This is a genomic window from Serratia sp. CY82433, from assembly GCF_052166535.1.
Classification (GTDB): domain Bacteria; phylum Pseudomonadota; class Gammaproteobacteria; order Enterobacterales; family Enterobacteriaceae; genus Serratia; species Serratia sarumanii.
Genome location: NZ_JBJNOR010000008.1, coordinates 1 through 55,933, shown reverse-complemented (window position 1 = coordinate 55,933; position 55,933 = coordinate 1). Strand labels below are relative to the sequence as shown.

Here is a 55,933-nt window from a genome sequence, read left to right as displayed (position 1 = left end):
TAGGTGGCGACCTTCGGCGAGTTGACCAGCACGCGGTCTTCGCCCTTGAACGGCGCTTCCACGCCGCCGTTATAGAAGAAGGTGACGTGGGCGTATTTTTCGGTTTCCGAGATGCGCAGCTGGGTTTTGTCGTGCTTCATCAGCCATTCGCCGAAGGTGTTGGCCAGCGACGCCGGCGGATAGGCGCAGGCGGTCGCGATGTCGGCGGCGTATTCGGTCAGCATCACGAAATCGCCGAACTGCACCTGTTTGGCGCGCGGGAAACCGTCGAAATCCGCGTTCACGAAGGCGCGGGTGATCTGGCGCGCGCGGTCGGCGCGGAAGTTCATGAAGATCAACGCGTCGCCGTCCTGCATCGCGGCATCGGCCTCACCGGCGGCGCGTATCACGGTCGGTCTGACGAACTCGTCGTTTTCACCGCGCTGATAAGCGGCCTGCAGCCCGGCGATCGCATCCTCGGCCACGGCGTCGCCTTTGGCCGCGGTCAGCAGGTCATAGGCCAGCTGCACGCGATCCCAGCGGTTGTCGCGGTCCATCGCGTAGTAGCGGCCGATCAGCGAGGCGATGCGCCCGACGCCCAACGCGGCGAAGGCGTCGCGGCAGCGTTGCAGCGGGGCTTCGGCGCTGCGCGGCGGCGTGTCGCGCCCGTCGAGGAAGGCGTGCAGATAAACCGCTTTGGCGCCGCGTTGGGCGGCAAGCTTGATCATGGCCAGAATGTGCTCGTCATGGCTGTGCACGCCGCCCGGCGACAGCAGGCCCATGATGTGCACCGCCTTGCCGGCCGCTACGGCCTTATCGACCGCGGCGGTCAGCACCGGGTTGGCGAAGAAGTCGCCGTCGGCGATCGCTTTGTCCAGCCGGGTCAGATCCTGGTACACGATGCGCCCGGCGCCCAGGTTGACGTGGCCGACTTCGGAGTTGCCCATTTGCCCATCGGGCAGGCCGACATCCAGCCCGGAGGCGGCGATCAGCGTATGCGGCTGCTCCCGCCACAGGCGGTCCATCACCGGAGTGCCGGCGTTCAGGATCGCGTTGTCCTGCCGCTCTTCACGGTGGCCGTAACCGTCCAGGATCACCAGAACCATCGGTTTTTTGTTGCTCGACATTGCATTGACCTCTTATGAACTTTTTAAGCTGCGAATAGCCATGCGCCCGCCGCAAGCATGGCTATTCACCCTCGAAAAACCGGCTGATTTTACATCGCCGCCGGCGATAAATAGCCCAAAGAGATCAAGGTTGCGGCGAATCGCGCGGGCTTTTATGCTCTGACGTCGGGAATTTCTCAGCGCAGCCCGCAGTTTCTGCAATCGCGCTTGCTTATTGGCTGTATTTGCCGCACTCGGCAGGTATACTCTGGAACCTTGACTTATTTATCCCTTAACTGACGGGAGTTGTTACACCCCATGCTGCAAGAAATTATGCCATTCGTAAGCAGACACCCTATTCTGAGCCTGGCTTGGATCGCTCTGCTGGTCGCCGTGATCGTCATGACCTTCAAAAGCCGTTTCTCCAAGGTCAAAGAGATCGCCCGCGGTGAAGCTATTCGTCTGATCAACAAAGAAGAAGCCGTGGTGGTCGACACCCGCAGCCGCGACGATTTTCGCCGTGGTCACCTGGCCAACGCCATCAACCTGACCGCCAGCGAAATCAAAAGCGGCAGCCTGGGCGAGCTGGAAAAACACAAAGCGCAGCCGATCATCGTCGTGTGCGCCAACGGCACCGCCTCCCGCGAGCCGGCAGAGAACCTGAGCAAGGCCGGTTTTGAAAAGGTGACTATGCTGAAAGACGGCATTTCCGGCTGGAGCGGAGAAAACCTGCCGCTGGTGCGCGGTAAGTAACCGTTTAACCTATTTGAGGTGGCAATCCATGGCTAACATTGATATCTACACCAAAGCGACCTGTCCGTTCTGCCATCGCGCCAAGGCGCTGTTGAACAGCAAGGGCGCGGCGTTTAACGAGATCGCCATCGACGGCGATAACGCCAAGCGCGAAGTGATGATCGAGCGCAGCGGGCGCACCACCGTGCCGCAGATTTTCATCGATGGCCGGCATATCGGCGGCTGCGATGATTTATATGAACTCGATGCTCGCGGCGGCCTGGATCCACTGCTTTAAGCAGCTTGCCGGTTCACCGAGTGTCAATAAGGACGTTTAACCAAGGGTATTACTCACATGTCAGAACAAAACAGCACCGAAATGGCTTTCCAGATCCAACGTATTTATACCAAGGACATCTCTTTCGAAGCGCCGAATGCGCCGCAGGTTTTCCAGCAGGAATGGCAGCCGGAAGTTAAACTTGATCTGGATACCGCGTCCAGCCAGCTGGCTGACGAAGTGTATGAAGTGGTACTGCGCGTAACCGTGACGGCGACCCTGGGCGAAGAGACCGCGTTCCTGTGCGAAGTGCAACAGGCGGGCATTTTCTCGGTAGCAGGCATCGAAGGCACGCAGCTGGCGCATTGCCTGGGCGCATACTGCCCGAACATCCTGTTCCCGTATGCGCGCGAGTGCATCACCAGCCTGGTTTCCCGCGGTACGTTCCCGCAGCTGAACCTGGCACCGGTCAACTTTGACGCGCTGTTCATGAACTATCTGCAGCAGCAGGCGGAAGGCGAAGGTGCCGCACCACATCAGGATGCCTGATGAACACCGTCAATGCTTCAATGACTGTCATCGGTGCCGGCTCGTACGGCACCGCATTGGCCATTACGCTGGCGCGTAACGGCCACACCGTGGTGCTGTGGGGGCATAACCCCGCGCAAGTTCAAACGTTGCAGCAAGATCGCTGCAATCAGGCGTTTCTGCCCGACGTTCCCTTCCCCGATACCCTGCTGCTTGAAGCCGATTTGGCGCGGGCGCTGGCGGCCAGCCGCGACGTGCTGGTGGTGGTGCCGAGCCACGTGTTCGGTGACGTGCTGCGCCAGCTGAAGCCGCATCTGCGCCCGGACGCCCGCATCGTGTGGGCTACCAAGGGGCTGGAAGCGGAAACCGGCCGGTTGCTGCAGGACGTAGCGCGTGAGGCGCTGGGCGAGGCGATCCCGCTGGCGGTGCTCTCCGGGCCGACGTTCGCCAAAGAGCTGGCCGCCGGCCTGCCGACGGCGATCGCGCTGGCGGCGACCGATGCGCAGTTCGCCGACGATCTGCAACAGCTGTTGCACTGCGGCAAGAGCTTCCGCGTCTACAGCAATCCCGATTTCATCGGCGTGCAGCTTGGCGGCGCGGTGAAGAACGTGATCGCCATCGGCGCCGGCATGTCCGACGGCATCGGTTTTGGCGCCAACGCCCGCACCGCGTTGATTACACGCGGGCTGGCGGAAATGAGCCGTCTGGGTTCTGCGCTCGGCGCCGATCCTTCGACGTTCATGGGCATGGCGGGGCTGGGGGATCTGGTGCTAACCTGCACGGACAACCAATCGCGCAACCGCCGCTTCGGCATTATGCTGGGGCAGGGCAAAGGCGTGCAGGAAGCGCAGGACAGCATCGGTCAGGTGGTCGAGGGCTATCGCAATACCAAAGAGGTGTTGGCGCTGGCGCAGCGGCACGGTGTGGAAATGCCGATCACCGAACAGATTTATCAGGTGCTTTACTGCCATAAAGACGCCCGCGAAGCGGCGCTGAGCCTGCTGGGGCGAGCCCGAAAGGACGAAAAACCCAGCGCGTGACATAAAACGATATGTCGGGGCAGCATGCTGACCCCGCTAATGACCTGGGCCGCTTCGCGCTACCGTGTGAAGCGGCCCGTTTGGCAAGGCAGAGGGGAATGTGATGTCGTCAGAAGAGTTGGAACAGGTCTGGAACAGCATTAAATCAGAAGCGCGAGCACTGGCTGATTGTGAACCGATGCTGGCCAGCTTTTTCCATGCGACGTTGCTCAAGCACGAGAACCTGGGCAGCGCGCTCAGCTATATGCTGGCCAACAAGCTGGCGACACCGATCATGCCCGCCATCGCGGTGCGCGAGGTGGTGGAAGAGGCCTACAAGTCCGACAACCAGATGATCGTGTCGGCGGCGCGCGATATCCTCGCGGTACGGCTGCGCGACCCGGCGGTCGATAAATACTCCACGCCGCTGCTTTACCTGAAAGGGTTCCATGCGCTGCAGGCTTACCGCATCGGTCACTGGCTGTGGCAGCAAGGGCGGCAAGCGCTGGCTATCTACCTGCAAAATCAAATTTCCGTCGCCTTCGGCGTGGACATCCACCCGGCGGCGACCATCGGCTGCGGCATCATGCTCGACCACGCCACCGGCATCGTGATCGGTGAAACGGCGGTGGTGGAGAACAATGTCTCTATCCTGCAGTCGGTCACCCTGGGCGGTACCGGTAAAACCAGCGGCGACCGTCACCCGAAAATCCGCGAAGGGGTGATGATTGGCGCCGGCGCCAAAATTCTCGGCAATATCGAAGTGGGCAAGGGCGCGAAGATCGGCGCGGGCTCGGTGGTCTTGCAGGCGATACCGCCGCACACCACCGCCGCCGGCGTGCCGGCGCGCATCGTCGGGCGGCCGGAGAGCGACACGCCGTCGATGGATATGGACCAATACTTTAACGGCACCAATCATGGCTTCGAGTACGGCGACGGTATTTGAGCGCCGTTTGCGTAGCCATTCAGGGGGAGCTTCGGCTCCCCCTGCGTTTTTCCGGCGGCGGTCAGCCCTGTTTCGGGAAGTTGGTGATATCGGTAACGATGTCGTCGATCGCCGCCTTGACGTCATCCGCCGTGACCGGCGTGCTGTCGTTGCTGACGGTTTTACCGTAGGCCTTGCGTACCACTTCCATCACCGTTTTACCGGTATCTTGGTCGATCAGCTCGCCTTCGATATACAGCGCGGTATTTTGCGTCCGGTGCCCGGTAGCAGCCATGGTGCTGGCGACCACCGCGGCGACCGGCACCACCTCATAGAATTTCATGTCTTCATTTTCGGCGGAAACGGCGGTGATGGCGAGCTTGGCCACCAGCACGCGCGAGCCCGTCGGGCTTGGCAGAATGGTGAAGCGGTTCTGCAGCGCGGTTTTGATCCGCTGGGTCGCGTAGGCCTTAATCTTGTTCAGTGTGTCCTGGCTGACGCGCGCCGTGGGTTTCTCCGCCGGGAAATAGACCACCGGTTGGAAATAGAGGCCGCGATAGTTGGATTCCTTGTAGCTTGGGTCTATCCAGCGCAGCGTTTTATGGCCGCTTGGCGAGGTGGTTTCCTGCAGTTTGCTGTAATCGGACAAGAAGCCCGAATACTGCGACGTTTGGGTGACTTTGGACGAACAGCCCGCCAGCAACAGGCCCGCTGCCAGAACCGCCATGGCAACGCTCAAGCGTTGTTTCTTCATATGGTTTCCTATGATGAGTGGTGATTACCCTTACAAAACATAGCGCATTATCTACGCCTCATCGGGCATTTTCGGGGCCGGGCGTGCCCTGCCGCGGTCTTTTTTCAGGATCGTGATGCGCCGCCGGTTTTCGCCGTCAGCGCCGACGATAAGGCGGCGAGCAAGTCGTCCGCCTTGGCCAGCGTCTGGCGTTGCTCAGCTTGCCACCGGGGCAACAAGGGCCAGAGATCCGCCTGATGTTCTGCCTGCAGGCACCAGACCTCACGATCGTGCCAGTCGCCGAGGGCGCTTTGCGCCGCCTTGAGGCCCGCCATCGCGGCGGGAGAGAGGGGGAGGCGTTGCGGATAGGCTTCGGCCGCGTAGCGCAGGCGCTTTATCAGCAGCCGCAGGCGGTGGCGATCGTAGCCGGTATCGGCCAATGCCCGGCGCAATTGCTGTTGCTGGCGCTGCAGGCGTCGGTTCAGGCGGTGTTTGGCGGTGCGTCGCGCGGTGCGGCGGAAGCGGCGCGGCCAGGTGTGCAACAGCGAGGGAAAGTCGATGATCTGCGGATGGGCGAGCAGTTGACGGTAGCGGGCCTGAAGATCGCTCTGGCGCACGTTGGCCTGCCAATCCAGGCGATGGCGCGCCAGTTCGGCGATCAGCACCTCGAGATCGCGCAGCGGCGTCGTGAGCCTGCCCAACTCGGCGGCGGCCCGATCGAGCCGCGTTGCGCCGGGGCAGCCGCGCAACGGGCGCAGCAGGCTGCGAATGCGGCGCAGACAGACGCGCAAGTCGTGCAGCGCTTCGGTGTCTTGCGCCTGTTGCAGCCGCAACAGCGCCTCGTTCAGCGCCGGCTCAAGCCGGCGAAGCTGGGTGACAATATCTGCGACGAAAACCATGTGCCGTGCTCTGGAGAGGATGACCCTTTCAGTATGGCGCGTCGTCGCGGATTACGCCTTGATCAGCGCGCCGGCATAGTCCAGCTGCCGCCAGGCCTCATACACGACCACCGAGACGGCATTCGACAGGTTCATGCTGCGGCTTTGCGCCTGCATCGGGATGCGGATTTTTTGCTGCGCAGGCAGCGCATCGAGGATATCGGCGGGTAACCCGCGCGTTTCCGGGCCGAACAGCAGGTAGTCGCCGGCCTGATAGCTGACGGCGCTGTGCGCCGGCGTGCCTTTGGTGGTGAGGGCAAACAGCCGTTGCGGCTTTTCGGCGGCGAGAAAGGCGGCGTAATCGGCATGACGGCTGACGCGGGTGAACTCATGGTAGTCCAGCCCGGCGCGGCGCAGGCGCTTGTCGTCCCACGGGAAACCCAGCGGTTCGATCAGGTGCAGGTTAAAGCCGGTATTGGCGCACAGGCGGATGATATTGCCGGTGTTGGGTGGAATTTCGGGTTCAAATAAAACGATGTTCAGCATGTTGCAGGCCCCTCGTGAACGAGGGGCGCAGGATAGCAAACTCTTACTGTTCTGTCTTAGTCGACAGACGTTGATGATGCAGCGGCAGCCACAGCACCAACCGCAGGCCGCCAAGCGGACTGTCTTCGGCCTTCACCCAGCCGCGATGCTGGTTGATAGCCGCCTCGACTATTGCCAGGCCGAGGCCGGTGCCGCCGGATTCGCGGTCGCGCGCCTCGTCGGTGCGATAGAACGGACGGAAGATCTGCTCGCGGTCTTCGGCGCTGACGCCGGGGCCGTCGTCGTCAACCTGGATGGTCACGCCCTGATTGTCGGCGCTGAACGCCACGGCGATGCGGGTGTGCGAATAACGCAGGGCGTTGCGCACGATGTTTTCCAACGCGCTGTCCAGCGCGCTCGCGTTGCCGAACAGCGTCCATGGGCCGGGCGGCGCGGTGATCTCCAACTGCTTGCCCATCTGTTCCGCTTCGAAACGGGCGTTGTCCAGCACGTCGGCCCACAGTTCGTTGGCCTTCAGCTGCTCGCGCGCCAGCTCGCTCTTCTGCTGACCGCGCGACAGCGCCAGCAGATCGTTGATCATCGAATCCAGCCGCTGCGCTTCGGTTTCGATGCGCGCCAGTTCGTGGCCTTCGCCGTGGCGGCGGCGCATCAGCGCGGTGGCCAGCTGCAGGCGCGTCAGCGGCGTGCGCAGCTCGTGCGAGATGTCCGATATCAGGCGTTGCTGAGCATTCATCATGCGTTCCAGCGCGCTGACCATCTGGTTGAAGCTGGCGCCGGTGGCCAGGAATTCCTGCGGGCCGGCCTCCAGTTCCGGATGCTGCTTCAGGTTGCCGCGCGCTACTTCATCGGCGGCGTTTTTCAGCTTGCGCGCCGGTTTCGCCAGGCTCCAGGCCAGCCACAGCAGCAGCGGGGCGCTGATCAACATGGTGACGATCAGCAGCAGCAGCGGCCGGTCGAACATCAGGTTGATGAAATCGGATTGCGGGCTGTTGGCGGGACGGATCAGGTACAGCTGGTAGTTGTCTTCGCCGTCGCGCACCGCGAACGGCCCTACCAGCTCGACGCGGCCGTACTTTTTCTTCTTCGGATGATCCGAGTTGTCGGATTGGCCGATGAAGTTGCGGACGATCTGCATTTCATTGCGCTGCGCGCCGATCACCCGGCCTTCGCTGGTGACCAGCAGCAGGCGTTGGCCCGGCGGCGCCCATTTGTCGATGGCGCGGAACAGGCGGCGCCACCACATCAAATCGTTGGCCGGATCGTTTTGCAACTCGGCCTCGACGTGCTGTTCCAGCATCAACCCCTGCCGCTGTTCGCTGTCGAGCAGCGAAGTCATTTGGCGGGAGTCAAGCTTGGGCACCATCAGCACCAACATTAGCACCAGGGCTAACGTGAACCAGAAAATGGCGAAGATGCGTGCCGTCAAACTGTTGATCATGTTGCAGATACCATCAAATAACCACGCCCGCGCAGGGTTTTGAACCACGGATGCCCGTCTTTGCGATCCGGCAGCTTACGCCGCAGGTTGGAGATGTGCATGTCGATGGCGCGATCGAACGGGGTCAGGCGTTTGCCCAGCACTTCCTGGCTCAGCAGTTCGCGCGACACCACCTGGCCGAGATGCTGCGCCAGCAGGTAAAGCAGGGTGAATTCGGTGCCGGTCAGATCCAGCACCTGGCCGTCGAAGCTGGCCTCCTGGCGACCGGGGTTCAGCTGCAGGCCATCGACATCCAGCGTCGGGGCGCCGCTGTCGACCTGCTGCTGCTGTTCGCTCCAGTTGGAACGGCGCAGAATGGCGCGAATGCGCGCGACCAGCTCGCGATCGTTAAAGGGTTTCGGCAGGTAATCATCGGCGCCCAGCTCCAGGCCCAGCACGCGGTCCAGTTCGCTGCCGCGCGCGGTCAGCATGATGACCGGCGTCTGGTGATGTTGGCGCAGTTCTTTCAGCGTATCGATGCCGTTTTTCTTCGGCATCATGATGTCGAGCAGCAGCAGATCGACGGAGCTGTCCAGCAGCGACAACGCCTGCTCGCCATCGTGCGCGACGACGATATTAAAACCTTCCATTTCAAGCAGTTCTTTTAACAGCGAGGTCAACTCGCGGTCGTCGTCAACTAACAGAATCTTGTTCATTATGATTTACCTCCAGACGCAAAATACGTCATCAACTGTTGCCATTCCATGACTTTACGTAGTTTTACATGCACTGACGCAGGTTTTCAGGTGTAGCGGTACACTGCTCCTCGTTGATTCGCAAAGTGAGAAAGCTTGAGGAGTTGAAATGCGTAAGGTGACCGCATTAGTTATGGCATCACTGCTGGCAATTGGTTCGACCGCTGCCTTCGCTGCCGACACTATACCGGACACAGCCCAATCTCCCGGCAACGACGCGATGACCCGAATACCCGGCCAACACCATATGTTCGACGGTGTCAGCCTCAGCGAACAGCAGCGCCAGCAAATGCGCGATTTGATGCGCCAGGCCCGGCACGATCTGCCTGGTGTCAATGTAGCTGAAATGGAAGCCATGCATAAACTGGTGACCGCAGAGAAATTTGACGAAGCCGCCGTGTATGCCCAGGCGGAAAAGATGGCCCAACAGCAGGTCAAGCGCCAGGTCGAAATGGCCCGGGTGCGCAACCAAATGTATAACCTGCTGACGCCAGAGCAAAAAAGTGTTTTAGACCAGAAGCATCAGCAGCGTATGCAGCAGATGGAGCAACAAATTTCTGGTTTGCAGCAAGCTTCTGCCCAGAAGTGAAGTACGACTGAGTAGTCCCCTGTTTTTCCTTGCCATAGACACCATCCCTGTCTTCCCCGCCATGATGGCGGGGTTTTTTTTATCCGACATTTCGCTATATTGAGCGCCACACCTTTTGACCGGGATCCCTTGATGGAACAGCGCTATGCACGCCTGGTAAAGTCCGCTGCGTTGGCCGCTACCGCGCTGGCGTCGTCACTGCTGTTGATCAAAATCGTCGCCTGGTACCACACCGGTTCGGTCAGCCTGCTGGCGGCACTGGTAGATTCGCTGGTCGATATCGCCGCCTCGCTGACCAACCTTCTGGTGGTGCGCTATTCGCTGCAGCCGGCCGATGCCGAGCACACCTTTGGCCACGGCAAAGCGGAATCGCTGGCGGCGCTGGCGCAAAGCATGTTTATTTCCGGTTCCGCCCTGTTTTTGTTTCTCACAGGCTTCCAGCATCTGTATGCGCCGCAAACGCTGCGCGATCCCGGCGTCGGGGTCGTCGTGACGGTGATCGCGTTGATCAGCACTCTGATTCTGGTCACCTACCAACGTTGGGTGGTCAGAAAAACGCGCAGCCAGGCGGTGCGTGCAGATATGCTGCATTATCAGTCAGATGTCATGATGAATGGTGCTATTCTTATCGCTCTTGGGCTAAGCTGGTATGGCTTCCGGCGGGCGGACGCGCTGTTCGCGCTGGGCATCGGCGTTTACATCCTGTATAGCGCGCTGCGCATGGGCTACGAAGCGGTGCAGTCGCTGCTGGATCGGGCGTTGCCGGATGACGAGCGCCAGGCGATTATCGAGGTGGTTTCCTCCTGGCCCGGGGTGAAAGGCGCGCACGATCTGCGCACGCGGCAGTCGGGGCCGACGCGTTTCATCCAACTGCATCTGGAGATGGAAGACACGCTGCCGCTGCGCGAGGCGCACCGGTTGGCCGATCAGGTGGAACAGGCGCTGCGGCAACGTTTTTCGGGGGCGGACGTCATCATTCACCTGGATCCGTGCTCCGTGGTGCCGCCGGGTAGGCAGGGGCATTGGGAGCTATAATCAGATAGAGGCACAGATCGAAGTATTATCATGAATATCTGAGTTAGCTCAGCGTGCCATGCGGTATTTTTACCGTTATATTGCGTGACTTGAATCAATTCAGCTGGGTGTTTTTGATATAATATCCAGCAATAAGCCGTAAAGCTGGTTTTCTGCAGCCGGAGAGGTTTCAAGACGATCGGCGGAGACAGAATTCTTAAGAAATTGCATCTACACAGTTCAGAGGTAGTCATGATCAAGAAAATCGGTGTACTGACGAGCGGCGGTGATTCGCCGGGTATGAACGCTGCAATCCGCGGCGTTGTGCGTTCTGCGCTTTCAGAAGGTCTGGAAGTTTTTGGTATTTACGATGGCTACCTTGGCTTGTACGAAGATCGCATGGAGCAGCTGGATCGCTATAGCGTATCCGACATGATCAACCGCGGCGGCACCTTCCTCGGCTCTGCCCGCTTCCCGGAGTTCAGGGATGAAAACGTGCGCGCCAAGGCGATTGAAAACCTGAAGAATCGCGGCATCGACGCGCTGGTGGTGATCGGCGGCGACGGTTCCTACATGGGCGCCAAACGCCTGACGGAAGAAGGCTTCCCGTGCATCGGTTTGCCGGGCACCATCGATAACGACGTTGCCGGCACCGACTACACCATCGGTTACTTCACCGCGCTGGAAACCGTGGTGGAAGCGATTGACCGCCTGCGCGATACCTCCTCTTCGCACCAGCGTATCTCCATCGTGGAAGTGATGGGCCGTTACTGCGGCGATCTGACGCTGGCGGCGGCGATTGCCGGCGGCTGCGAATTCATCGTGCTGCCTGAAATCGAATTCAACCGCGAAGATCTGGTGTGCGAAATCAAGGCCGGTATCGCCAAGGGTAAAAAACACGCCATCGTGGCGATCACCGAGCACATCTGCGACATCGATGAGCTGGCGCGCCACATCGAGCAGGAAACCAAGCGTGAAACCCGCGCCACCGTGCTGGGCCACATTCAACGCGGCGGTTCACCGGTTGCCTACGACCGCATCTTGGCCTCGCGCATGGGCGCCTACGCCATCGAGCTGCTGCTGCAGGGCTACGGCGGCCGCTGCGTCGGTATCCAGAACGAAAAAATGGTGCACCACGACATCATCGACGCGATCGAAAACATGAAGCGTCCGTTCAAGGGCGACTGGCTGGAAACGGCGAAAAAACTGTACTGATACGCCGCTCACCGCACGACAAAAGAGCCTCCGCTTGCGGGGGCTTTTTGATGCCCGCCGGCGATATATTCCGTAATCATCTATCCCAAAATTTTTTATTCTTTAATTGCCGGGAAAGTTTCTGGCAGGCTCTGATGCTAAACCAACCGATTGAGGTTGCGCTTAATTTTCTGGGAGAGCCTGTCGATGCGTAAATGGGGTGTAGGTCTGACATTGGTGTTGTTGGCGTCCGGCGCCATGGCGAAGGATATTCAGTTGCTGAACGTGTCATACGATCCGACGCGTGAGTTCTATCAGGCTTACAACACGGCATTCAGCAAGCACTATCAGGCGGAAACCGGCGACAAGGTGACGGTGCGCCAGTCGCATGGCGGATCCGGCAAGCAGGCGACCTCGGTGATCAACGGCATCGAGGCCGACGTGGTAACGCTGGCGTTGGCCTATGACGTCGACGCCATCGCTGAACGCGGGCGCATCGAGAAAGACTGGATCAAGCGCCTGCCGGACAACTCGGCGCCTTACACCTCGACCATCGTCTTCCTGGTGCGTAAAGGCAACCCGAAACAAATTCACGACTGGCCCGATTTGATCAAGCCGGGCGTGTCGGTGATCACCCCGAACCCGAAAACCTCCGGCGGCGCCCGCTGGAACTACCTGGCCGCCTGGGGCTACGCGTTGCACCACAACAACAACGATAAGGCCAAGGCGCAGGACTTCGTCAAAAACCTGTACAAGAACGTCGAAGTGCTGGATTCCGGCGCGCGCGGCGCGACCAACACCTTCGTTGAGCGCGGCATCGGCGATGTGCTGATCGCCTGGGAAAACGAAGCGCTGCTGGCGGAGAAAGAGCTCGGCAAAGACAAGTTCGAGATTATTACGCCGAGCGAATCGATCCTGGCCGAACCGACGGTGTCGGCGGTGGATAAGGTGGTCGATAAACGCGGTACCCGCGATGTGGCGACCGCCTACCTGAAGTATCTGTATTCGCCGGAAGGGCAGACCATCGCGGCGCAGCACTATTACCGTCCGCGCGATGCGGCGGTGGCGGCCAAGTTTGCCGGGCAGTTCCCGCAGCTGAAGCTGTTCACCGTGGATGACACCTTCGGCGGCTGGACCGAAGCGCAGAAGGTGCACTTCGCCACCGGCGGCGTGTTCGACGAGATCAGCAAACGCTGATGCCGGTTGAGCGGCAATAAAAAACCCCGGCAAGCCGGGGTTTTTTTATGGCAGGCCTAAGGGAATCAGGCTTTTTTCGCTGCGGCAGCGGCTTTGACGATCACGGCGAAAGCGTCGGCTTTCAGCGAGGCGCCGCCAACCAGCGCGCCGTCGATGTCCGGCTGAGAGAACAGCTCTGCGGCGTTCTTGTCGTTCACCGAACCGCCGTACTGGATGATGATTTCAGCGGCAACCGCGGCATCGTGCTTGGCGATGTGGTCACGGATAAATTTGTGCACGGCCTGCGCCTGCGCAGGGGTAGCGGATTTGCCGGTGCCGATGGCCCAGACCGGCTCATAGGCGATCACGGTGCCTTTCATCGCCGGTGCGCCCAGCGTTTTCAGCACGGCGTCGATCTGGCGCGCGCACACTTCTTCGGTTTTGCCCGCGGCGTTTTCCGCTTCGGTTTCACCGATGCACAGCACCGGGATCAAGCCGGCTTCTTTCAGCACGGCGAATTTCTCGGCGATGACTTCGTCGCTTTCTTTGTGGTAGGTGCGGCGCTCGGAGTGGCCGATGATGATGTACTGGGCACCGACGTCTTTCAGCATGTTGGCGGAAACTTCACCGGTGAAGGCGCCGGACAGGTTAACGTCCACGTTCTGCGCGCCCAGCGCGATGCGGCTGCCGGCCAGCGCGTGCTTGGCCTGATCCAGATACATCACCGGCGGGGCGATGGCGACGCCACAGCCGTCAACGCTGCTCAGCTCATTGCGCAGGCCGGCGATCAGTTCGTTGACCATGTGGGTGCTGCCGTTAAGCTTCCAGTTACCCATAACTAATGGATGACGCATGTTTTTTCCTCCAACTAGGGAACGCGAGAGTCGAAATGACAACTGCCGGACCGGCAGTTTACCTGCCCAACAGTATAGAGATCATTAAGCGCGAAGGCTTTGCTTTTCGTCATTAAATGCCGCGCCGTTACGGCTCGGAAAGCGCCAGCTTAATCGGTTCAACCGCGAAGGTTACGCCTTTATCGCCGTTGTCCGAAACGACATAGCGAATGGCGCCGACCTGCTGTTGGTAAAAGCGCGATCCTTTGCCTTTTTCCAGCAGGCTGTTCACCTTGTTCTGGCTCTGTTCCACAGTCAACGCCGGTTCGAACTGGCGCATCAGCGCCGCCATGTAGCTGATGGCGATGGCGCGCGCGGCTTTTTCTTCATTGGTCTGCTGCAGCGGCAGATGAGTGATCTGCAACGTTTTGATTTTACCGGTGCCTTTCTCCAGCGCGGTGGAGGCGTACAGGTTTTCGTTGAGTTTGCTGGCGGCGCGCGTCAGCAGCGGCGAATCGTCTTCGGCGGCGGGAATGGCGCGGAATTCGCCAATCGGCAGCTTCGGGTTGTCGCGGTTGTATTTTTCGCGGAATTTGACCACCGTCAGATCGAACGTCGGCGCCCCGGCCAGCAGGTAAGGTGCGGCGGGCGTCGCTTCGGTGGGCGGCGGATCGGCCCAGGCGCTGGCGGCCGCCTGCAGCAGGCAGGCGATGACGAGGGTTTTTCTCAGCATGGCGTATGGCATCAAGGACAAAGATGGCTCCGATTAAAGCGATAACCCGCGGGGCTTGTCAAAGATCCCACGCCATTATCGGTTCGCTGACGAGAAAGCTGTGCGGCGCACCGCGTTATGCAAGGCGGAAAACTCGGCCCGGCAGCGCCTATGTTACACTGCGGCGCAGAATATGGGCAGGCTTAGAGCGCAGGAATCGATGACGTTACAACAGTGGTGTTTTTCTTTTAAGGGCCGCATCGGGCGGCGCGACTTCTGGATTTGGATGGGGCTGTGGCTGGCGCTGATGGCGGCGGCGTTTACGCTGGCCAATTATCAGCTGATCGCCATCCAATCCATCGCCTTCTTTATCGTGGCGTTGCTGTGGCCGACGGCGGCGGTGCTGGTCAAGCGCCTGCACGATCGCAACAAGGCCGGCTGGTGGGCGCTGCTGCTGATCCTGGCGTGGATGCTGGCGGCGGGGAACTGGCAGATGCTGGCGCCGATCTGGCAATGGGGCGTCGGGCGTTTCATTCCGACGCTGATTATCGTGATGATGATGATCGATCTGGGTGCCTTCGTCGGCACGCCGGGGGATAACCGGTTCGGCCCGGAAGCCGAACCGGTGAAGTTCCGCTGATCCCCTTCGGGTTACCAGTAGTGTTCGCTGGTGATGTGGCCCGGCTTGCGGCGCAGGTGCTTGCGCATCTGGCGGTGGTCTTTCAGCGTTTGCTGGGTGTCCCGCACCATTTGTGGGTTGCCGCACAGCATCACGTGGCTGGTTTCGGCGTCGATGGTCAAGCCGATCGCCGCTTCCAACCGGCCGTCCTCGATCAGCGCCGGTACGCGGCCGGTCAATGAACCGGGCGCCTCTTCGCGGCTGACGACGGTCTGGATGCGCAGCTTGCCGTTGTAGCGCTGCTGCAGTTGCTGCATCAGCGGCAGGTAGCTCAGGTCACGCGCAAAGCGCGCGGCGTGCACCAGCACCAGGTTGTTGAAGCGCTCCAGCCCGATGCCCTGCTGCAGAATCGATAAATAGGGGCCGATGGCGGTGCCGGTCGCCAGCATCCACAGCGTGTCGCAGTCGGGCACCTCGTCCAGCACGAAGAAGCCGGCGGCTTCTTTGGTTACCATCACGTCCGAGCCCGGCTGCAGTTGATTGAGGCGCGGGCTCAGTTTGCCTTCCGGCACGGTGACCAGATAGAACTCCAGATTGGCGTCGTCGGGGGCATTGACGTAGGAGTAGGCGCGCTGCACCCGTTCGCCGTCGATCTCCAGCGCCAGCTTGGCGAATTGCCCGGCGGTGAAAGGATCGATAGGGGCATTGACCACCAGGCTGAACAGCCCGTCGGTCCATTGTTTTACCTGCGTAACCTTGCCGTTTACCCATTCAGCCATACTCTAAAGCTCCCGTGGTCGAATCAAATAAGCACAATGTCGTGAGCCGGAAATGGCGTGCGCGGTGCGCTCTACCCGGTAGTCGTTGCCGAACAGGCGGTGAAACAGCTGCAGCTCGGAATTGCACAGGCTACTGCAGCTGGAGCCGGCCACGCCGATCGGGCAGTGGTTTTCCACCAGCAGCGCGCCGTGCGGGTGGTCGAGCAATTCAGCCATGTAACCGTCATGTTGCCGCAGGCGCACCAGTCGGGCTAACCGATCATGGTGGCTACGCTCGGCGGACAGCTCTTCGGCATAACGCAGATAAAGCTGCTCTTCGCGCGCGCTGAGCAACGGTTCCACCCCGGCGCCGCCAAACAGCTGCAGCGCGGATGCCCGCAACCGCTCCTGGTCGGCGGCCGTAAAGGCATGCCCTCGCTCGGTCAGCGACCAGTAGCGCGTCGGGCGGCCGACCTTGCTGCGCGCTTCTTCGTAACAAACCAACTCACGTTTTTCCAGGGATTGCAGATGTTGTCGGATGCCCATCGGCGTGATGTCCAGACGCTCCGCCAGCATTTTGGCCGAGTGCGGGCCGAGAGCCTTTAACTGCAATAAAATCAGCTCAGGTGTTTTCATGAACCAAATCCCTATGGTGTTATTTTATTTCAAGTTGATGAAAAGGATTATCGATTAAATGCTAAAGCGCGGCTACTGCAAGGGCGCTGTTTTTAACTCCAAAGCGTTAGACGTACAGTTTAATTTACGAGCCTGGTCGGGTTTGCTGCCAGTGTGACCTGGATCAATATCTGCCTGAAACTCGCTAAAAAAATCAGATTTGATTAGTTTATGCCGCCATAGAGGGCTGCTCGCCGTTCTGGCTGCTGCAACGGCCATTCCGGGACGCTGTGACGAGTTGAAACGTTAACGAAGATAATGAGAAAACTAGAGAATTTTCACCTGCTGGTGATGCTTATCCTGTTGGTCGCCGTCGGCCAGATGGCGCAAACCATTTATGTTCCCGTTATTGCTGATATCGCCCACGATCTGTCGGTTCGCACCGGCGCCGTGCAACGGGTGATGGCGGCGTATCTGCTGACCTACGGTTTCTCCCAGCTGATTTACGGGCCGATATCGGATCGTATCGGGCGTCGTCCGGTGATCCTGACCGGCATGATGATCTTCCTGATCGGCGCGCTGGGCGCGCTGCTGTCCACTAACCTGACGATGCTGGTCGCCGCCAGCGCCATTCAGGGGATGGGCACCGGCGTGGCGGGCGTGATGGCGCGCACCATGCCGCGCGATCTGTATGCCGGCACCGCGCTGCGCTATGCCAACAGCCTGCTGAATATGGGGATTTTGGTCAGCCCGCTGCTGGCGCCGGTGATCGGCGGCGCATTGGCGATGGTGTTCGGCTGGCGTGCCAGCTACGCCTTCCTGCTGGCGCTGTGCGCCTGCGTCGCTTTCGCCATGTTCCGCTGGCTGCCGGAAACCCGCCCGGTGCAAACGGAAAAACGCCGCATGCTGGCCAGTTTCCGCCAGCTGCTGGCTGACAGCACCTTCAGTTGCTATCTGGTGATGCTGATCGGCGCGCTGGCGGGCATTGCGGTATTCGAGGCCAGCTGCGGCGTGTTGATGGGCGGCGTGTTGGGGCTGAGCGGTCTGACCGTCAGCATCCTGTTCATTCTGCCGATCCCGGCGGCGTTTTTCGGCGCCTGGTACGCCGGGCGCGACGGCAAGACCTTCCACACGCTGATGTGGCATTCGGTGATTAGCTGCCTGCTGGCGGGGGCGATGATGTGGATCCCGGGCTGGTTCGGCGTGATGAACATCTGGACGCTGATCGTGCCGGCCGCACTGTTCTTCTTCGGCGCCGGCATGCTGTTCCCGCTGGCGACCACCGGGGCGATGGAGCCGTTCCCTTACCTGGCCGGCGCGGCGGGCGCATTGGTTGGCGGCATGCAGAATATGGGATCGGGGCTTGCGACCTGGCTTTCCGCCATGCTGCCGCAAACTGGGCAGTTCAGCCTCGGATTGCTGATGTTCGCGATGGCGCTGCTGATCCTGCTGTGCTGGTGGCCGCTGTCCAACCGGATGCAACATCAGGGGCATACCGCATAACGACAGGGCGCCATTCGGCGCCCTGTTTCGTTACAGCAAAAACTCGTGCAGCGCCGGGTCTTTACGATCCAGATAGTGGGTTGAACGGATGCGGCGGATGGTGCGCGACTTGCCGCGGATCAGCAACGTTTCGGTCGTGGCCATATTGCCCTGGCGGCTGATGCCTTCCAGCAGATCGCCCTTGGTGATGCCGGTGGCGGAGAAGATCACGTTGTCGTTGCGCGCCATCTGATCCAGACGCAGCGCCTGACCGGCTTCGATACCCATCTCCCGGCAGCGCGCCAGCTCCTGTTCGCCGATGCGGCGGTTCTCGGCGCTGTCGCCTTTCACCTCATGGCGCGGCAGCAAACGCGCCTGCATGTCGCCGTCCAGCGCGCGGATCACCGCGGCTGAGATCACCCCTTCCGGCGCGCCGCCGATGCCATACATCACATCGACCTCGCTTTCCGGCATGCAGGTGAGAATGGAGGCCGCCACGTCGCCGTCAGGAATGGCGAACACCCGCACGCCGAGCTGCTGCATCTGCGCGATGACGCCGTCGTGGCGCGGTTTGGCCAAAACGATCACCGTCAGCTGCGACAGCGGTTTGCCCAGCCGGGCGGCGACGTTCTGCAGATTCTCCGCCAGCGGCAGGTTGAGATCGATGGCGCCGCGCGCCGCCGGGCCGACCACCAGCTTCTCCATGTACATGTCCGGCGCGTGCAGGAAGGTGCCGCGATCGCCCACCGCCAATACCGCCAGCGCATTGGACTGGCCCATGGCGGTCATGCGGGTGCCTTCGATCGGATCGACCGCGATGTCGACCGCGTCGCCCTGGCCGGTGCCGACCTGTTCGCCGATATACAGCATCGGCGCTTCGTCGATCTCGCCTTCGCCGATCACGATGCGCCCATCGATATCCACGTTGTTAAGCATGATGCGCATGGCGTGGACCGCCGCGCCGTCGGCGGCGTTCTTGTCGCCGCGTCCCAGCCATTTGTAGCCCGCCAGCGCGGCGGCTTCGGTAACGCGGGAAAATTCGATGGCTAATTCACGTTTCATGGCAAACCTGTCTGTGAGAAAGGGAAGAAAATATCGGCAAAGTCTATCACAGCGCGGCGGCGGCGGGGCGGGGCAAAAAAAAGCGCCGCCCGCAGGCAGCGCTTGTTGGAGAAACGGCAGCTTCGGGATTACTCGTGATCTTCCCACGCCTGAGCGCGAGCCACCGCTTTTTTCCAGCCGCCGTAGCGGTAGTTGCGTTCGGTGGTTTCGATGCTTGGGCGGAATTCGCGTTCAATCACCGCTTTGCTCTTCACTTCATCCAGATCGTTCCAGTAGCCGATGGCCAGGCCCGCCAGGAACGCGGCGCCCAGCGCCGTCGATTCACGCACTTCGGGGCGTTCTACGCGAGTGCCGAGAATATCGGACTGGAACTGCATCAGGAAGTTGTTGGCGACCGCGCCGCCGTCCACGCGCAGCGATTGCAGGCGGGTGTTGGCGTCGGCCTGCATGGCGTCCAGCACGTCACGGGTCTGGAAGGCGATGGATTCCAGCGTGGCGCGGATGATGTGGTTGCTGTTGGCGCCACGGGTCAGGCCGAAGATGGCGCCGCGGGCGTACGGATCCCAGTAAGGGGCGCCCAGGCCGGTGAAGGCCGGCACCACATAGACGCCGTTGCTGTCTTTCACCTTGGTGGCGAAGTATTCGGAGTCGGCGGCGTCGCTGATCAGTTTCAGCTCGTCGCGCAACCACTGGATAGACGCACCGCCGATGAACACCGCGCCTTCCAGCGCATAGTTCACTTCGCCGCGCGGGCCGCAGGCGATGGTGGTCAGCAGGCCGTTTTTCGAACGCACCGCTTCTTTGCCGGTGTTCATCAGCAGGAAGCAGCCGGTGCCGTAGGTGTTCTTCGCCATGCCCGGTTGAACGCACAGCTGGCCGTACAGCGCCGCCTGCTGGTCACCGGCGATACCGGCGATAGGAATACGCGTGCCGCCCTTACCGCCGATGTTGGTCTGGCCGTACACCTCGGAGGAAGGACGGACTTTCGGCAGCATGGCGCGCGGGATATCCAGCACTTCCAGCATGCGTTCATCCCAGTCCAGCTCGTGGATGTTGAACATCATGGTGCGTGAGGCGTTGGTGTAATCGGTGACGTGTACGCGCCCCTGGGTCATTTTCCACACCAGCCAGGTGTCGACGGTGCCGAACAGCAGTTCGCCGCGCTTGGCGCGCTCGCGGGCGCCTTCGACGTTGTCCAGGATCCACTTCACCTTGGTGCCAGAGAAGTACGGGTCAACCACCAGGCCGGTATTGTGACGGATGTACTCTTCCAGGCCGTCGCGTTTGAGCTTCTCGCAGATGTCGGCGGTGCGGCGGCACTGCCAGACGATGGCGTTGTAAATCGGCTTGCCGGTCTCTTTTTCCCAGACGATGGTGGTTTCGCGCTGGTTGGTGATGCCGATGCCGGCGATCTGATCGGAACTGATGTCGGCTTTCGCGAGCACTTCTACCAGCGTCGAACTTTGCGACGCCCAGATTTCCATCGGGTCGTGCTCAACCCAGCCGGCCTTGGGATAGATCTGCGGGAATTCGCGCTGCGATACCGCAACGATGTTGGCGTCGTGATCGAGCACGACGGCGCGTGAGCTGGTGGTCCCTTGGTCGAGTGCGACAATGTATTTTTTTTCTACAGTCATGGTAATTATCCTGCTGTTGTTAACCGTGTAAAACTGCACCCATCATGCTTTGCGCTGCTGGGTCTTGGCGTCGGGCTCTTCTTCCGTCACGCAGACGTCGCACGGCAGGTGGCGGCCAATCAGCGCGCGGTAACCGAAAGCGCCCAGGCCACAGCCGACGATAGGGGCGAAGATCGGCACCAGGAAGTACGGGATGTCGCGTGCGCCGGTGAAGGCGACTTTGCCCCAGCCGGCCAGGTAGGCGAACAGTTTCGGCCCGAAGTCACGCGCCGGGTTCAACGCAAAGCCGGTCAATGGTCCCATGGAGGCGCCGATCACGGCAATCAGAATACCGATCAGCAGCGGCGCCAGCGGGCCGCGCGGGATGCCGTTGCCGTCGTCGGTCAGCGCCAGGATCAGGCACATCAGAATGGCGGCGATCACCATTTCTACCAGGAAGGCCTGGCCGACGGAGATATGCGCGTTAGGGTAAGTCGAGAAGATGCCGGCCAGCTCGAGGCTTTCGTTGCTGCCGCGCACCATGTGGTGAGCCGCTTCGAAGTCGAAGAACAGGTTGTAGTACAGCCCATAGACCAGGGCGGCGGCGCAGAAGGCACCGGCGATCTGCGCAATGATGTAAGGCACCACTTTGCGCCCGTCGAAGCAGGCGAACAGCCACAGAGCGAGGGTGACCGCGGGGTTGAGATGCGCGCCGGAAATGGCGGCGGTCAGATAGATGGCCATGGCGACGCCCAGGCCCCAAATGATGCTGATTTCCCACTGGCCGAAGCTGGCGCCCGCCAGTTTCAGCGCGGCAACGCAGCCTACGCCAAAGAAGATCAGCAGCGCCGTGCCGAGGAACTCGGCGATGCACTGGCCTTTTAATGTCGGACTGGTGGTTTGGCTCATAATGTTGTTGTCCTGCAAAACGGCGGTTGTTGGTTTATAGGCTCAGTTAGGTATACATCTGACCTATGGGCACAGTTTTTTTCATCTCGTCCAATTATTGAATGAGGACGTGATGTAAATTTATCGTTAACGAACATAAACGAGAAATAGCGAAATCAAAATGTGTGTAGCTCGTCATAAAATTGAGCGATTTCGCGTCGTTTAGTGTTCTTTCTGAGCCATAAAAGTGTGATCTGACCAGTGGTTTGGCGAGGGGCGTTAACAACTCGCGGCGGCGGCGGCGGGGATTTTCAGTTTTTGCTGATGGCGGAGGCAGGAAAATTGCAACAGACTGCGCGATGATCCGGTATGTTGCTAGACAGGCGGAGACTGGCTACTTACAATCGTTTTTAACGAATCGAGACTGGCGCGCCTTCCATAACGGCGCGCGTCACTGAGCGCGATGCAATATTCGCAGTAGCTGCAGCCGACGTTGCGGCCGCTACTTATAGATGTACGCCTTGCTATCATGAGGGGACTGAAGCATGTCATTTGAAGTATTTGAGAAACTGGAAGCAAAAGTACAGCAGGCGATTGATACCATCACCTTGTTGCAGATGGAAATTGAAGAGCTGAAAGACAAAAACAACTCTCTGTCGCAGGAAGTTCAGGCTGCCTCCGGCAACCACGAAGCGCTGGTGCGCGAAAACCAACAGCTGAAAGAAGAACAGCACGTATGGCAAGATCGCCTGCGCGCTCTGCTGGGCAAGATGGAAGAGGTTTGATTCCTCACGCCAGGCAGCAACGAAAAGGGCGCCTGCGGCGCCCTTTTTCATGACCGAAAATCACTCGATGTCGAGCGGGTCTTCGGAGAGGATGATGCCGGTGTTGTCGGCATACAGGTGATCGCCGGAGAAGAAGGTGACGCCACCGAAGTTGACGCGGATATCGCTTTCCCCCACGCCTTCGCTTACCGCGCCCGCCGGGATCGCCGCCATCGCCTGAATGCCGATGTCGAGCTCTTCCAGATCGTCCACCTGACGCACCGCGCCGTACACCACGATGCCTTCCCATTCGTTCTGGGCGGCCAGGCGCGCCAGTTCGGCGTTGATCAGCGCCCGGCGTACCGAACCGCCGCCGTCGACCAACAGCACGCGGCCGCGGCCGTTTTCTTCAAGCAGATCGAACAACAGGCCGTTATCCTCAAAGCATTTCACCGTGGTGATCTGCCCGCCAAATGAAGTACGCCCGCCAAAATTGGAGAACAGAGGTTCAACAACGTTCACCTCTTCATGATAGATGTCGCAAAGTTCGGAAGTATCGTATTTCATAGGATTTTACGTCTGTTTGCCGCTGGAATGTTCAGTATATCCCTTTATTCGCCCTGTTGGCAAAATCATCAGTTTTTAACTGAGCGCCACGCCGATGGCGAACAGCAGGTTGGCCAGCAACGCCGCCTTGACCATGTGCTCCAGCATCGGCCGCATGCCGACCGGCGTCGGATCGCGCAGTACGCGCAGGCCGTGGCGCACCAGCAGCGGGATCGCCAGCACGAACAGCCAGCCCCACGGGCTGTGGAGATTGAACAGCGTAAACAGCGCGAAACACAGCACCGCGCCGCCGAGCAGCAGGGCATGGTAAATGCGCGCCTTGTGCGGGCCGAGACGCACCGCCAGCGTGTTCTTGCCGTTTTCGCGATCGCTCTCGATATCGCGCAGATTGTTGATGTTGAGCACCGCCGTCGCCAGCAGACCGCAGGCGGTGGCCGGCAGCATCACGACGCTGTCGAAGGTGTGCGTTTGCAGATAGTAGGTGCCGGCTACGCTCAGCCAGCCGAAGAATACCAGCACCGAGATGTCGCCCAGCCCCAAATACCCGTAGGGCTTGTTGCCGACGGTATAGGTGATGGCCGCCACGATAGACAGCCCGCCCAGCACCAGGAAGCCCACCACGTCGCTGGGTTGCTCGCAGGCGACGGCGATCAGCGAACAGCCGGCGAGGGCGATCAGCACCACCGTCACCACCAGCGCCCGTTTCATCTGCGCCTGGGTGATCATGCCTTTTTGCATGCCGCGCAACGGCCCGATGCGATCTTCTTTGTCGCTGCCTTTGACGGCATCGCCGTAGTCGTTCGCCAGATTGGAGAGGATCTGCAGCAGGCCGGCAGTCAACAGCGCCAGCAGCGCCACTTCGGGTTTCAGGCTGCCGTGCCAGGCGGCGATTGCCGAACCGACCACTATGGAGGCAAAGGCCAACGGCAGGGTGCGGGGGCGTAGACTTTCCAGCCAGGCGGAGATCGGGGTGGTGGGGGTCGATGAGCTCATGTTTCGCTTCTGTCAGTAAGTTGCGGTGTCCGTTAGAAATAATTGTGGGAGGCAATGCCTCCCACACAGATGACTGACAAGACAAAGATTGAGCGATTATAGGATAAAACGACTCAAATCTTCATCCGCCACCAGTTCATCCAGATGACTGCGCACGTAATCCGCATCAATTGTAATGGATTGGCCATTAATTTCACTCGCCTCGTAGGAAATATCTTCCATCAGACGCTCAAGCACGGTGTGCAGACGACGCGCGCCGATGTTCTCGGTGCTTTCGTTGACCTGCCACGCGGCTTCGGCGATGCGGCGGATGCCGTCGGCGGTGAACTCGATGTTGACGCCTTCGGTGCCCATCAGCGCTTTGTACTGCTCGGTCAGCGACGCGCTCGGCTCGGTCAGGATGCGCTCGAAGTCTCCGGTGGTCAGCGCCTGCAGCTCAACGCGGATCGGCAGACGGCCCTGCAGCTCCGGGATCAGATCCGACGGATTGGCGGTCTGGAACGCGCCGGAAGCGATGAACAGGATGTGGTCGGTCTTCACCATACCGTGCTTGGTGGACACGGTGCAGCCTTCCACCAGCGGCAGCAGATCGCGCTGCACGCCTTCGCGCGAGACGTCCGGGCCGGAGCTCTGGCCGCCGCGCTTACAGATTTTGTCGATCTCGTCGATAAACACGATGCCGTGCTGTTCAACCGCTTCGATCGCCTGCTCTTTCAGCTCTTCCGGGTTCACCAGCTTGGCGGCTTCTTCTTCCACCAGCAGCTTGAAGGCTTCTTTGATCTTCAGCTTGCGCGGTTTTTGCTTCTGGCCGCCGAGGTTCTGGAACATCGACTGCAGCTGGTTGGTCATCTCTTCCATGCCCGGAGGCGCCATGATTTCCACGCCCATCGGCGCGGCGGCCAGATCGATTTCGATCTCTTTGTCGTCCAACTGGCCTTCGCGCAGTTTCTTGCGGAATGCCTGGCGGGCGGCGGACGGCTCCTGGCCTTCTTCCGGCTGGCCCCAGTTGTTTTTGGCCGGCGGGATCAGCACGTCGAGAATGCGCTCTTCGGCCAACTCTTCGGCACGGGTGCGGTTTTTCTCGATCGACTGCATGCGCACCATTTTGATGGCGGCATCGGTCAGATCGCGGATGATGGAGTCCACTTCTTTGCCCACATAGCCCACTTCGGTGAACTTGGTGGCTTCAACCTTGATGAACGGCGCGTTGGCCAGCTTCGCCAAACGGCGGGCGATTTCGGTTTTACCGACGCCGGTCGGGCCGATCATCAGAATGTTTTTCGGGGTCACTTCGTGACGCAGCATCTCGTTGAGCTGCATCCGGCGCCAGCGGTTGCGCAGGGCAATGGCGACAGCGCGTTTGGCCTTGTTTTGGCCAATGATATAGCTGTCCAGTTCGCTGACGATCTCGCGCGGGGTCATTTCAGACATGGTATTCGATCCTTACGCTTTGGAAGGCAATTCTTCAATGGTGTGGAAATGGTTGGTGTAAATACAGATGTCGCCGGCGATGTTGAGGGATTTCTCAACGATGTCGCGGGCGCTCAGCTCGGTATTTTCCAACATGGCGCGGGCTGCGGCCTGGGCGTAAGGGCCGCCGGAGCCGATGGCGATCAGATCGTTTTCCGGCTGCACCACATCGCCGTTGCCGGTGATGATCAGCGAAGCGTTTTCATCGGCGACCGCCAGCAACGCTTCGAGCTTGCGCAGCATGCGGTCGGTGCGCCAGTCTTTCGCCAGCTCGACGGCGGCTTTCACCAGGTGGCCCTGATGCATTTCCAGTTTGCGTTCAAACAGTTCAAACAGCGTGAAGGCGTCAGCGGTGCCACCGGCGAAACCGGCGATCACTTTGTCGTTGTACAGGCGACGCACTTTCTTGACGTTACCCTTCATCACCGTATTACCCAGGGTTGCCTGGCCATCACCACCGATGACGACCTGGCCGTTGCGGCGTACGCTTACAATTGTTGTCACGAGCAGACCCTCGTTAAAGACGGAAAGAAGCCCCCGCAGCGCCTGCTTTCGCAGACGCTACGAGGCATATTGAGAGTATAGATGGGGGGGGATTGACGCTTTTCAACCCCCAACGGAGAGGGGAATGCAACTCGACATGCCGACGCCCTTCAGGCGCGAAAGGGTTTTGTCCGCGGCGGCGCGGCTGCTGTACGGGCCGAGCACCACGCGATTCCAACCGCCGCCGGCGGTGATGCGGCTCTCGATGCCTTCGAACGCCAGGCGCGCACGCACGGATTCAGCCTGATCGGTGGCGCGGAACGAACCGCATTGCACCATCCACTTCTGTTTTGATTCCGGTTTGGTTTCCTGCTTGGCCGTTTCCTGTTTCACTTCCGGTTTGGGCTCCGGTTTCGGTTGCGGCTTCGGCTCAGGCTGTTTCACCTGCACCGGTTGCTGGGTAGTCGGTTTTGGCTGCGGGTGCGGCTGCACCGGCGCGGTGGTGGCCCCGTTGTTGAACGGGTTGCGCGGCGGCTGGCTGACCTGCTGCTGTTGCTGCACCGGCTGCTGCTGCATTTGCTGTTGTTGCATCTGCTGCTGCTGGCGAGTGCTGCGCGCGTTGGCCTGGCCCGGATCGTTATACGGCACTTCGTTCAGCTGCGTCGGGCGCTGCTGCATGTCGGCCTGCATCTGTTCCAGCAGTTGGCGCTGTTCGGCGGTCAGCTGAGTTTTGGAATTGAGCTCGCCGCCGGCCGTCGGTTCGGTCGGGGTTTGCACGCCGATCTGCCGGTTTTCCAGCTCTTTGATGTAGCGCCAGCGCTCTTCCGGCTTCGGCGGCAGGCCGTTGCCGGGGCGCGTGGTGTGCGCAGGCAACAACGGCGCGTCTTCCGGCTTGTTGTGCGTAATGAAATAGAGGCCACCGACAAAGACAACCAGCAACGCGGCGGCTAACGCCAGCACGGTTTTGGAAACCTTCGGAGAACTGCGTTTTTTACGGCTGGGGGTTTTACGCTTAGCTCCTGCTGCGCGCCCACGGCTTACATAGTCTTTTTGTGCCACTATTATTCCGCTGTGTCCTGATGAAAGGATAAGTCCGTCATGTTACTGAACCCTAAAATATTTGACTAGCGTTTCGGGGCAGCGGTGCTGCCTCTGATAATCAATTCACTGTCCAACAGCCGGGAGCCGCTGGCCACTGTCTGGCCGTTCAACTGCTCCAACAGCAACAACATCGCCTGCTGGCCGATCTGGAAGCGCGGCTGCGCCACCGTGGTCAGCGGCGGATCGCAATACTGCGCCAGCTTGAGGTCGTCAAAGCCGACGATCGACAGATCCTGCGGCACCCGCAGCCCCATTTTCTTCGCCTGGGACAGCACGCCGATCGCCATGACGTCGCTGTGGCAGAATACCGCCGTTGGCGGTTTCGGCTGTGCCATCAGCGCCGTCAGCGCTTGCGCGCCGGCTTCGTAGGTAAAATCACCCCGGGTAATATAGCTGCTTTCGACGGTAATGCCATTACGACGTAGCGCTTGAACGTAACCCTGCAGCCGATAATGGCTCAGCGGCATCTGTTCCGGCCCGGCGACGCAGGCGATCTGCCGGTGGCCCAATTGATGCAAATAATGCACGGCTTCAAAGGCGGCGGTCAGGTTGTCGATGTGCACCGTCGGCAGTTCCAGCTCGGGAGCGAACTCGTTGGCCATCACCATCGGCGGCAGGTTGCGCTGCTCTTCCTTGCTGGCGTCGAACGGCAGGTTGGAGCCCAGCAGCAGCATGCCGTCGATCTGTTTGGTGATGATCAGATTGACGAAGGTGCGCTCCTGCTGGTTTTGCTGCGCGCAGTCGCCGATCAGCACCAGATAGCCTTGTTGGGCGGCGGTCTGTTCGATCCCCTGGATCACATCGGCGAAAAACGGATCGCAGATGTCGGGCACGATCACCAGGATGGTGCGGGATTCGTTGCGCTTGATATTGCGTGACAGAGCATGAGGAGAATAACCCACGGCCAGGACGGCCTGTTCCACTTTCTGGCGCGTCGGCGTTGACACCTTTTCCGGGTTCATCAGCGCACGCGATACGGTAGCCGTTGAAACGCCCGCCATTTCGGCGACGTCTTTCATGGTCGCCATGGATAACTCTTTCTTGTGTTCCAACGCCTTTCTCCTTGCGTCAGCCCCATGCCGACGCCACTACTGCTGTTTGCTCACAATGTCCGGCATGCGGTGGCGAAATTGTTGTCATTGAGCGCCACTCGCGTTCGGGCACTCCGTCGCGCTGCGATGTGGCGACAAAATTTGCCCTCGCAGACATTCTAAACAGAATACGCCCCGCCTTTGTTACCTAATTTGCATAAAAAATGTGACCTGAGAAGGTTTTTTAGCGTTCGCTCGCAATTTCAAGGGTAAACGTTTGCACTGCGGCAGCTAAATCGGACTTTTCCGGGATCAGCTGTCGATCGGATCGACATCCAGCGTCCATTTCACCTTGCGCGTTTGCGGCAGGGTGCCGATCAGCGGCAGCGAGCTTTTCATCAGCTGTTGCAGGACGCGCCGCGTCGGGTGCTGCAGCAGCAGCTGCCAGCGGAAACGGCCGCCGCGTTTGGACTGCAGCGCCGGCACCGGGCCCATCACCCACAGCGAATCGTCCTTCAGCGGGCTGGCTTCCAGCAGGTTGCGCAGCTGCTGCAGGAACAGCGGGGCCTGCTGGTTGTCGTGATCTTCGGCGCGCACGATGATGTGGCTGGTGTAAGGCGGCAGAAACACGCTGTTGCGCTCCGCCAGCGTCTGTTTGGCGAAGGCGTCGTAACCCTGTTGCAGCAGTACCTGCAGCAGCGGGTGCTCCGGATGGTGGGTTTGCAGCAGCACTTCACCCTGTTTGCCCGCGCGGCCGGCCCGCCCGGAGACCTGGGTATACAGCTGAGCGAAACGCTCGGCGGAGCGGAAGTCGGCGGAGAACAGCGCGCCGTCCACGTCCAGCAACGCCACCAGCGTGACGTCGGGAAAATGGTGGCCCTTGGCCAGCATCTGCGTGCCGATCAGAATGCGCGCTTCGCCGCGATGAATATCCGCCAGGTGCTGCTCCAGCGCCCCTTTGCGGCTGGTGGTGTCGCGATCGATGCGGGTGATCGGCGTGTCGGGGAACAGCGGCGCCAGCTCCTGCTCCAGCTGTTCGGTGCCGACGCCGACCGACACCAGGTGGGTGGAGCCGCACTGTGGGCACTGGTGCGGCACCGGCCGCTGGCTGTCGCAGTGGTGGCAGCGCAGCTGGCGCTGGTGCTGGTGGAAGGTGTAGTAGTGATCGCAGCGCTGGCATTCGGCGATCCAGCCGCACTCGTGGCACAGCAGCGCCGGAGCGTAACCGCGGCGGTTGAGGAACAGCATCACCTGATTGCCGGCTTTTAAATGATGTTGCATGCTCTTCAGCAGCGGTTGCGACAGGCCGACCTTCAGCGGCAGCCCCTTTAGATCGATCAGGTGCTGCGCCGCCGGTTTGGCGTTGCCTGCGCGCTGGGTGAGCTTCAGCTGGCGATATTTACCCAGCTGCACGTTGTGCAGCGTTTCCAATGCCGGGGTAGCGGAGCCCATCACCATCGGGATGTCCTCTTCCCGGGCGCGGAACACCGCCAGATCGCGGGCGTGGTAGCGCCAGCCTTCCTGCTGTTTATAAGAGCTGTCATGCTCTTCGTCGATGATGATTACGCCCAGCTGACGGAACGGCGTGAACAGCGCCGAACGGGTGCCGATGACGATGGCGGCTTCGCCGCTGCGCGCGCGCAGCCAAACCGCCAGCCGTTCGCTGTCGTTCAGCCCGGAGTGCAGCACGTCTACCGGCGCGTTGAAGCGCTCGCGAAAGCGGGCGATGGTTTGCGGCGTCAGGCCGATTTCCGGCACCAGCACCAGCGCCTGTCGGCCTTTGGCCAGCACGTTTTCCAGCACGCTGAGGTAGACTTCGGTCTTGCCGGAGCCGGTTACCCCCGCCAACAGCCAGGCGGCGAACTGCTCATCCTCGCTTCTGATCGCCCCGACGGCGGTAGCCTGCTCGGTGTTCAGCCGCAGCCGCTCGCCGAGCACTGCGAAGTTGGGGCGCCAGTCGTGCGTATCCGCGACCTGAGCGCGCAGATCGATCAGCCCTTTGGCGCGCAGCGCCTGCAGGGCGCTTTCCGTCAGCTCAAGCTGGCTGACCTGGTGGCGATAGACCGGGCGTTGCAGCAGCGCCGCGAGCGCCTGCTGCTGTTTCGGCGCGCGTTTCAGGCTTTCGGGCGGGGTGGCGCGCCCCTCTTCGGTGGCGAACCATTGCCACAGCGGCGCGGCCTCGGCCGGTTTGCCTTGCCGCAGCAGGATCGGCAGCGCATGGAACAGCACTTCGCCGATGGGGTAGTGATAGTAATCGCTGGCCCAGCGCAGGATGCGCCACAGGCTGGGGGAGAACAGCGATTCGGCGTCGATCACGCTGTCGATCGGTTTGAGCTTGTCCAGCGGCAGTTCACTGGTGTCGCTGCAGCCGGTGACGATGCCGATCGCATGCTGCCTGCCCCAGGGCACGCCCACGCGCGCGCCGGCCACCGGCTGCATGCCGGGCGGCAGCAGATAGTCGAAGGTGCGGGCGAGGGGGACCGGCAAGGCAACGTGTACGACGGGCATGATCTCATCCAAATTGAAAAAAGTGGGCATCAGTTTACACGGCGCATCGGCAAATGTACGGTTCCGATTGCGCGCCCCGGCTAATGCTGTATAATTTGCCGCCTTTGGTATAATTCGATACCAAAATTCTATTATCAACCACGTGTGGTGTCTGGCGAAACAGGGCTGGATAGCGACACGGCCTTAACTGAGGTTTCCCATGAAACAAGGTATCCACCCAAAATACGAAGAAGTTACTGCTAACTGCTCTTGCGGTAACGTGATGAAGATCCGCTCCACCGTGGGCCACGATCTGAACCTGGACGTTTGTGGCGCATGCCACCCGTTCTACACTGGCAAGCAGCGTGACGTTGCTACCGGTGGCCGCGTTGACCGCTTCAACAAGCGTTTCAGCGTACCAGGCGCTAAGAAATAAGATTTCTTATCGTCCGATGAAAAAGGCGCCTTTGGCGCCTTTTTTCGTTTCTGCCGCCGGCGTTCGCCGGGCGGTTCTCAATATTCCCAGGTATCGGGGTCGACACCCAGTTCGCGCATCAACACTTTCGCGGCTTCCGGAATTTCATCGCTGCGCTCTTTGCGCAGGTCTTCATCGTTCGGCAGCGGCTGGCCGGTAAAGGCATGCAGAAACGCTTCGCACAGCAGTTCGCTGTTGGTGGCGTGGCGCAGGTTGTTCACCTGGCGACGGGTCCGTTCGTCGGTGAGGATTTTCAGGACCTTCAGCGGAATGGATACCGTGATCTTTTTGACTTGCTCGCTTTTTTTACCGTGTTCAGCGTAAGGGCTGACATACTCGCCGTTCCACTCAGCCATGGGACACCTTAACTTTGTCAGAAAAATTACAAAATTCTAAAAACCGGCCAATTATGCCCGATCTTCACTGTTCTCACTAAATAAATGTCAATTTTACGCGACCAGGGTCACTGAATGCCCCGCCTCGGCCGGGCATTGCGGCTTAACATCTTATCGTCATGTCATATCGGCATAATTTTAGCGGGTATTGTGCCATTGCTCAATCTATACGCAGAGAAGTTTAGATGTCCAGATGTATTGACGTCTATCAATCCTGCGATTACTCTTTAGGCCTCATTCACCGAACCGAGAGCCGAGCGAGCCCATGACGCGTAAACCAGCCACGATTGCCGTACGCAGCGGCCTGAACGACGACGAACAGTACGGCTGCGTTGTCCCGCCGATTCATCTGTCCAGCACCTATAACTTTACCGACTTCAACCAACCCCGAGCCCATGATTACTCGCGCCGCGGCAACCCGACGCGCGACGTGGTGCAACGCGCGTTGGCGGAGCTGGAAGGCGGCGCCGGCGCGGTGATGACCAGCAGCGGGATGTCGGCGATCCATCTGGTGACCACCGTGCTGCTGAAGCCCGGCGATCTGCTGGTGGCGCCGCACGACTGCTACGGCGGCAGCTATCGGTTGTTCGACAGCCTGAGCAAACGCGGTGCCTATCGCGTGCTGTTCGTCGATCAGGGTAATGAAGCCGCCCTGCAACAGGCGCTGGCGCAAAAGCCGAAGCTGGTGCTGATTGAAAGCCCCAGCAACCCGCTGCTGCGGGTGGTGGACATCGCGGCGATCTGCGCCGCCGCGCACGCGGCGGGCGCGTTGACGGTGGTGGACAACACCTTCCTCAGCCCGGCCCTGCAACAGCCGATCGAACTCGGTGCCGATCTGGTGGTCCATTCGTGCACCAAATACCTGAACGGGCATTCGGACGTGGTGGCCGGGGCGGTGATCGCCAAAGATCCCGAGCTGGCGGTCGAGCTGGCCTGGTGGGCGAACAACATCGGCGTGACCGGCGGCGCGTTCGACAGCTATCTTTTGCTGCGCGGCATGCGCACGCTGTCGCCGCGCATCAAGGCGGCGCAGCAAAACGCTGAAGCGATTGTTGACTATTTACAGCAGCAACCGTTGGTGAAAAAGCTGTATCATCCCTCCCTGCCGGAGAATCCGGGGCATGAGATCGCCCGCCGGCAGCAGCGCGGTTTCGGCGCGATGCTGAGTTTTGAACTGGACGGCGATGAAGCGGTGCTGCGCCGTTTTCTCTCTGCCCTTGAGCTGTTTACTCTGGCAGAATCGTTGGGCGGCGTAGAAAGCCTGATCTCGCATGCAGCGACCATGACCCACGCCGGCATGGCGGCGGAGGCGCGGGCAGCGGCCGGCATCTCCGAGAGCCTGCTGCGCATTTCCGTGGGTATTGAAGACAGTGAAGATTTGATTGCCGATCTGGAACGCGCTTTCCAGGCGGCGGCAACGAGGTAAGCATGAATGCAATTGCTGTAGCAGGGCCGGTGAGTGGGCGTCAACTGCACAAGTTTGGCGGCAGCAGTCTGGCGGATGTGAAGTGTTATCTGCGTGTGGCCGGGATTATGGCGGAATACAGCCAGCCGGGCGACATGATGGTGGTATCGGCCGCCGGCAGTACCACCAACCAGTTGATCAACTGGCTGAAGCTCAGCCAGAGCGATCGCCTGTCTGCGCACCAGGTGCAGCAGACGTTGCGTCGTTATCACAGCGATCTTATCAGCGGCCTGCTGCCGCCGGAAAGCGCCGAGCCGCTGATCGCCGAGTTCATTCAGGATCTGGAACGTCTGGCGGTGCTGCTGGACGGCAAAGTCGACGAGGTGTGCTATGCCGAAGTGGTCGGGCACGGCGAGATCTGGTCGGCGCGCCTGATGGCGGCGGTGCTCAACCACCTGGATATGCAGGCGGCCTGGCTGGATGCGCGTGATTTCCTGCGCGCCGAGCGCGCCGCGCAGCCGCAGGTGGATGAAGGCCGTTCTTATCCGCTGCTGCAGCAATTGTTGGCTCAACATCCGGGCAAGCGCCTGGTGGTGACCGGCTTCATTTCGCGCAACGACGCCGGGGAAACCGTGCTGTTGGGGCGTAACGGCAGCGACTACTCCGCCACTCAGGTCGGCGCGTTGGCCGGCGCGGCGCGCGTCACCATCTGGAGCGATGTGGCCGGGGTGTACAGCGCCGACCCGCGCAAGGTGAAAGACGCCTGCCTGCTGCCGCTGCTGCGCCTGGACGAAGCCAGCGAGCTGGCGCGCCTGGCGGCACCGGTGTTGCATACCCGCACCCTGCAGCCGGTCTCCGGCAGCGATATCGATCTTCAGCTGCGCTGCAGCTACCAGCCGGAGCAGGGCTCGACGCGCATCGAGCGCGTATTGGCGTCCGGCACCGGCGCCAAGATTGTCACCAGCCACGATGACGTGTGCCTGATTGAGCTGCACGTCGCCGCTCAGCATGACTTCAAACTGGCGCAGAAAGAGTTGGATCTGGTGCTCAAGCGCGCGCAGATCAAACCGCTGGCGGTGGGCATCCATCCTGATCGCAATCGGGTACAGCTGTGCTACACCTCCGAGGTGGTCAACAGCGCGCTGGCGACCCTGCAGGCCTCGGCGCTGCCGGGTGAACTGCACCTGCGCGAAGGGTTGGCGCTGGTGGCGATGGTCGGCGCCGGGGTGTGCAAGAACCCGCTGCACAGCCACCGTTTCTATCAGCAGCTGAAAGATCAGCCGGTCGAATTTATCTGGCAGGCGGAAGATGGCATCAGCCTGGTGGCGGTATTGCGCCAGGGGCCGACCGCGCTGCTGATCCAGGGGCTGCACCAAAGCTTGTTCCGCGCCGAGAAGCGCATCGGTCTGGTGCTGTTCGGCAAGGGCAACATTGGGTCGCGCTGGCTGGAGCTGTTTGCCCGCGAGCAGACCAATATTTCCGCGCGCAGCGGCTTCGAATTTATCCTGGCGGGGGTGGTGGACAGCCGCCGCAGCCTGCTGAACTACGAAGGGCTGGACGCCAGCCGCGCATTGGCGTTCTTTGAGGACGAGGCGCAGGCGCTCGACGAAGAGTCGCTGTTCCTGTGGATGCGCGCGCACCCGTTCGACGATCTGGTGGTGCTCGACGTGACCGCCAGCGAAGAGCTGGCCGGGCAGTATCTGGATTTCGCCAGCTACGGTTTCCACGTGATCAGCGCCAACAAGCTGGCGGGAGCCTCGTGCAGCGATACCTATCGCCAAATCCGCGACGCCTTCGCCAAAACCGGCCGCCACTGGCTGTACAACGCCACCGTCGGCGCCGGTCTGCCGGTCAACCACACGGTGCGCGATCTGCGCGACAGCGGCGACAGCATTTTGGCGATCAGCGGCATTTTCTCCGGCACGCTTTCCTGGCTGTTCCTGCAGTATGACGGCACGGTGCCGTTCACCGAGCTGGTGGATCAGGCCTGGCAGCAGGGGCTGACCGAACCGGATCCGCGGGTCGATCTCTCCGGCCAGGACGTGATGCGCAAGTTGGTGATCCTGGCGCGCGAAGCGGGCTACGACATCGAACCTAACCAGGTGCGGGTCGAGTCGCTGGTGCCGGCGGGCTGCGAGCAGGGCTCCGTCGATCAGTTCTTCGAGAACGGCGAGGCGCTGAACCAGCAGATGCAGCAGCGTTTTGAGGCCGCCAGCGAAATGGGCCTGGTGCTGCGTCACGTGGCGCGTTTCGACGCCAACGGCAAGGCGCGGGTCGGCGTGGAGGCGGTGCGTCCTGAGCATCCGCTGGCCTCGTTGCTGCCGTGCGACAACGTGTTCGCCATCGAAAGCCGCTGGTATCGCGATAATCCGCTGGTGATCCGCGGGCCGGGCGCCGGCCGCGACGTGACCGCCGGAGCGATCCAGTCAGACCTTAACCGGTTGGCGCAGCTGCTTTAATCCTCTGCGGGCGCGGGTTCACCGCGCCCCTTTGCTTTTCCTGCCATACTTATCCCTGCCGCCGTCATGAAATTCCCTCGTTGAGCGGGTGAAGATTAATCATCTTATTCCCCTCATTTTCCTGTTGACTCTTTAGCCAACATGCGGCATTTTCTATCTAGACGTCTAAACGTATAGACGCTCATCAAGATGAAAAAAACAGTGATTGATAAGAGGTGAGCAGGGTATGAGTTTTTTCCACGCAAACCAGCGGGAAGCGCTGAATCAGAGTCTGGCGGAGTTGAACGGCCAGATTAACGTATCATTCGAGTTCTTCCCGCCGCGCACCAGCGAGATGGAAGAGACCCTGTGGCAGTCGATCGATCGTCTGAGCATCCTCAAACCCAAATTCGTTTCCGTCACCTACGGCGCCAACTCCGGCGAGCGCGATCGCACCCATAGCATCATCAAAGGGATCAAGGAGCGCACCGGCCTGGAGGCGGCGCCGCACCTGACCTGCATCGACGCCAGCCCGGCGCAGCTGCGCGACATCGCGGCCGATTATTGGAACAGCGGCATTCGCCATATCGTGGCGCTGCGCGGCGATCTGCCGCCGGGCGGCGGCAAGCCGGACATGTACGCGACCGATCTGGTGGCGCTGCTGAAAGACGTGGGCGACTTCGACATTTCCGTCGCCGCCTACCCGGAAGTGCACCCGGAGGCGAAGAGCGCCCAGGCCGATTTAATCAACCTGAAGCGCAAGATCGACGCCGGCGCCAGCCGCGCCATCACCCAGTTCTTCTTCGACGTTGAGAGCTACCTGCGCTTCCGCGACCGCTGCGTCGCCGCCGGTATCGACGTGGAAATCGTGCCGGGCATTCTGCCGGTATCCAACTTCAAGCAGCTGCAGCGCTTCGCCACCATGACCAACGTGCGGGTGCCAAGCTGGATGACCAGCATGTTCGAAGGGCTGGACGACGATGCGGAGACCCGCAAAATGGTCGGCGCCAACATCGCCATGGACATGGTGAAGATCCTCAGCCGCGAAGGCGTGAAAGATTTCCACTTCTATACGCTGAACCGTGCCGAGATGAGCTACGCCATCTGCCACACGCTGGGCGTGCGCCCGGTGGCAGCCGCCTGAATTTACATCGTCCAACTTCTGGGGGTCAGTTCACTTACCGCGGCGCCCTTTTTTTGTGGGGAAGACAAGACATAAAAAAACGGCCCCGATAAACGGGGCCGCGATGAGGCTCGCTAGCCGGTGTTGCGCATCCCGGCGGCGACGCCGGCGATGGTGACCATCAGCGCCTGCTCGACGCGGGCGTCCGGCTGCTCCTGCTGGCGTGAACGGTGCAGCAGCTCGGCCTGCAAGACGTTCAGCGGGTCGGTATAAACGTTGCGCAGCGCGATGGATTCGGCGATCCACGGTAGGTCTTCCATCAGGTGCGCATCGTTGGCGATGGTCAGCACCACCTTGATGTCGCTTTCCAGCTGATCGCGCAACTGTTGGCCCAGCGGCCACAGCGATTTATCCACCAGGCGCTGATCGTAGTATTCCGCCAGCCACAGGTCGGCCTTGGCGAACACCATTTCCAGCATGGCGATGCGGGTGGAGAAGAACGGCCAGTCGCGACACATCGCCTCCAGTTCCGCCTGTTTGCCGGCTTTCACCGCCTCCTGCAATCCGGCGCCGGCGCCGAGCCAGGCCGGCAGCATCAGGCGGTTCTGCGTCCAGGCGAAGATCCACGGAATGGCGCGCAGGCTTTCCACGCCGCCGTTCGGCTTGCGTTTGGCCGGGCGTGAGCCCAGCGGCAGTTTACCCAGCTCCAGCTCCGGCGTGGCCGCGCGGAAGTAAGGCACGAAGTCCGGGTTTTCACGCACGTAGCCGCGATACATCCGGCATGAGGTGTCTGACAGATCGTCCATCAGCGCCCGCCATTCTTTCTTCGGTTCCGGCGGCGGCAGCAGGTTGGCCTCGAGGATCGCGCCAGCATACAGCGCCAGGCTGCTGATGGTGACTTCCGGCAGGCCGAACTTGAAGCGGATCATCTCTCCCTGCTCGGTGACGCGCAGGCCGCCCTTCAGGCTGCCCGGCGGCTGCGAGAGCAGCGCCGCATGCGCCGGCGCGCCGCCGCGGCCGATGGAGCCGCCGCGGCCGTGGAACAACGTCAGCGCCACGCCGGCTTTTTCACAGGTTTTGATCAACGCGTCCTGCGCACGGTACTGCGCCCAGGAAGCGGCCATCACGCCGGCGTCTTTCGCCGAGTCGGAGTAGCCGATCATTACCATCTGTTTGCCCTGAATAAAGCCGCGATACCAGTCGATGTTCAGCAGCTGGGTCATTACGTCGTCGGCGTTGTTCAGATCGTCGAGGGTTTCGAACAGCGGAGCGACCGGCAGCGCGAACGGGCAGCCGGCCTCTTTCAGCAGCAGGTGCACCGCCAGCACGTCGGAAGGCGTGCGCGCCATCGAAATCACGTAGGCGGCGATCGAGCCCTGCGGCGCTTCGGCGATCACCCGGCAGGTTTCCAGCACTTCCTGCGTGTCGGCGCTCGGTTGCCATTTCAGCGGCACCAGCGGGCGTTTGGAGTTCAGTTCGCGGATCAGGAACGCCTGTTTATCGGCTTCCGACCAGCTTTCATAGTCGCCCAGCCCCAGGTAGCGGGTCAGCTCGGCGATGGCCTCGGTATGGCGGGTGCTTTCCTGGCGCACGTCGATGCGCACCAGCGGCACGCCGAAGCAGCGCACGCGGCGCAGGGTATCCAGCAGCTGACCGTTGGCGATGATGCCCATGCCGCAGGCCTGCAGCGATTGGTAGCAGGCATACAGCGGCTCCCACAGCTGCTCGTTGTTCACCAGCAGGTCGTGTGGCTTCAGCACGCGTTCGCCTTTCAGGCGGCCTTCCAGATAGGCCTGGGAGCTCATCAGCTGGCTGCGCAGCTGCTTCATGATTTCGCGGTACGGTTCCTGCACCTCGTCACCGCCGGCGCGGGCGCGCAGCTCCGGGGTGCATTCGGTCATCGACAACTCGGAGACCAGCACCTGAATATCGCGGGTGAACAGGTCGCAGGCTTTCCAGCGGCTGAGCAACAGCACATGGCGGGTGATTTCGGCTGTCACGTTCGGGTTGCCGTCGCGGTCGCCGCCCATCCAGGAGGTGAAGCGCACCGGCACCGCTTCCGCCGGCAGGCTGTAATCGATGGAGTTTTCCAACTGCTCGTTGAACTCGCGCAGGAACGCCGGCACGCCTTCCCACAGGCTGTTTTCCACCACCGCGAAGCCCCATTTGGCTTCGTCGATCGGGGAAGGGCGATGTTTGCGAATTTCATCGGTGTGCCACGACTGGGCCACCAGCTGGCGCAGGCGGCGCATGATCTTGTTGCGCTCGTAGTCGGCCAGATCGTTGTGATCGAGCTGGCTGAGACAGGTGTTGACCTCCACCAGCTTGTGGATCAGGGTGCGGCGGGTGATCTCCGTCGGGTGCGCCGTCAGTACCAGCTCGATGGAAAGTTGCGACACCGCGTGCTGCAGCTCTTTGTCGCTGAGCTTTTTGTCTTTGAGACGGCTGAACAGCTGCGCCAGCGCTTCCGGGTTGCTGGCGGCTTCGCCGTTGGGCGAAATGCTGTGGTACTGCTCGGCGACGTTGGTCAGGTTGAGGAACTGGCTGAAGGCGCGCGCCACCGGCAGCAGCTCGTCGTTGGACAGGTTCTGCAGGGTGGAGAGCAGCTCCTGGCGATGCGCTTCGTTGCCGGCGCGTGAAGATTTGGAAAGCTTACGGATGGTCTCAACGCGATCGAGAATATGCTCGCCCAGCGCTTCTTTGATGGTATCGCCGAGCAATTTGCCGAGCATACTGACATTACTGCGCATTGCCGAATATTGTTCGTTCATATAACCCCTGACCCAGTTCTGTATGATTTTTATCTTGTAAATAAATTTCACGCGTCAGGCGCAGACCGCCTGCCTGATCACATCGCGTTCCTATCCAATCGTCAATTGACACTATTTTTAGCAAAAAAACATCAAAATCGGCGCATTTTCTGAAATTTAATTACGCCGCATCGGTTATCAGCGTGGCTTATTTCGCCGTTTTCTACTTATTTTGAGTTAGTGGAAGCATAGCGCGTTTCCCCTGTTAAATGTCGGGTTTACTGCCGGCAAAAGTGATTGACCAGCTGGCCCAGCAGTTTGCGCGTCGGTTCGATAAACGCGGTGTCGATGTATTCGTCCGGCTGGTGGGCCTGATCGATGGAACCGGGCCCGAGCACCAACGTCGGGCAGACCTGCTGCACGAACGGCGCTTCGGTGCAGTAGTTGACCACCTGCGTGCGGGTGCCCAGCAGCTCCTCGATCACCGCCACCATGCGGTGGTCGGTCGGGCATTCGTAACCCGGCACCGACGCGTGCAGCTCTTCGATGGTCAGGCGGCCCGGCCAGCGTTGGCTCACCGGCTCCAATGCCTGATGCATCAGCTCGTTGATGTTGTCGAGCGTCATGCCAGGCAGCGGGCGGATATCCAGGTGCAGCTCGCAGCAGGCGCAGATGCGGTTGGCCGCGTCGCCGCCGCTGATATGGCCGAAGTTCATGGTGGGATAAGGCACGGCGAACGCCGGATTGTTGTAGCGCTCCTGCAGGGTTTTGCGCAGCTCCATCAGGCGGCCGATGGATTCGTGCATCAGATCGATGGCGTTGACGCCGCGCGCCGGATCGCTGGAGTGGCCGGACTGGCCGACGATGCGAATGGAGTTGGCCATGTGGCCCTTGTGTGCGCGCACCGGCTGCAGCGAGGTCGGTTCGCCGATGATGGCGAAATCCGGACGAATGGCGGTGGAGGCGGCGAAATAACGTGCGCCGGCCATCGTCGTTTCTTCATCTGCGGTCGCCAGAATGTACAGCGGCTTGGTCAATTTGCTCGCGTCGATGTCGCGCACCGCATCCAGAATAAAGGCGAAGAAGCCTTTCATGTCGGCGGTGCCCAGGCCGTAGAGCTTGTTGTCGTGCTCGGTCAGGGTGAAGGGATCGCGCGTCCAGCGGCCTTCGTCGTAAGGCACCGTATCGGTATGGCCGGCCAGCAGCAGGCCACCGCTGCCTTCGCCGATGCTGGCCAGCAGGTTGAATTTGTGGCGCGATTCCGGCACCGGCTGTACGTCGACGCGAAAGCCCAGGTCGGCAAACCAGCCGGCCAGCAAGTTGATTAACGCCTCATTGCTCTGATCGAGGCCGGCATCGGTGGCGCTGATCGACTTCGTTGCGATCAACGCCCGGTACAGCTCAATAAATGGAGGTAATTTCATCTTCACTGTTGACAGCCTTTGGTTAGGATAGTATCAATATTCATGCATTTATTTTGAATAAAAATACAGTAAGCCGACGCGTAAGGGAACCCGATACCCGGATGTTTATAAAAGCATCAACGCCAGGCTCCGTGGGTGAACGGCGCAACAACGCTGGCTAGCCCTGTTACCTGGGTCGCAAGCGACCGCACGTCAGTTTAGAAGGTGAAAGGCCACATGTTGAATACGCTGATCGTTGGTGCCAGCGGTTACGCCGGAGCGGAGCTCACGGCTTACCTGAATCGCCACCCACACATGAACATAACCGCTTTAGCGGTTTCAGCGCAAAGTGCAGATGCAGGAAAGTTGCTTTCCGATCTCCATCCCCAGTTGAAAGGCATCGTCGATCTGCCGCTGCAGCCGTTGACCGACGTTGCCAAGGCGGCGCAGGGCATCGACGTGGTGTTCCTCGCCACCGCCCATGAAGTCAGCCACGATATCGCACCGGCCTTCTTGGCGGCGGGCTGCGTGGTGTTCGATCTGTCGGGCGCCTTCCGCGTGCAGGACGCCGGTTTTTATAGCCAGTACTACGGTTTTGAACATCAGCATGGCGCCCTGCTGGAGCAGGCGGTATACGGCCTGGCGGAATGGCAGAGCGACAAGATTAAACAGGCGCAGCTGATTGCCGTGCCGGGCTGTTACCCGACGGCGGCGCAGCTGGCGCTGAAGCCGTTGATCGAGAAGCAGCTGCTGAACCTCGACCAGTGGCCGGTGATCAACGCCACCAGCGGCGTCAGCGGCGCCGGTCGTAAGGCCAGCATGACCACCAGCTTCTGCGAAGTGAGCCTGCAGCCGTACGGTATTTTCACTCATCGGCACCAGCCGGAGATCGCCGCGCACCTGGGCGTGCCGGTTATCTTTACGCCGCACCTGGGCAACTTCCCGCGCGGTATCCTTGAAACCATCACCTGCCGCCTGAAGGCCGGCGTGACCGCGCAGGACGTCGCGGCCGCCTATCATGCCGCCTATGACGACAAGCCGCTGGTGCGGTTATACGACCAGGGCGTGCCGGCGCTGAAAGCGGTGGTGGGGCTGCCGTTCTGCGACATCGGTTTTGCGGTGCAGGGCGAGCATCTGATCGCCGTAGCGGTGGAAGACAACCTGCTGAAAGGCGCGGCGGCGCAGGCGGTGCAATGCCTGAATATCCGTTTCGGCTTCCCGGAAACCCAGTCACTCCTTTAAACCAGCGTGAGTAAACAGCAATGAACCCGTTAATTATCAAGTTAGGTGGCGTGTTATTAGACAGTGAAGAAGCGCTGGAGCGCCTGTTTACCGCGCTGGACAGCTACCGGCAGCAGCATCAGCGCCCGCTGGTGATCGTGCACGGCGGCGGCTGCGTGGTGGACGAACTGATGAAGCAGCTCTCTTTGCCGGTGGTGAAAAAGAACGGCCTGCGGGTCACGCCGGCCGATCAGATCGACATCATCACCGGCGCGCTGGCCGGCACCGCCAACAAAACGCTGCTGGCGTGGGCGATTAAACACCAAATCAACGCCGTCGGCCTGAGCCTGGCGGATGGCGGCAGCGCGGTCGTGACCCCGCTCGATCCGGCATTGGGCCACGTCGGCAACGCGCAGCCCGGTTCCCCCGCGCTGCTCAATACCCTGCTGAGCGCCGGCTACCTGCCGGTTGTCAGCTCCATCGGCATCACCGCCGATGGGCAGTTAATGAACGTGAACGCCGATCAGGCGGCGACGGCGCTGGCGGCGACGCTGGGGGCGGATCTGATCCTGCTGTCGGACGTCAGCGGCATCCTCGACGGCAAGGGGCAACGCATTGCGGAAATGACGGCGCAAAAAGCGGAACAACTGATCGCGCAAGGCATTATCACCGATGGTATGGTGGTGAAGGTGAATGCGGCGCTCGACGCTGCCCGCACCCTCGGCCGCCCGGTGGATATCGCCAGCTGGCGCCATGCCGATCAGCTTCCTGCTTTGTTTAACGGTGTGTCGATTGGCACCCGGATCCTCGCTTAATTTTAGAATTAGAAAGGAATAGATCATGCAAAACCAAGGCATCAAAAAAATCGTTCTGGCGTACTCCGGCGGCCTGGATACCTCGGCCATCATTCCATGGCTGAAAGAGAACTACGGCGGCTGTGAAGTGGTGGCGTTCGTGGCGGACATCGGTCAGGAGCGCAGCGATCTGGAAGGCGTGGAGCAAAAAGCCCTGCAGTCCGGTGCCTCTGAATGTCACGTGGTCGATCTGCGTGAAGAATTTATCCGCGATTACGTTTATCCGGTGCTGCAGACCGGCGCCCTGTACGAGGGCAGCTACCTGCTGGGCACCTCGATGGCGCGGCCGATCATCGCCAAGGCGCAGGTCGAGCTGGCGTTGAAAGTGGGCGCCGACGCGCTGTGCCACGGTGCGACCGGCAAAGGCAACGATCAGGTGCGTTTCGAGACCACCTACACCGCGCTGGCGCCGCAGCTGAAAGTGGTGGCACCGTGGCGTGAGTGGAATCTGCGTTCCCGTGAAGCGCTGCTGGATTACCTGAAAGAGCGCAACATCCCGACCACCGCGTCGCTGGAGAAGATCTACAGCCGCGATGAAAACGCCTGGCACATCTCCACCGAAGGCGGCGTGCTGGAAAGCCCGTGGAATGCGCCGAACAAAGATTGCTGGGTGTGGACCGTCGATCCGCAGGAAGCGCCGGACCAGCCTGAGCAGGTGACCGTGACCGTTGAGAAAGGCCGCGTTGTGGCGGTTAACGGTAAAGCGCTGTCGCCGTACCAGTGCTTGGAAACCCTGAACGCGCTGGGCGCCAAACACGGCGTCGGCCGTATCGACATCGTGGAAAACCGCCTGGTGGGCATCAAATCCCGCGGCTGCTATGAAACCCCGGGGGGCACCATCATGGTGGCGGCGCTGCGCGCCGTCGAGCAGCTGGTGCTGGACCGCGACAGCTTCAAATGGCGCGAGCAGCTGGGTCTGGAGATGTCCTATGTGGTGTACGACGGCCGCTGGTTCGCGCCGCTGCGCCGCTCGCTGCAGGCCTCTGCCGAAGCATTGGCTGAAGAGGTGAACGGTGAAGTGGTGCTGCAGCTGTACAAAGGCCAGGTGACGGCGATCCAGAAAAAATCCGCCAACAGCCTGTACTCCGAAGAGTTCGCCACCTTCGGCGAAGACGAAGTTTACGATCACAGCCACGCGGGCGGCTTTATCCGCCTGTTCTCTCTGTCTTCACGCATCCGCGCGTTGAACGAGAAAAAGAATAAATAATCGATTGGCGTGACTCTGCAAGGGCGCAGCATGCTGCGCCCTTTCGCATAAAAATTCAGGAGTAAGATATGGCACTTTGGGGCGGACGGTTCACTCAGGCGGCGGATCAGCGGTTCAAGCAACTCAACGATTCGCTGCGGTTCGATTATCGCCTGGCGGAGCAGGATATCGTGGGCTCGGTGGCCTGGTCGAAGGCGCTGGTGACCGTTAACGTGTTGACGGCAACGGAGCAACAGCAGCTGGAGCAGGCGCTGAATGCGCTACTGACGGAAGTTCAGGCCGATCCTTTGGCGATCGTCCAAAGCGATGCCGAAGACATCCACAGCTGGGTGGAGCAGAAGCTGATCGAGAAGGTCGGCGATTTGGGCAAGAAGCTGCACACCGGCCGCAGCCGCAACGATCAGGTCGCGACCGATCTGAAGCTGTGGTGCAAACAGCAGATCGGCGACCTGCATCAGGCGATCGTCCAGCTGCAGCAGGCGCTGGTGGAGACCGCCGAAGCCAACCAGGATGCGGTGATGCCGGGGTATACCCACCTGCAACGCGCGCAGCCGGTGACTTTCGCGCACTGGTGCCTGGCCTATGTCGAGATGCTGGCGCGCGATGAGAGCCGCCTGCAGGATACCCTGAAACGGCTGGACGTCAGCCCGCTGGGCAGCGGCGCGCTGGCCGGCACCGCTTATCCTATCGATCGCGAGCAGCTGGCCGGCTGGCTGGGCTTCGCCTCGGCGACCCGCAACAGCCTGGACAGCGTATCCGATCGCGATCACGTGCTGGAGCTGCTGTCCAACGCCGCCATCAGCATGGTGCACCTGTCGCGCTTCGCCGAAGACCTGATCTTCTTCAACAGCGGTGAAGCGGCGTTTGTCGAGCTGTCCGACCGCGTGACCTCCGGCTCTTCGCTGATGCCGCAGAAGAAAAACCCGGACGCGCTGGAGCTGATCCGCGGCAAGTGCGGCCGCGTGCAGGGCGCGCTGACCGGCATGATGATGACGCTGAAAGGCCTGCCGCTGGCGTACAACAAAGACATGCAGGAAGATAAAGAAGGGCTGTTCGACGCGCTCGACACCTGGATGGACTGCCTGCAGATGGCGGCGCTGGTGCTGGACGGCATTCAGGTGAAGCGCCCGCGCTGCCAGGAAGCGGCGGAGCAGGGCTATGCCAACGCCACCGAACTGGCGGATTACCTGGTCGCCAAGGGCGTGCCGTTCCGCGAAGCGCACCATATCGTCGGCGAGGCGGTGGTAGAAGCGATTCGCCAGGGCAAACCGCTGGAAGCGCTGCCGCTGGCGGACTTGCAGCAGTTCAGCGCAACGATCGGCGACGACGTTTACCCGATCCTGGCCTTGCAATCCTGCCTGGACAAGCGTGCGGCCAAAGGCGGCGTCGCGCCGCAGCAGGTGGCCGCGGCAATCGCCGCAGCGAAACAGCGTTTGGCTTGACGACGACAAGGGCGGCCCGGTGCCGCCCTTGAACCTTTACCCCGCCAGACGTGCACACAGATAGCGGTTCAGGCTCACGCCTTCCTCCATCGCGCCGATCGCCAGCCGCCGATGCTGTTCCGGCGTCATGCGCAACACCAGTTTTCCGCTGAAGTTCTTTTCCGCCAGCGCCTGCGGCGGCGTTTCGCCTTGCGCCAACATATCGGCGATCGTTTCGCTCACCACTTTTTCGATACCCTCCAGCGCGTCGCTACGCGTGGCGGCCAGCCAGGACAACGAGGGGAATTCGGCGCACAGCCCGACATATTCACGATCATCCGCTGACCAGGTGATGCGATAGGTATAGTGTTCATGCTTTGCCATGTTCTTCCTCCATTCTGGCTCCCTGCTTTATTCTAGTATCGTTATTGGTATCGCTTCAGTGTCGAAGCATAAAAAATGAGCGCAGAAGGGCCGTGAGGCAAGAGGAGGGAGGAAAATGTGGAAAGTGCTGCGCAAAAAAACCGGGCCTGAAGGCCCGGTGGGGATGAGCAGAGAATGAGAGGTTATTCGCCCGGGCAGCGCTGGCAGCGCTCGATTTCGGTCGTGCCGAGTTTGAGTTTCGCCTGCAGGTCACGCAGCGCAGTGCGCAAGCCTTCCTCGATCACCGGGTGATAGAACGGCATGTCCAGCATCTGATCGATGGTCATCTGTTGCTGATGCGCCCAGGCCAACAGGTGCGCGATGTGTTCGGCGTCCGGGCCGATCATTTCCGCGCCGAGGAAACGGCCGGTGCCTTGCTCGCCGTAGACGTGCAGAATGCCTTTGTTGCGCAGCATCACCCGCGAGCGGCCCTGATTCTCAAACGAGACCTTGCCCACTTCAAAGCAGCCGCAGGCGCTGAACTTCTCGCTCAGCTCGCGGAAGGTCGAGCCGACCATGGCGATCTGCGGATCGGAGAACACCACTGAAATCGCGCTGCGGCGCAGGCCCGGATTGATCTCCGGGAAGCTGCCGGCGTTGGCGCCGGCGATGCGCGCCTGATCGCTGGCCTCATGCAGCAGCGGCAGCTGGTTGCTGGCGTCGCCGGCAATGAAAATATGCGGCACGCTGGTTTGCATCGTCAGGCGGTCGGCCAACGGCACGCCTCGGGCGTCGAGCTGTAAGCCGGTGTTTTCGAGGCCCAGCCGATCGACGTTGGGGCGGCGGCCGGTGGCGGCCAGCACGTAGTCCACCAGGATCTCCTGCGGTTGGCCCTGCAGATCCCGATAGCGGATAAATACGCGGTCGCCTTCGCGCTGCATCATCTCTACCTTCACGTCGGCGTCGAGATAGAACTCTTCCCCCAGCGCGTTGGCGGCGTAGTCGCGCACGGCGCTGTCGGTCAGCGGCCCGACGGCGCCGCCGATGCCGAAGACCTTGGTGTCGACACCGAGGCGGTGCAGCGCTTGCCCCAGCTCGAGCCCGATGACGCCGGGGCCGAATACCGCTACGGACTGCGGCAAATCATCCCAGTTGAACAGATCGTCGTTGACGATCAGACGATCGCCCAGTTCGTTCCACGGCGCCGGCCAGCTGGGGCGGGAACCGGTGGCGATCACGATGCGCTGCGCCACGATGCGCGTATGCTCGTCGACCTGCAGCGTGTTGTCGTCGATAAAGCGGGCATAGCCCTGAATTTTGTCGCCGGCCGGGATCTCGTCCACGCCTTCCAGCACGAAGCTGACGAAGCGATCGCGTTCGCGTTTGACGCGCGCCATCACTTCGCGCCCGTCGATGCGGGTTGTACCGGTTGGGTGCACGCCAAAGCCCGGCGCGCGTTCGATTTGATGCACCGCTTCGGCGGCGGCTATCAATAATTTGGATGGCATGCAGCCAACGCGCGCACAGGTGGTGCCGTAAGGCCCGCCTTCGATCATCACCACGCTGGGGGTAGACAGTTTGGCCGCGCGATAGGCGCCGAGCCCTGCGGTGCCGCCGCCGATGACCGCAACATCAACGTTCAACAGTTTCATATCCGCTCCTGAAAGGTAAAAAAAGGGCGGGCCGTAGCCCGCCAAAGTTCACGTTGGCTTTGTTATTACTTATTAAGCTGACAGGAAACTTTCCAGATCGTCGCTGCCGCCGATGTGACGGCCGCCGATGAACACTTGCGGCACCGTGGCGCGGCCGCTGACGGCGCGCAGGCTGACGGTGGTGGCGTCTTTGCCCAGTACGATCTCTTCATACTGAATGCCGCGCTCTTGCAGCATCTGCTTGGCTTTGGCGCAGAATGGGCAGCCCGGCTTGGTGAACAGGGAGACCGACTCCTGCACTTTGAATTCCGGCGCCAGGTATTTCAGCATGGTGTCGGCGTCGGACACTTCAAACGGATCGCCCGGCTTGTTCGGTTCGACGAACATTTTCTCGACCACGCCGTCGCGCACCAGCATCGAGTAGCGCCATGAACGCGGGCCAAAGCCCAGATCCGCTTTCTCGACCAGCATGTTCATGCCTTTGGTGAATTCACCGTTGCCGTCCGGCACGAAGGTGATGTTTTCCGCATGTTGATCGGCTTTCCAGGCGTTCATCACAAAGGTATCGTTCACCGAGACGCACAGAATGCCGTCGACGCCGTGCTGCTTGAATACGCTGGACAGTTCGTTGTAGCGCGGCAGATGGCTCGAAGAACAGGTTGGCGTAAATGCGCCCGGCAGCGAGAACACGATAACGGTTTTGTTTTTGAACAGGTCATCAGTGGTCACATCAATCCATTGGTCGCCCTGACGGGTGTGGAAAGTAACCTGAGGAACTTTCTTGCCTTCTTGACTGGTAAACATTGATTAACCCCTTAATTAGGAAAAGTAATTTTTAGCATTTAGCGCGATATCGCTTCGTTGGGACACATTATTGTCGCTGGGGCTTGATAGATCTAATCGCTCATTGCTATCTTATCTATCGCCATGAGCTATCATGGAATGGAGGGAAACAATGAATATTCGTGATTTAGAGTATCTGGTCGCCTTGGCCGAGCACCGGCACTTCCGCCGTGCGGCCGATTCATGCCATGTGAGCCAGCCCACGCTGAGCGGGCAGATCCGCAAGCTGGAAGACGAGTTGGGCGTCATGCTGCTCGAGCGCACCAGCCGCAAGGTGCTGTTCACCCAGGCGGGTCTGTTGCTGGTGGAGCAGGCACGTACCGTGCTGCGCGAAGTGAAAGTATTGAAGGAGATGGCCAGCCAGCAGGGCGAAGCCATGTCCGGGCCGCTGCACATCGGCCTGATCCCGACCGTGGGGCCTTATCTGCTGCCGCAGATCATCCCGACGCTGCACAAAACTTTCCCGAAGCTGGAAATGTACCTGCACGAAGCGCAAACCCAGCAACTGCTGGCGCAACTCGACAGCGGCAAATTGGACTGCGCCATTCTGGCGCTGGTGAAGGAAACCGAGGCGTTTATCGAAGTGCCTCTGTTCGATGAACCGATGAAGCTGGCGGTGTATTCCGATCACCCGTGGGCGCAGCGCGAGCGCGTGGCGATGCCGGATTTGGCGGGTGAGAAGCTGCTGATGCTGGAGGATGGCCACTGCCTGCGCGATCAGGCGATGGGCTTCTGCTTCCAGGCGGGCGCGGATGAAGATACTCACTTCCGCGCCACCAGTCTGGAAACGCTGCGTAATATGGTCGCGGCCGGCAGCGGCATTACCCTGCTGCCGTCACTGGCGGTGCCGCCGCAGCGCGAACGCGACGGCGTCTGCTATCTGGATTGCTACAAGCCGGAACCGAAGCGCACCATCGCGTTGGTGTATCGCCCCGGTTCCCCACTGCGCAGCCGTTATGAGCAGTTGGCCGAAGCGATCCGCGAGCACATGCAGGGCTACATCGACAACGCGTTAAAACAGGCGGTTTAAGCCGTTAAGCGCCGCCACCCGGTAGGCTTCGGCCATGGTCGGATAGTTGAAGGTCGTATTAACGAAATACTCGATAGTATTGCCTTCACCTTTCTGTTCCATGATCGCCTGACCGATGTGGATGATCTCCGCCGCACGCTCGCCGAAGCAGTGGATCCCGAGGATCTGCAGGGTGTCGCGATGGAACAGGATCTTCAGGCTGCCTACGTTCATCCCGGCGATCTGCGCGCGCGCCAGATGCTTGAACTGGGCGCGGCCCACTTCATACGGCACCTTCATCGCCGTCAGTTCCTGCTCGGTTTTACCGACGGAGCTGATTTCCGGAATGGTGTAGATGCCGGTCGGGATATCTTCGATTAGGTGGCCGCTGGCCTCGCCGGAAGCGATCGCCTGCGCGGCGATGCGGCCCTGATCGTAGGCGGCGGAAGCCAGGCTCGGATAGCCGATCACGTCACCGACCGCATAGATGTGCGACAGCGCGGTTTGGTACATGCTGTTCACCTTCAGCAGCCCGCGGCTGTCCGATTCCAGGCCGACGTTTTCCAACCCCAGCGAATCTGTGTTGCCGGTACGGCCGTTGGCGTACAGCAGGCAGTCCGCTTTCACCTTCTTGCCGGACTTCAGGTGCACGATCACGCCGTCTTCGGTGCCTTCAATCTTCTCGAACTCCTCGTTGTGGCGGATCACCACGCCGTTGTTCCAGAAGTGGTAAGAGAGCGAATCCGACATCTCCTGATCGAGGAATGCCAGCAGGCGATCGCGGGTGTTGATCAGATCGACCTTGACGTTCAGACCGCGGAAGATAGACGCGTATTCGCAGCCGATCACCCCGGCGCCGTAAATGATCACGTGGCGCGGTTCATGGCTCAGCTCGAGAATGGAGTCGCTGTCATAGATGCGCGGGTGATTGAAATCGACGCTGGCCGGGTGATAAGGGCGCGAGCCGCAGGCGATCACGATGTGGTCGGCGCGGATGGTGTCCTGGGTGCCGTCCATGTAGCTGACGCTGACGGTGTTGGCGTCGATGAAACGCGCGTCGCCGGCGAACAGTTTGCACTGGTTCCGCTCATAGAACCCTTGGCGCATGCGGGTTTGCTGGCTGATGACGTTATCGGCGTGGCGTAAAATGTCAGGGAAGGTCGCGCTGAGCGTGCGCGAGTTGTTGTAAAGCGGGTTCTGGTTGAATTCGATAATGCGGCTGACGGCGTGGCGGAGGGCTTTGGAAGGGATGGTGCCCCAGTGGGTACATCCGCCGCCTACGTTGTTGTACCGTTCGATAACGGCCACGCGGGCGCCCTGTTTCACCAGCCCCATGGCGGCACCTTCACCACCAGGGCCCGAGCCAATCACAATGGCATCAAATTGATAGTGCTGTTGCATGTAGGAGAGACCTGTTTTTTTATACAAGATTACAACGGTATCTTAACATCATAGCGCTGCTCACCCAATCACCATTAGGCTTTTTGAGGCAAAGCACAATCGGCTCAGGGCGGAAGTGTGATAGAGCGCGTTAGTATAAATGCTGTTGCAATAAAATTTGCTATATTGCCGAGTCTAGGGCGTTAGACTGAGAGAATGGAACCTATCCGGATATGCATATGGGCGTCAGAGCACAACAAAAAGAACGGACTCGTCGTTCCCTGATCGAAGCCGCATTCAGCCAGCTGAGCGCCGAACGCAGCTTCGCCAGCCTGAGCCTGCGGGAAGTTTCACGCGAGGCGGGCATCGCGCCCACGTCGTTTTACCGCCATTTCCGCGATGTGGATGAGCTGGGGCTGACCATGGTGGACGAAAGCGGCCTGATGCTGCGTCAGTTGATGCGCCAGGCGCGCCAACGCATCGCCAAGGGCGGCAGCGTGATCCGCACCTCGGTGTCCACCTTTATGGAATTTATCGGCAACAACCCGAACGCCTTTCGTCTGCTGCTGCGCGAGCGCTCCGGCACGTCGGCGGCATTCCGTGCGGCGGTGGCGCGCGAGATCCAGCATTTCATCGCCGAACTGGCGGACTACCTCGAGTTGGAAAACCACATGCCGCGCAGCTTTACCGAAGCGCAGGCGGAAGCGATGGTCACCATCGTGTTCAGCGCCGGCGCGGAAGCGCTGGATATCGACGTCGAGCAGCGGCAGCAGCTGGAAGAGCGGCTGGTGCTGCAGCTGCGGATGATCTCCAAAGGGGCGTATTACTGGTATCGTCGCGAACAAGAAAAAGCTTCTGTGTCCCACGTATAAAAAAGGTAAAAAATGATGGAAAAACCAGGCCGTGAAAATGGCACCTTACTGCTGGCGTTGATTGCCGGCCTTTCGATCAACGGTTCGTTTGCCGCGCTGTTCAGCTCGGTGGTGCCGTTTTCGATCTTCCCGCTGATCGCGTTGGTGCTGGCGGTGTACTGCCTGCATCAGCGTTACCTGAACCGCGCCATGCCGGACGGCATGCCGAAGCTGGCGGCGGCCTGTTTCCTGCTGGGGCTGCTGCTGTACAGCGCCATCGTGCGCGCCGAATATCCGCAGATCGGCTCCAACTTCCTGCCGTCGGTGATCTGCGTGGCGCTGGTGCTGTGGATCGGGATGAAACTGAAGGCGCGCAAGGCGCCGGATGCGCCGACTCAAGAGTCGTAATGAAACGGGGCGCCATGATGGCGCCCCTGTCGTATCAGCGGTGCTTTTCCAGCAGCACGCCGCATTCCATGTGATGGGTATACGGGAACTGATCGAACAGCGCCAGGCGGCTGACCCGGTGCGTGGCCTGCAGCGTTTCCAGGTTGGCGCACAGCGTTTCCGGATTGCATGAGATATAGAGAATGCGTGGGTAGGCCTGCACCATCTTCACCGTTTCCTCGTCCAGCCCGCTGCGCGGCGGATCGACGAAAATCGTCTCGCAGTTGTAGCCGCTCAGATCGATGCCTTTCAATCGGTTGAATTCGCGCACCCCGTTCATCGCCTGAGTGAAGTCTTCCGCCGCCATGCGAATGATCTGCACGTTGTCGATATGGTTGGCAGCGATGTTGTATTGCGCCGCCGCCACCGACGGTTTGGCGATTTCGGTCGCCAGCACGCGCTCGAAATTGCGCGCCAGCGCCAGCGAGAAGTTGCCGTTGCCGCAATACAGCTCCAGCAAATCGCCTTTGGAACCGGCGGTCACCGCCAGTGCCCATTCCAGCATCTGCACGTTCATGGCCGCGTTGGGCTGAGTGAAGCTGTTTTCCACCTGGCGGTAGATCATGTCGCGGCCGGCGACCGGCAGCACTTCGTCAACATAATCCTGGTCGAGCATGATTTTGGTCTTCGATGCCCGGCCGATCAGCTGCAGGTCGAAACCCTGCGCGCGCAGATCGTCACGTAGCTGTTCTGCGCGCCGTTGCCAAACGTCATCCAGCTTGCGGTGGTACAGCAGCGAGGCGATGATTTTGCCGCTTTGCGTCGACAGATAATCGATCTGGAACAGCTTGTGACGCAGGATCGGTTCCGGTTTCAGCGCGGCGATCAGGGCGCTCATCAGGCGGTTGATCAGTTCGCTGGCGGCCGGGAAACGATCGACGCGAATACGCTGCTTGGTCTGCTGATCGAACATGATGTGGTACATGTCGTCCGCGTCGTGCCAGATGCGGAATTCGGCGCGCATGCGGTAGTGATCGACTGGCGAGCGGAACACTTCCGGCTCGGGCGCCGCGAACGGTGACATCAACGTCTTCAGGCGGGCGACTTTCTCCGCCAGTTGGTCATCGTAACGTTCAATAGGCAAATTCTCGGGCGTCATGTGTGTCTTCTCGTCAGGCAAATTTGATCAGCGGGGATTGTAGGGAATCAGCCCGTGAAGTCCAGTTTTGTCGCGTTTATTATTTGTAACATTAGTAGCAGTCTAGACATCTATTTTCATTGATCGTAGCATTGCCGTCCGGCCTCAAGCAGCGAGTGAAAAGGGAATCCGGTGTGAATCCGGAGCTGACGCGCAGCGGTAAGGGGAAGTCACGGCGATAGCGTTTCGACGCAGACACTGTCCATTGCAGGATGGGAAGTCATCGCCCGTTGCCGGTCGCGCCCCGCGGCCTGCAAATCCCAAGCCCGAAGACCTGCCGGTGTTACGTCGCAATGTCCGTGGCCGTCGCGAACTATCGGCCATGATCCTGCGGCATCCGCCAATTAAGTTTGGATGCTTTTCTCATGACAATTACAAAAAATACGCTGCTGGCGGTGGTTTCCTCCGTCACGGCTTTTTCTGGATGGGCGCAAGACAACACCACAACCACGAATGGCGATAACCTGGTGGTGACCGCCAACCGCTTCCCGCAGCCGGTTTCTTCCGTGCTGGCGCCGACTTCCATCGTCACCCGCAACGATATCGATCGCTGGCAGGCCAAGAGCCTGACCGACGTGATGCGCCGCCTGCCGGGCGTGGATGTTGGCCAGAACGGCGGGCTGGGGCAAAAGAGCTCGCTGTTTATTCGCGGCACCAACTCCAGCCACGTGCTGGTGCTAATTGACGGCATTCGCCTTAATCAGGCGGGCGTCAGCGGCTCTTCCGATCTTAGCCAAATCCCAATTTCGCTGGTGCAGAAAGTCGAATACATCCGCGGCCCGCGTTCGGCGGTGTACGGCTCCGACGCCATCGGCGGCGTGGTCAACATCATTACCACCCGCGAAAAGAACGGCACGACGCTTTCCGCCGGCCTCGGCTCCAACGGCTATCAATCCTATGACGCGTCGACCCAACAGCAGCTGGGCGACAGCACCGTGGCGACGGTGGCGGGTGACTACACCTATACCAAAGGGTATGACGTGGTGGCCTATGGCAGTACCGGTATGCAAAGCCAGCAGGATCGCGATGGCTTTATGAGTAAATCGCTGTATGGTGCGCTTGAGCATCAGTTCAGCGAATCGGTCAGCGGTTTTGTACGTGGGTATGGCTACGACAACCGCACGGCGTACGATAGTTACTATTCCTCTCCGGCCAGCTCTCTGCTAGATACTCGCAAGCTGTACAGCCAAACCTGGGATACCGGATTGCGTTATAAAGAAGGCATTTACGCAACACAATTGACCGGCAGCTACAGCCATAGCAAGGATTACGATTACGATCCTCGCCGCGGTATGCATGATAGCTCGGCCAGCCTGGTGGATTCCGAACAGTACAACCTGCAGTGGGGCAATACGCTGCAGGTTGGACAGGGGACCGTAAGCTCTGGCGTCGACTGGCAGCAACAGAAAATCAAACCGGACTCCACCACCGTAAAGGGTGAAAAAAGCCAACGTGATGCAGGCATCTATCTGACCGCGCAGCAACTGGTTGGCCCGGTGACGCTGGAAGGCGCGGTTCGGGGTGACGATCATTCCGAGTTTGGCTGGCACGGCACCTGGCAAACCAGCGCGGCCTGGGAGTTCGTCGAGGGATACCGTTTTATCGCGTCGTATGGCACGGCGTTCAAAGCACCGAATATGAGCCAGCTATACGGCAACTTCGGTAACAACACCGATCTGAAACCGGAAGAAAGCAAGCAGTGGGAAGGTGGCTTTGAAGGGCTGACCGGCCCGGTGACCTGGCGCATCTCCGGTTATCGCAACGACATCGACAATTTGATCGATTCCACGGGGGAAACCAACTACGTCTATTACAACGTGGGTAAGGCCACCATCAAAGGGATTGAAGCTACGGCCTCGTTTGATACCGGCCCGTTGACGCACCAGATTGGTTACGATTATGTCGACCCGCGCAACGCAAAAACTCACGAAGTGCTGCTGCGCCGCGCCAAACAGCAGGTGAAATATGAGCTGGACTGGCAGCTGTATGACTTTGACTGGGCGGTGACTTATCAATATTTGGGTCAACGTTATGACAAGGACTACAGTACCTATCCGGAGCAGAGCGTGAAACTCGGCGGCGTGAGCCTGTGGGATCTCGCAGTTTCGTATCCGGTCACATCTCATCTGACAGTTCGTGGTAGAATTGCCAACCTGTTTGATAAAGATTATGAGACGGCCTATGGCTACGCTACTCCAGGAAGAGAATACTACCTCACTGGAAGCTATACCTTCTAACAGCACCGCCATACCTCGCCCGACGGTGCTGGTTTTCGATTCCGGCGTCGGCGGGCTGTCGGTATATCAGGAGATTCGGCAGTTGCTGCCGGATCTCCACTATATATACGCTTTCGACAACGTGGCGTTCCCCTACGGTGAGAAGTCCGAAGAGTTTATCGTTGAGCGCGTGCTGGAAATTGTCGGCGCAGTGCAGCAGCGGCATCCTCTGGCGATTGTCGTCATTGCCTGCAACACCGCCAGCACCGTTTCCTTGCCGGCCCTGCGCGAGCGTTTCAGCTTCCCGGTCGTGGGCGTGGTGCCCGCCATCAAGCCTGCCGCCCGTCTTACCGTTAACGGCATCGTCGGCCTGTTGGCGACCCGCGGCACCGTACAACGCAGCTACACCCACGAACTGATTTCCCGTTTCGCTACCGACTGCAAGATTGAACTGCTGGGCTCTTCAGAGCTGGTGGAGTTGGCGGAGGCTAAGCTGCACGGCGAAGCCGTGCCGTTGCCGGTACTGAAGAAGATCCTGCATCCGTGGCTGAGCATGCGCGAGCCGCCGGATACCGTCGTGCTGGGCTGCACCCATTTCCCTCTATTAGCTGAAGAGCTGATGCAGGTGTTGCCGGAAGGCACCCGGCTGGTGGATTCCGGCGCGGCGATTGCCCGTCGTACCGCCTGGCTCATCTCGACGCAGGAAAATCTGGTCTCGAGCCAGGAAGAGAATCTGGCCTATTGCATGGCGTTGAATGAAGATACTGACGCTTTATTGCCCGTTTTGCAGAGCTACGGCTTTAAATCGTTGAAAAAACTGCCGCTTTAACGGTGTTTTGGTTAAACATTCAACGGTCGGAAAAAATATTGAAAATAGGGGTTGCGGCCTGCCGAGAACTCCCTATAATGCGCCTCCACTGACCGGGAACAACGACTGACAAGCCGCCGGGTCAGCGAGAAGACAGCGAAATAAACGCTTGACTCTCCGGGCTA

The 55,933-nt window shown here is 60.4% G+C and carries 53 protein-coding genes and 1 riboswitch (1 of these 54 cut by a window edge); of the genes, 25 read left to right on the top strand and 28 right to left on the bottom strand.

Annotation, left to right across the window (positions count from 1 at the left end):
- Nucleotides 1-1,106, bottom strand: partial view of a 2,3-bisphosphoglycerate-independent phosphoglycerate mutase gene (gene gpmM, locus ACJ8PI_RS23570; RefSeq protein ID WP_047570034.1) — the 5' portion only. 439 nt of this gene lie to the left of the window's left edge; only the first 1,106 of its 1,545 coding nucleotides appear in the window; the start codon lies at nucleotides 1,104-1,106; the stop codon falls past the left edge of the window.
- A gap of 297 nt (nucleotides 1,107-1,403) precedes the next feature.
- Here gpmM and ACJ8PI_RS23565 point away from each other — a divergent pair, with 297 nt between their 5' ends.
- The 5 genes from ACJ8PI_RS23565 to cysE all read left to right on the top strand — a co-directional run bounded on the left by ACJ8PI_RS23565 (nucleotide 1,404) and on the right by cysE (nucleotide 4,587).
- Nucleotides 1,404-1,838, top strand: coding sequence for a rhodanese-like domain-containing protein (locus ACJ8PI_RS23565; RefSeq protein WP_033649725.1), 435 nt, complete (start codon nucleotides 1,404-1,406; stop codon nucleotides 1,836-1,838).
- 28 nt (nucleotides 1,839-1,866) lie between these two features.
- The gene (gene grxC / locus ACJ8PI_RS23560; protein WP_004931142.1) at nucleotides 1,867-2,115 is read left to right on the top strand and encodes a glutaredoxin 3; all 249 of its coding nucleotides are present in this window, start codon (nucleotides 1,867-1,869) and stop codon (nucleotides 2,113-2,115) included.
- 57 nt (nucleotides 2,116-2,172) lie between these two features.
- Nucleotides 2,173-2,643, top strand: a complete 471-nt coding sequence (secB, locus tag ACJ8PI_RS23555; RefSeq protein ID WP_004931139.1) for a protein-export chaperone SecB — start codon at nucleotides 2,173-2,175, stop codon at nucleotides 2,641-2,643.
- A complete protein-coding gene (gpsA, locus tag ACJ8PI_RS23550; protein WP_033636456.1) occupies nucleotides 2,643-3,662 on the top strand; it encodes an NAD(P)H-dependent glycerol-3-phosphate dehydrogenase in 1,020 nt (339 codons plus the stop codon). The genes secB and gpsA overlap by 1 nt, the downstream gene beginning before the upstream one ends.
- A 103-nt stretch (nucleotides 3,663-3,765) precedes the next feature.
- Entirely contained in the window at nucleotides 3,766-4,587 is an 822-nt protein-coding gene (gene cysE, locus ACJ8PI_RS23545; protein ID WP_004931135.1) for a serine O-acetyltransferase, read from the top strand.
- A gap of 61 nt (nucleotides 4,588-4,648) precedes the next feature.
- On the opposite strand, the gene ACJ8PI_RS23540 is transcribed toward cysE, so the two are convergent.
- From ACJ8PI_RS23540 to cpxR, 5 genes are all read right to left on the bottom strand, one after another.
- Nucleotides 4,649-5,320 (bottom strand): DUF3313 domain-containing protein, encoded by a 672-nt coding sequence (locus ACJ8PI_RS23540; protein ID WP_164134779.1) that lies wholly within the window; start codon nucleotides 5,318-5,320, stop codon nucleotides 4,649-4,651.
- A gap of 104 nt (nucleotides 5,321-5,424) precedes the next feature.
- Complete coding sequence (locus ACJ8PI_RS23535) at nucleotides 5,425-6,198, bottom strand: CHAD domain-containing protein (protein WP_060426987.1); 774 nt, start codon at nucleotides 6,196-6,198, stop codon at nucleotides 5,425-5,427.
- A 51-nt stretch (nucleotides 6,199-6,249) separates the two neighbouring features.
- Nucleotides 6,250-6,723: a tRNA (uridine(34)/cytosine(34)/5-carboxymethylaminomethyluridine(34)-2'-O)-methyltransferase TrmL gene (gene trmL / locus ACJ8PI_RS23530; RefSeq protein ID WP_033636451.1), complete on the bottom strand. Its 474-nt coding sequence runs from the start codon at nucleotides 6,721-6,723 to the stop codon at nucleotides 6,250-6,252.
- 43 nt (nucleotides 6,724-6,766) lie between these two features.
- Entirely contained in the window at nucleotides 6,767-8,161 is a 1,395-nt protein-coding gene (cpxA, locus tag ACJ8PI_RS23525) for an envelope stress sensor histidine kinase CpxA (protein ID WP_033636450.1), read from the bottom strand.
- Nucleotides 8,158-8,856, bottom strand: coding sequence for an envelope stress response regulator transcription factor CpxR (gene cpxR / locus ACJ8PI_RS23520; RefSeq protein ID WP_004931124.1), 699 nt, complete (start codon nucleotides 8,854-8,856; stop codon nucleotides 8,158-8,160). The genes cpxA and cpxR overlap by 4 nt, the downstream gene beginning before the upstream one ends.
- A 148-nt stretch (nucleotides 8,857-9,004) precedes the next feature.
- On the opposite strand from cpxR, the gene cpxP reads away from it, so the two are divergent.
- From cpxP to ACJ8PI_RS23500, 4 genes are all read left to right on the top strand, one after another.
- Nucleotides 9,005-9,484, top strand: a complete 480-nt coding sequence (gene cpxP, locus ACJ8PI_RS23515) for a cell-envelope stress modulator CpxP (RefSeq protein WP_060423739.1) — start codon at nucleotides 9,005-9,007, stop codon at nucleotides 9,482-9,484.
- Nucleotides 9,485-9,616: 132 nt separating this feature from the next.
- A complete protein-coding gene (fieF, locus tag ACJ8PI_RS23510) occupies nucleotides 9,617-10,519 on the top strand; it encodes a CDF family cation-efflux transporter FieF (protein WP_033636449.1) in 903 nt (300 codons plus the stop codon).
- Nucleotides 10,520-10,750: 231 nt separating this feature from the next.
- Complete coding sequence (pfkA, locus tag ACJ8PI_RS23505) at nucleotides 10,751-11,713, top strand: 6-phosphofructokinase (RefSeq protein WP_004931116.1); 963 nt, start codon at nucleotides 10,751-10,753, stop codon at nucleotides 11,711-11,713.
- 186 nt (nucleotides 11,714-11,899) lie between these two features.
- Nucleotides 11,900-12,889 carry a sulfate ABC transporter substrate-binding protein gene (locus ACJ8PI_RS23500; RefSeq protein ID WP_164134780.1) on the top strand — a complete coding sequence of 330 codons (990 nt, stop codon included), beginning with the start codon at nucleotides 11,900-11,902 and terminating at the stop codon, nucleotides 12,887-12,889.
- Nucleotides 12,890-12,954: 65 nt separating this feature from the next.
- Here the strand turns inward: ACJ8PI_RS23500 and tpiA are convergent, their stop codons facing one another.
- Together tpiA and ACJ8PI_RS23490 are read right to left on the bottom strand one after the other, a co-directional pair.
- Nucleotides 12,955-13,722, bottom strand: coding sequence for a triose-phosphate isomerase (gene tpiA / locus ACJ8PI_RS23495; RefSeq protein WP_004931113.1), 768 nt, complete (start codon nucleotides 13,720-13,722; stop codon nucleotides 12,955-12,957).
- 127 nt (nucleotides 13,723-13,849) lie between these two features.
- Nucleotides 13,850-14,434, bottom strand: a complete 585-nt coding sequence (locus ACJ8PI_RS23490; protein WP_049234145.1) for a DUF1454 family protein — start codon at nucleotides 14,432-14,434, stop codon at nucleotides 13,850-13,852.
- A 199-nt stretch (nucleotides 14,435-14,633) separates the two neighbouring features.
- On the opposite strand from ACJ8PI_RS23490, the gene ACJ8PI_RS23485 reads away from it, so the two are divergent.
- A complete protein-coding gene (locus ACJ8PI_RS23485) occupies nucleotides 14,634-15,053 on the top strand; it encodes a DUF805 domain-containing protein (RefSeq protein ID WP_033639143.1) in 420 nt (139 codons plus the stop codon).
- 11 nt (nucleotides 15,054-15,064) lie between these two features.
- On the opposite strand, the gene fpr is transcribed toward ACJ8PI_RS23485, so the two are convergent.
- Together fpr and ACJ8PI_RS23475 are read right to left on the bottom strand one after the other, a co-directional pair.
- Nucleotides 15,065-15,811 (bottom strand): ferredoxin--NADP(+) reductase, encoded by a 747-nt coding sequence (fpr, locus tag ACJ8PI_RS23480; protein WP_033636442.1) that lies wholly within the window; start codon nucleotides 15,809-15,811, stop codon nucleotides 15,065-15,067.
- A gap of 3 nt (nucleotides 15,812-15,814) precedes the next feature.
- A complete protein-coding gene (locus ACJ8PI_RS23475) occupies nucleotides 15,815-16,426 on the bottom strand; it encodes a helix-turn-helix transcriptional regulator (protein WP_039569507.1) in 612 nt (203 codons plus the stop codon).
- 297 nt (nucleotides 16,427-16,723) lie between these two features.
- Between ACJ8PI_RS23475 and emrD the strand changes: the two genes are divergently transcribed.
- Nucleotides 16,724-17,908, top strand: coding sequence for a multidrug efflux MFS transporter EmrD (gene emrD / locus ACJ8PI_RS23470; protein WP_033649888.1), 1,185 nt, complete (start codon nucleotides 16,724-16,726; stop codon nucleotides 17,906-17,908).
- 30 nt (nucleotides 17,909-17,938) lie between these two features.
- Here the strand turns inward: emrD and glpX are convergent, their stop codons facing one another.
- From glpX to ACJ8PI_RS23455, 3 genes are all read right to left on the bottom strand, one after another.
- Nucleotides 17,939-18,949, bottom strand: coding sequence for a class II fructose-bisphosphatase (gene glpX, locus ACJ8PI_RS23465; RefSeq protein ID WP_033636438.1), 1,011 nt, complete (start codon nucleotides 18,947-18,949; stop codon nucleotides 17,939-17,941).
- Nucleotides 18,950-19,077: 128 nt separating this feature from the next.
- Nucleotides 19,078-20,586 carry a glycerol kinase GlpK gene (glpK, locus tag ACJ8PI_RS23460; RefSeq protein ID WP_033649890.1) on the bottom strand — a complete coding sequence of 503 codons (1,509 nt, stop codon included), beginning with the start codon at nucleotides 20,584-20,586 and terminating at the stop codon, nucleotides 19,078-19,080.
- 42 nt (nucleotides 20,587-20,628) lie between these two features.
- The gene (locus ACJ8PI_RS23455; protein ID WP_004931095.1) at nucleotides 20,629-21,474 is read right to left on the bottom strand and encodes an MIP/aquaporin family protein; all 846 of its coding nucleotides are present in this window, start codon (nucleotides 21,472-21,474) and stop codon (nucleotides 20,629-20,631) included.
- Between the two features lie 524 nt (nucleotides 21,475-21,998).
- Here ACJ8PI_RS23455 and zapB point away from each other — a divergent pair.
- Nucleotides 21,999-22,238: a septal ring assembly protein ZapB gene (gene zapB, locus ACJ8PI_RS23450; protein ID WP_004931092.1), complete on the top strand. Its 240-nt coding sequence runs from the start codon at nucleotides 21,999-22,001 to the stop codon at nucleotides 22,236-22,238.
- A gap of 60 nt (nucleotides 22,239-22,298) precedes the next feature.
- On the opposite strand, the gene rraA is transcribed toward zapB, so the two are convergent.
- From rraA to priA, 7 genes are all read right to left on the bottom strand, one after another.
- The gene (gene rraA / locus ACJ8PI_RS23445) at nucleotides 22,299-22,784 is read right to left on the bottom strand and encodes a ribonuclease E activity regulator RraA (RefSeq protein WP_004931090.1); all 486 of its coding nucleotides are present in this window, start codon (nucleotides 22,782-22,784) and stop codon (nucleotides 22,299-22,301) included.
- Between the two features lie 75 nt (nucleotides 22,785-22,859).
- Entirely contained in the window at nucleotides 22,860-23,777 is a 918-nt protein-coding gene (locus tag ACJ8PI_RS23440; RefSeq protein ID WP_033636436.1) for a 1,4-dihydroxy-2-naphthoate polyprenyltransferase, read from the bottom strand.
- A gap of 96 nt (nucleotides 23,778-23,873) precedes the next feature.
- On the bottom strand, nucleotides 23,874-25,208 hold the full coding sequence (gene hslU / locus ACJ8PI_RS23435) for an HslU--HslV peptidase ATPase subunit (RefSeq protein WP_164134781.1): 1,335 nt from the start codon (nucleotides 25,206-25,208) through the stop codon (nucleotides 23,874-23,876).
- A 12-nt stretch (nucleotides 25,209-25,220) separates the two neighbouring features.
- Nucleotides 25,221-25,751, bottom strand: coding sequence for an ATP-dependent protease subunit HslV (gene hslV / locus ACJ8PI_RS23430; RefSeq protein WP_033649891.1), 531 nt, complete (start codon nucleotides 25,749-25,751; stop codon nucleotides 25,221-25,223).
- Between the two features lie 102 nt (nucleotides 25,752-25,853).
- Complete coding sequence (gene ftsN, locus ACJ8PI_RS23425; RefSeq protein WP_033654538.1) at nucleotides 25,854-26,789, bottom strand: cell division protein FtsN; 936 nt, start codon at nucleotides 26,787-26,789, stop codon at nucleotides 25,854-25,856.
- A 65-nt stretch (nucleotides 26,790-26,854) separates the two neighbouring features.
- Entirely contained in the window at nucleotides 26,855-27,883 is a 1,029-nt protein-coding gene (gene cytR, locus ACJ8PI_RS23420) for a DNA-binding transcriptional regulator CytR (protein ID WP_004931082.1), read from the bottom strand.
- 291 nt (nucleotides 27,884-28,174) lie between these two features.
- Complete coding sequence (gene priA, locus ACJ8PI_RS23415; protein ID WP_033654545.1) at nucleotides 28,175-30,370, bottom strand: primosomal protein N'; 2,196 nt, start codon at nucleotides 30,368-30,370, stop codon at nucleotides 28,175-28,177.
- 199 nt (nucleotides 30,371-30,569) lie between these two features.
- Here priA and rpmE point away from each other — a divergent pair, with 199 nt between their 5' ends.
- A complete protein-coding gene (gene rpmE, locus ACJ8PI_RS23410; RefSeq protein WP_004931078.1) occupies nucleotides 30,570-30,785 on the top strand; it encodes a 50S ribosomal protein L31 in 216 nt (71 codons plus the stop codon).
- A 77-nt stretch (nucleotides 30,786-30,862) separates the two neighbouring features.
- Here rpmE and metJ read toward each other — a convergent pair whose 3' ends face one another.
- The gene (metJ, locus tag ACJ8PI_RS23405) at nucleotides 30,863-31,180 is read right to left on the bottom strand and encodes a met regulon transcriptional regulator MetJ (protein ID WP_006317756.1); all 318 of its coding nucleotides are present in this window, start codon (nucleotides 31,178-31,180) and stop codon (nucleotides 30,863-30,865) included.
- Nucleotides 31,181-31,484: 304 nt separating this feature from the next.
- Here metJ and metB point away from each other — a divergent pair, with 304 nt between their 5' ends.
- From metB to metF, 3 genes are all read left to right on the top strand, one after another.
- Nucleotides 31,485-32,645 carry a cystathionine gamma-synthase gene (gene metB / locus ACJ8PI_RS23400; protein ID WP_033636432.1) on the top strand — a complete coding sequence of 387 codons (1,161 nt, stop codon included), beginning with the start codon at nucleotides 31,485-31,487 and terminating at the stop codon, nucleotides 32,643-32,645.
- Nucleotides 32,646-32,647: 2 nt separating this feature from the next.
- A complete protein-coding gene (locus ACJ8PI_RS23395; RefSeq protein ID WP_041037513.1) occupies nucleotides 32,648-35,083 on the top strand; it encodes a bifunctional aspartate kinase/homoserine dehydrogenase II in 2,436 nt (811 codons plus the stop codon).
- 226 nt (nucleotides 35,084-35,309) lie between these two features.
- The gene (gene metF, locus ACJ8PI_RS23390; RefSeq protein ID WP_033636430.1) at nucleotides 35,310-36,206 is read left to right on the top strand and encodes a methylenetetrahydrofolate reductase; all 897 of its coding nucleotides are present in this window, start codon (nucleotides 35,310-35,312) and stop codon (nucleotides 36,204-36,206) included.
- 113 nt (nucleotides 36,207-36,319) lie between these two features.
- On the opposite strand, the gene ppc is transcribed toward metF, so the two are convergent.
- Together ppc and argE are read right to left on the bottom strand one after the other, a co-directional pair.
- Nucleotides 36,320-38,956, bottom strand: a complete 2,637-nt coding sequence (ppc, locus tag ACJ8PI_RS23385) for a phosphoenolpyruvate carboxylase (RefSeq protein ID WP_033638623.1) — start codon at nucleotides 38,954-38,956, stop codon at nucleotides 36,320-36,322.
- Nucleotides 38,957-39,213: 257 nt separating this feature from the next.
- A complete protein-coding gene (argE, locus tag ACJ8PI_RS23380; protein WP_164134782.1) occupies nucleotides 39,214-40,359 on the bottom strand; it encodes an acetylornithine deacetylase in 1,146 nt (381 codons plus the stop codon).
- A gap of 216 nt (nucleotides 40,360-40,575) precedes the next feature.
- Between argE and argC the strand changes: the two genes are divergently transcribed.
- The 4 genes from argC to argH all read left to right on the top strand — a co-directional run bounded on the left by argC (nucleotide 40,576) and on the right by argH (nucleotide 45,062).
- The gene (gene argC, locus ACJ8PI_RS23375) at nucleotides 40,576-41,580 is read left to right on the top strand and encodes an N-acetyl-gamma-glutamyl-phosphate reductase (protein WP_025304655.1); all 1,005 of its coding nucleotides are present in this window, start codon (nucleotides 40,576-40,578) and stop codon (nucleotides 41,578-41,580) included.
- Between the two features lie 20 nt (nucleotides 41,581-41,600).
- Nucleotides 41,601-42,374, top strand: coding sequence for an acetylglutamate kinase (gene argB, locus ACJ8PI_RS23370; protein WP_033636427.1), 774 nt, complete (start codon nucleotides 41,601-41,603; stop codon nucleotides 42,372-42,374).
- A 25-nt stretch (nucleotides 42,375-42,399) separates the two neighbouring features.
- Nucleotides 42,400-43,620 (top strand): argininosuccinate synthase, encoded by a 1,221-nt coding sequence (locus ACJ8PI_RS23365; protein ID WP_033649897.1) that lies wholly within the window; start codon nucleotides 42,400-42,402, stop codon nucleotides 43,618-43,620.
- A 68-nt stretch (nucleotides 43,621-43,688) separates the two neighbouring features.
- Entirely contained in the window at nucleotides 43,689-45,062 is a 1,374-nt protein-coding gene (argH, locus tag ACJ8PI_RS23360) for an argininosuccinate lyase (RefSeq protein ID WP_043140965.1), read from the top strand.
- Between the two features lie 36 nt (nucleotides 45,063-45,098).
- Here the strand turns inward: argH and ACJ8PI_RS23355 are convergent, their stop codons facing one another.
- The 3 genes from ACJ8PI_RS23355 to ACJ8PI_RS23345 all read right to left on the bottom strand — a co-directional run bounded on the left by ACJ8PI_RS23355 (nucleotide 45,099) and on the right by ACJ8PI_RS23345 (nucleotide 47,860).
- Entirely contained in the window at nucleotides 45,099-45,425 is a 327-nt protein-coding gene (locus ACJ8PI_RS23355; RefSeq protein ID WP_164134783.1) for a type II toxin-antitoxin system HicB family antitoxin, read from the bottom strand.
- Between the two features lie 182 nt (nucleotides 45,426-45,607).
- Nucleotides 45,608-47,056, bottom strand: a complete 1,449-nt coding sequence (locus tag ACJ8PI_RS23350; protein ID WP_164134784.1) for a dihydrolipoyl dehydrogenase — start codon at nucleotides 47,054-47,056, stop codon at nucleotides 45,608-45,610.
- Nucleotides 47,057-47,128: 72 nt separating this feature from the next.
- Nucleotides 47,129-47,860 (bottom strand): glutathione peroxidase, encoded by a 732-nt coding sequence (locus ACJ8PI_RS23345; protein WP_164134785.1) that lies wholly within the window; start codon nucleotides 47,858-47,860, stop codon nucleotides 47,129-47,131.
- A 151-nt stretch (nucleotides 47,861-48,011) separates the two neighbouring features.
- On the opposite strand from ACJ8PI_RS23345, the gene oxyR reads away from it, so the two are divergent.
- Nucleotides 48,012-48,929 (top strand): DNA-binding transcriptional regulator OxyR, encoded by a 918-nt coding sequence (gene oxyR / locus ACJ8PI_RS23340; protein ID WP_033636422.1) that lies wholly within the window; start codon nucleotides 48,012-48,014, stop codon nucleotides 48,927-48,929.
- Here the strand turns inward: oxyR and sthA are convergent.
- On the bottom strand, nucleotides 48,912-50,309 hold the full coding sequence (gene sthA / locus ACJ8PI_RS23335) for a Si-specific NAD(P)(+) transhydrogenase (RefSeq protein ID WP_004931047.1): 1,398 nt from the start codon (nucleotides 50,307-50,309) through the stop codon (nucleotides 48,912-48,914). The two genes, oxyR and sthA, sit on opposite strands and share 18 nt — an antisense overlap.
- Nucleotides 50,310-50,527: 218 nt before the next feature.
- Between sthA and fabR the strand changes: the two genes are divergently transcribed.
- Nucleotides 50,528-51,160 (top strand): HTH-type transcriptional repressor FabR, encoded by a 633-nt coding sequence (gene fabR / locus ACJ8PI_RS23330; protein ID WP_004931044.1) that lies wholly within the window; start codon nucleotides 50,528-50,530, stop codon nucleotides 51,158-51,160.
- 15 nt (nucleotides 51,161-51,175) lie between these two features.
- The gene (locus ACJ8PI_RS23325; protein ID WP_025304650.1) at nucleotides 51,176-51,547 is read left to right on the top strand and encodes a YijD family membrane protein; all 372 of its coding nucleotides are present in this window, start codon (nucleotides 51,176-51,178) and stop codon (nucleotides 51,545-51,547) included.
- A gap of 34 nt (nucleotides 51,548-51,581) precedes the next feature.
- Here the strand turns inward: ACJ8PI_RS23325 and trmA are convergent, their stop codons facing one another.
- Nucleotides 51,582-52,685, bottom strand: coding sequence for a tRNA (uridine(54)-C5)-methyltransferase TrmA (gene trmA / locus ACJ8PI_RS23320; RefSeq protein WP_033636420.1), 1,104 nt, complete (start codon nucleotides 52,683-52,685; stop codon nucleotides 51,582-51,584).
- A gap of 115 nt (nucleotides 52,686-52,800) precedes the next feature.
- Nucleotides 52,801-53,020: riboswitch (cobalamin riboswitch) on the top strand.
- A 69-nt stretch (nucleotides 53,021-53,089) separates the two neighbouring features.
- Between trmA and btuB the strand changes: the two genes are divergently transcribed.
- Together btuB and murI are read left to right on the top strand one after the other, a co-directional pair.
- Nucleotides 53,090-54,961: a TonB-dependent vitamin B12 receptor BtuB gene (gene btuB / locus ACJ8PI_RS23315; protein WP_060453255.1), complete on the top strand. Its 1,872-nt coding sequence runs from the start codon at nucleotides 53,090-53,092 to the stop codon at nucleotides 54,959-54,961.
- Nucleotides 54,906-55,769 carry a glutamate racemase gene (gene murI, locus ACJ8PI_RS23310; protein WP_164134786.1) on the top strand — a complete coding sequence of 288 codons (864 nt, stop codon included), beginning with the start codon at nucleotides 54,906-54,908 and terminating at the stop codon, nucleotides 55,767-55,769. Before btuB ends, murI begins: the two co-directional genes overlap by 56 nt.
- The last annotated feature ends 164 nt before the right edge of the window (nucleotides 55,770-55,933 follow it).

Coding starts and splice junctions, on each gene's coding strand:
- ACJ8PI_RS23565 (WP_033649725.1), top strand. CDS start 1,404: ATGCTGCAAGAAATTATGCCATTCGTAAGCAGACACCCTATTCTGAGC.
- grxC (WP_004931142.1), top strand. CDS start 1,867: ATGGCTAACATTGATATCTACACCAAAGCGACCTGTCCGTTCTGCCAT.
- secB (WP_004931139.1), top strand. CDS start 2,173: ATGTCAGAACAAAACAGCACCGAAATGGCTTTCCAGATCCAACGTATT.
- gpsA (WP_033636456.1), top strand. CDS start 2,643: ATGAACACCGTCAATGCTTCAATGACTGTCATCGGTGCCGGCTCGTAC.
- cysE (WP_004931135.1), top strand. CDS start 3,766: ATGTCGTCAGAAGAGTTGGAACAGGTCTGGAACAGCATTAAATCAGAA.
- ACJ8PI_RS23540 (WP_164134779.1), bottom strand. CDS start 5,320: ATGAAGAAACAACGCTTGAGCGTTGCCATGGCGGTTCTGGCAGCGGGC.
- ACJ8PI_RS23535 (WP_060426987.1), bottom strand. CDS start 6,198: ATGGTTTTCGTCGCAGATATTGTCACCCAGCTTCGCCGGCTTGAGCCG.
- trmL (WP_033636451.1), bottom strand. CDS start 6,723: ATGCTGAACATCGTTTTATTTGAACCCGAAATTCCACCCAACACCGGC.
- cpxA (WP_033636450.1), bottom strand. CDS start 8,161: ATGATCAACAGTTTGACGGCACGCATCTTCGCCATTTTCTGGTTCACG.
- cpxR (WP_004931124.1), bottom strand. CDS start 8,856: ATGAACAAGATTCTGTTAGTTGACGACGACCGCGAGTTGACCTCGCTG.
- cpxP (WP_060423739.1), top strand. CDS start 9,005: ATGCGTAAGGTGACCGCATTAGTTATGGCATCACTGCTGGCAATTGGT.
- fieF (WP_033636449.1), top strand. CDS start 9,617: ATGGAACAGCGCTATGCACGCCTGGTAAAGTCCGCTGCGTTGGCCGCT.
- pfkA (WP_004931116.1), top strand. CDS start 10,751: ATGATCAAGAAAATCGGTGTACTGACGAGCGGCGGTGATTCGCCGGGT.
- ACJ8PI_RS23500 (WP_164134780.1), top strand. CDS start 11,900: ATGCGTAAATGGGGTGTAGGTCTGACATTGGTGTTGTTGGCGTCCGGC.
- tpiA (WP_004931113.1), bottom strand. CDS start 13,722: ATGCGTCATCCATTAGTTATGGGTAACTGGAAGCTTAACGGCAGCACC.
- ACJ8PI_RS23490 (WP_049234145.1), bottom strand. CDS start 14,434: ATGCTGAGAAAAACCCTCGTCATCGCCTGCCTGCTGCAGGCGGCCGCC.
- ACJ8PI_RS23485 (WP_033639143.1), top strand. CDS start 14,634: ATGACGTTACAACAGTGGTGTTTTTCTTTTAAGGGCCGCATCGGGCGG.
- fpr (WP_033636442.1), bottom strand. CDS start 15,811: ATGGCTGAATGGGTAAACGGCAAGGTTACGCAGGTAAAACAATGGACC.
- ACJ8PI_RS23475 (WP_039569507.1), bottom strand. CDS start 16,426: ATGAAAACACCTGAGCTGATTTTATTGCAGTTAAAGGCTCTCGGCCCG.
- emrD (WP_033649888.1), top strand. CDS start 16,724: ATGAGAAAACTAGAGAATTTTCACCTGCTGGTGATGCTTATCCTGTTG.
- glpX (WP_033636438.1), bottom strand. CDS start 18,949: ATGAAACGTGAATTAGCCATCGAATTTTCCCGCGTTACCGAAGCCGCC.
- glpK (WP_033649890.1), bottom strand. CDS start 20,586: ATGACTGTAGAAAAAAAATACATTGTCGCACTCGACCAAGGGACCACC.
- ACJ8PI_RS23455 (WP_004931095.1), bottom strand. CDS start 21,474: ATGAGCCAAACCACCAGTCCGACATTAAAAGGCCAGTGCATCGCCGAG.
- zapB (WP_004931092.1), top strand. CDS start 21,999: ATGTCATTTGAAGTATTTGAGAAACTGGAAGCAAAAGTACAGCAGGCG.
- rraA (WP_004931090.1), bottom strand. CDS start 22,784: ATGAAATACGATACTTCCGAACTTTGCGACATCTATCATGAAGAGGTG.
- ACJ8PI_RS23440 (WP_033636436.1), bottom strand. CDS start 23,777: ATGAGCTCATCGACCCCCACCACCCCGATCTCCGCCTGGCTGGAAAGT.
- hslU (WP_164134781.1), bottom strand. CDS start 25,208: ATGTCTGAAATGACCCCGCGCGAGATCGTCAGCGAACTGGACAGCTAT.
- priA (WP_033654545.1), bottom strand. CDS start 30,370: ATGCCCGTCGTACACGTTGCCTTGCCGGTCCCCCTCGCCCGCACCTTC.
- rpmE (WP_004931078.1), top strand. CDS start 30,570: ATGAAACAAGGTATCCACCCAAAATACGAAGAAGTTACTGCTAACTGC.
- metJ (WP_006317756.1), bottom strand. CDS start 31,180: ATGGCTGAGTGGAACGGCGAGTATGTCAGCCCTTACGCTGAACACGGT.
- metB (WP_033636432.1), top strand. CDS start 31,485: ATGACGCGTAAACCAGCCACGATTGCCGTACGCAGCGGCCTGAACGAC.
- ACJ8PI_RS23395 (WP_041037513.1), top strand. CDS start 32,648: ATGAATGCAATTGCTGTAGCAGGGCCGGTGAGTGGGCGTCAACTGCAC.
- metF (WP_033636430.1), top strand. CDS start 35,310: ATGAGTTTTTTCCACGCAAACCAGCGGGAAGCGCTGAATCAGAGTCTG.
- ppc (WP_033638623.1), bottom strand. CDS start 38,956: ATGAACGAACAATATTCGGCAATGCGCAGTAATGTCAGTATGCTCGGC.
- argE (WP_164134782.1), bottom strand. CDS start 40,359: ATGAAATTACCTCCATTTATTGAGCTGTACCGGGCGTTGATCGCAACG.
- argC (WP_025304655.1), top strand. CDS start 40,576: ATGTTGAATACGCTGATCGTTGGTGCCAGCGGTTACGCCGGAGCGGAG.
- argB (WP_033636427.1), top strand. CDS start 41,601: ATGAACCCGTTAATTATCAAGTTAGGTGGCGTGTTATTAGACAGTGAA.
- ACJ8PI_RS23365 (WP_033649897.1), top strand. CDS start 42,400: ATGCAAAACCAAGGCATCAAAAAAATCGTTCTGGCGTACTCCGGCGGC.
- argH (WP_043140965.1), top strand. CDS start 43,689: ATGGCACTTTGGGGCGGACGGTTCACTCAGGCGGCGGATCAGCGGTTC.
- ACJ8PI_RS23355 (WP_164134783.1), bottom strand. CDS start 45,425: ATGGCAAAGCATGAACACTATACCTATCGCATCACCTGGTCAGCGGAT.
- ACJ8PI_RS23350 (WP_164134784.1), bottom strand. CDS start 47,056: ATGAAACTGTTGAACGTTGATGTTGCGGTCATCGGCGGCGGCACCGCA.
- ACJ8PI_RS23345 (WP_164134785.1), bottom strand. CDS start 47,860: ATGTTTACCAGTCAAGAAGGCAAGAAAGTTCCTCAGGTTACTTTCCAC.
- oxyR (WP_033636422.1), top strand. CDS start 48,012: ATGAATATTCGTGATTTAGAGTATCTGGTCGCCTTGGCCGAGCACCGG.
- sthA (WP_004931047.1), bottom strand. CDS start 50,309: ATGCAACAGCACTATCAATTTGATGCCATTGTGATTGGCTCGGGCCCT.
- fabR (WP_004931044.1), top strand. CDS start 50,528: ATGGGCGTCAGAGCACAACAAAAAGAACGGACTCGTCGTTCCCTGATC.
- ACJ8PI_RS23325 (WP_025304650.1), top strand. CDS start 51,176: ATGGAAAAACCAGGCCGTGAAAATGGCACCTTACTGCTGGCGTTGATT.
- trmA (WP_033636420.1), bottom strand. CDS start 52,685: ATGACGCCCGAGAATTTGCCTATTGAACGTTACGATGACCAACTGGCG.
- btuB (WP_060453255.1), top strand. CDS start 53,090: ATGACAATTACAAAAAATACGCTGCTGGCGGTGGTTTCCTCCGTCACG.
- murI (WP_164134786.1), top strand. CDS start 54,906: ATGGCTACGCTACTCCAGGAAGAGAATACTACCTCACTGGAAGCTATA.